We start from the raw sequence: 45,744 nt of genomic DNA on the forward strand, positions 1-45,744 counted from the left end.
GCATGGCAAACAACTCGATCGGACCATGGGGCGTCGTTTGGAGCCTGTCGCGAGCCATTTCGCAAATCTGAGGGACCAGTTTGCGCCGCTCTTCGAAAGATTTCGAGGTCTGCCGGCCTAATCTTGTAGGCGCTGCGCCTTTTCCAAGGCGTCGATGATCATTTTGTCGGTAAATGGCTTGCCGATTACTCCGACTGCTCCTTCGAGGCCGTATCCAACCCGTTCGGGGCTGCCGGTCACAAAGATCACTTTTATCCCAAACCGATCCATCAATCGGCGAGCGAGCCCGCCTCCGCTATGGCCATCGGCCAAGCCGAGATCCACGAAAGCGACCTGTGCCTTTGATGCATAGGCGAGCGCCTGTTCTGCCGTCAAGTAAGAGCCCACGACTTCATGACCGGCTTCGGCAGCGATACGTTCCAGTTCGAGTGCCACCAAGGGCTCATCCTCGACGACCATAACCTTCATCAACAATCTCCTCATGCAACAAGAGATAGAACAAATTGGAAGAAAGACGACGTCGGCCGCCGGACAGTTCTGTCGAACGCGCCGCCCGCGGCAGTATTGTCTCGCCTCCAAACACAGCAGACTTTCAAGATTGCTCGCCTCCCTTCATCGCTTCTCCGGGCTCAAAGAGAAACATCGTGGTTGAAAGAGGGGCAAGATCGAGGAGAAGGGACTGATGGCGCGCATGCGCGGGAAAGTCGTCGGTGATACGATCGCCAGAGCCCATGCCGGCTCCACCGTAAACAGGGTCATCGGTATCGAGTATCCGCCGCCAGAGGCCGGAAAAAGGGACGCCTACTCTGTATCCGCCCCGGAAAACCGGCGTGAAATTCGAGATGACCAGAATAGCCGACCGCCGTCCGGCATCGAAGCGCAGCATTGCGAAAACCGACTGTTCGGCATCATCCGCAACCGCCCATTCAAAGCCGTCCGGCACGGTATCGCCATGCTGCAGGCAGGGGAAATGCTTGTAGATGCGGTTCAGATCGCGCACCAGCCGTTGCAGGCCGGCGTGGGACGGCTCATCCAGGAGATCCCATTCCACGGAACCATCGTGGCTCCATTCCGACCATTGACCGATCTCATCGCCCATAAAGAGAAGCTTCTTACCCGGGTGCGCCCACATGAAGCCGAAAAGAGCGCGGAGGTTGGCCATCTTCTGCCATTGATCGCCGGGCATCTTGGCGAGCATGGAACCCTTTCCATGCACGACTTCGTCATGCGAAAACGGCAGAATGAAGCGCTCGCTATAGGCATAGATCATGCCGAAGGTCATCGAGCCGTGATGATACTTTCGATAGACCGGATCGTCGGACATGTAATGGAGCGTGTCGTGCATCCATCCCATATTCCACTTCATGTCGAAGCCGAGCCCGCCCTCCGCAGCGGGTCTGGTGATGTTCGGAAAAGCGGTCGACTCCTCGGCGATCATCAGCGCATGCGGATAGCGTTCGTGAACGATGCTGTTCAGATGCTTGAAGAACTCGATGGCTTCGAGGTTCTCCCGCCCGCCATAGCGGTTGGGGATCCACTCGCCTTCCGGGCGGCTATAGTCGCGATAGAGCATGGAGGCGACGGCATCGACACGCAGTCCGTCTACGTGATAGCGGTCAAGCCATTCGAGCGCGCTCGCGATCAGGAAGCCTTTGACCTCGTTGCGGCCAAGATTATAGATCAGCGTGTTCCAGTCGCGATGAAAGCCTTCCCGGGGATCTTCATGCTCATAAAGTGCGGTGCCGTCAAAACGCGCCAGTCCCCACACGTCTGTGGGAAAATGCGCCGGCACCCAATCTAGAATGACACCGAGCCCTTCCTGATGGCAGCGATCGACAAAATATGAAAAATCTTCGGGCGTGCCGTGGCGCCCGGTTGGCGCAAACAGACCCAGCGGCTGGTACCCCCACGATCCGCCAAAAGGATGCTCCATGATCGGCAGCAACTCGATATGGGTGAATCCCATTTCGCTCACATAGGGAACGAGCCGCTGCGAGAGTTCGATCCAATCGAGCGCGCGACCGCCATCTTCCATGTCGCGCAGCCAAGAGCCGGCATGAACCTCGTAAATCGAAAGCGCCTTGGTGAAATGATCGGCGTTTCGGCAATCGTCCATCCAGGCATAATCGTTCCAGCGGAAGGGTTCTGACGAAGCCACCACAGATGCCGTCGATGGCGCCGGCTCGGCTGCCCGCGCGACCGGATCGGCCTTTTGTGGAAGCAGCGTGCCGGAGCGATCGATAATCTCGAACTTATAGCGTTCGCCGACCGTGATATGCGGAAGGAATATCTCCCAGACACCTGCCTGCGGCCGGAGCCTCATCGGATGACGGCGTCCATCCCAGGCGTTGAAGTCGCCGACCACGGACACCCGGCTTGCGTTCGGCGCCCAGACCGCGAAACGCACGCCCGCGACATCGTCGATCGTCATGGGGTTGGCGCCGAGGGCCTTGCTCAGGTTGTAATGCGTGCCTTGCGAGATCAGATGGAGATCCAGATCGCCAAGCAACGGCGCAAAGGTGTAAGGGTCGGCCGTCACCTGGACTGCGTCGGGCCATTGAATTTTCAGATAATAGGCGTTGCGATCGGCAAGTGTGGCGCCGAACAGGCCGGCCGGATGGATAAGAGCGGCCGACACCAGAACGCGATCGCTGTCTCGATCCAGGATTTCAACGCGCAAAGCCCCCGGAAGATAGGCTCTGACGCTGTAGCGACCGTCCACATCTTGGTGCATGCCGAGGATGGAAAAGGGATCTCCATGCCGCCCCTCCACCAGGGCATGTACGGAACCCGCATCCACTCCGCCAAGAATGTCGGCAATATCGCTCATGATCGGCTCTCCGAAAGTCGGGCGATGATGGCAGTAAGTCCGTCTAGCGGAATAGGAAGCCACTTCGGCCGGTTTCGTGCCTCGTAGGCGATCTCATAGGCGGCCTTCTCCAGAAGAAAGATATCGATGATCCGCCGCACCTCGGCAGGCGTTTTCGGCAAATCGGGCGAAGCCGCCAATGCCGCGATGTAGGATGTCAGAAAAATGCGTTCCGCATTTTCCGCGAAGCGCCGGATCACCTCTCGGCGGCGGGCATCATGATGATCCGAAATGGCGTCGTTTTCGAGCATGGCGGTTGCTGAGAGATAGTCGAGCGACCGCAGCAGGCCGGCAGCGTCGCGCAACGGGCTCGTCTTGGCGCGGCGTTCGGCCAGATTGCGCGCCGGCTCGCCTTCGAAATCGATGATAACGGCATCGCCTTCCGTCACCAGGATCTGGCCAAGATGGAAATCGCCATGCGCGCGCGTCAACAACGTGCCCTTCGCCTCGCCCGCAAGCTCACTGGCAAGCGCAAGGATCCTGTCGCGTTCGGCAAGCAGCAAGGATATTTGCTCTGCGATCTCCGGCTCGACATTGTCTTCGAGGTCGGTCAGCTTGGAAAAGGCATAGGCGATCTCGCCCGTTACGGTTTTGCGGATGCCGGCGATATCGCGTGCATCGGCCCGGCGCGGCGCAAAGGCTTCGCTGTCGGTCGGCTGCGCCAGCAAGACATGCAATTCTCCGAGGCGTTCGCCGACCATGGAAATAAAATGCAGAAGCGGCTGCAGCTGCTCATCGGCCGACTCGACTGCAGCCTCGGTGATAACGATCTCGTCAGCGGTGCGGCGCAGGTTGGACAGCATCCAATTCCAGGCGTCACCCTGGTTGCGGATCGCTCCTTGCACGATGATAAGCGTCGACCGGCGACCTTCGCCATCGGTCCGAGCCACCTCGCCCAGAAGAGGGGCAGTATGCTCATAGCCATGTTCCGTTAGATAGCGCGTCATCTCGACTTCCGGATGGACGCCGACGAAGACATGGCGGATCAGCTTGATCATCGCCAAGTCTCCGACGAGCAAGGAGCTGTTGGATTGCTCGGCCGAAAGCCAGCGGATCGGCATATCCTCGGTTAACGCCAGGCGATCGAGCCGATCAGTGCCAATGAATTCGATCATGCCGGTGCGTCCGCTGACCGTCGAGCGATCGCACAGGCCTTGAAGAATACCGCGTGCCATCATCTCGACGGCAAATCCATCGGTGAGGTATCCAATCCGCCTGCCCTGCCGGATGCGGGCAAGGGAAAGCTGCTGGGCGAGCACGTTGGGCGCCGTATCATCCCATTCGGCTGCGAGCGGCAATTGATAGCTCTCCACATGATCCGGCAGCACGACCTCGATCTCTCCGAGCACGACACCGTCGGCAAAGGGTATCGGCGTCGCGGAAACGAGCCTCGCCTCCTGCAGAGCCTGGTCCTTGGCGCCGAACCAGCGGCGCTTCGAAAGGTAAGCGGGCAGGATATCCTTGCTCAGCACCGCAGTGTGATGCGGCAGCTCGGCAAGCTCCGTCAGGCTGCGCCGGATAACGATCGTCAGCAGATCGACAAGTTGTTCCGGCGGAGCCGTTCGCCAGGCCGGCCCGTCGGCCTCGGCAGCGAGCTGGAACCAGAAGAAACCATAGGGAGGCAGCGTAAGCAGGTAGGTGAGCTGCCCGATCGGCGGGAACGGCGACATGCCCGTCAACTCGACCGGCACCCGCCCTTCAAACTGCTGCAGATCAAGCTCTACCGCCTGGGGAACGCGCGACAGGCTTGCAACGCACAGGATGACCTCCTCGTCATATTCGCGCAAATAGGCAAGAATCCGCCGGTTTGCCGGTGTCAGAAACCGCATTGAACCCCGTCCGAAGGCGCTGTGGCGACGGCGCAGCGCCAGCATTCGCCGTGTCCAATTCAACAGGGAATGAGCATCCGACACCTGGGCCTCGACATTCAATGCTTCATAGCCGTAGAGGGGATCGGCGACGGGCGGCAATACAAGGCGTGCCGGATCTGCGCGCGAGAAGCCGCCGTTGCGATCGGGGGACCATTGCATCGGGGTGCGAACCCCGTCCCGGTCGCCGAGATAAATATTGTCCCCCATGCCGATCTCGTCGCCGTAATAGACGATGGGAGTTCCCGGCATGGACAGCAGCAACGCGTTCATGAGCTCGACACGGCGGCGGTCGCGTTCCATCAACGGCGCCAGCCGGCGACGGATGCCAAGGTTGATGCGGGCGCGCTTATCGGAGGCATAGGTCTCCCACAGATAATCCCGTTCAGCGTCGGTGACCATTTCGAGGGTCAGCTCGTCGTGATTTCTGAGGAAGATCGCCCATTGGCAGATTTCGGGAATTTCCGGCGTTTGACGTATGATGTCGGTGATCGGGAAGCGGTCCTCCTTGGCAATCGCCATGTACATGCGCGGCATCAGGGGAAAGTGGAACGCCATGTGGCATTCATCGCCGTCGCCGAAATATTCCCGCGTGTCCTCCGGCCACTGGTTTGCCTCGGCAAGGAGCAGCACGCCGGAATGTGTCGCATCGAGCGCCGCACGGATCTGTTTGAGGATCAGATGGGTTTCCAGCAGGTTTTCGTTGTTGGTGCCCTCGCGCTCGACAAGATAGGGGATTGCATCGAGCCGGAAGCCGTCGATGCCGGTCTCAAGCCAGAAACGCATGACATCGATAATTTCCTTCATGACCAGCGGATTATCGAAATTGAGATCTGGCTGGTGCGAATAGAAGCGATGCCAATAATAGGCGCCCGCCACGGGATCGAACGTCCAGTTCGACTTTTCCGTATCGAGAAAAATGATACGGGTCTCGGGAAATTTGAGATCGGTATCCGACCAGACGTAGAAGTCGCGCTCGGGGCTTCCGGCAGGCGATTGCCGCGCGCGCTGGAACCAGGGATGCTGATCAGACGTGTGGTTGATGACCAGTTCGATAATGACGCGGATGTTGCGTTCATGCGCCGCCGCCACGAACTTCCGGAAATCCTCCAGCGTTCCATAGTCCGGGCTGACGTTGCGATAATCGGCAATGTCATAGCCGTCGTCGCGTCGGGGCGATGGAAAGAACGGTAACAGCCAAATGGCATTGACGCCGAGTGCGGCGATATAGTCGAGCTTTTGGTATAGGCCTTCGAAGTCGCCGATGCCATCGCCATTGGCATCGTAAAAGGACTTGATGTGCAGCTGATAGATGATCGCATCCTTATACCATAGCGGATCATCGGCAGCATTATCGACCTCGGGCATGTGAACAGTGTCCATCTCAGACCTCCCCTGCCCTGACGCGCCAGATGGCAAAGGGCAAATGGGCCGGATCGAGCCGGATCATCTGCCACTTCCCCGTGCGACTGAATCTTTGGCCGCTAACGAGATCGTCGAAAGCGAGCGTCCCGTCGTCTGCCAAGCCGAACCGCCAGAGCGGAAATTCGACATTGCTTTCCTCTATCGCATGCGGATTGAGCGTCACGGCGACAAACAGAACATTGTGACGCCCGACGCTTGCCTTCTCGAAAAACATGACGTTGGGGTTCGATGAGGGCAGAAACGTCAGGCCGAGATGCGAATGCAGGGCCGAATTATTCTTGCGAATGCGGTTGAGCATCGAGATCTCCGCCTTGATGTTACCCGGTCGGTCATAATCCCAGGCGCGGATCTCATATTTCTCACTATCGGCATATTCCTTGCGCTTTGCATCCGGCCGTCCTTCGCAAAGCTCGAAGCCGTTATAGACGCCCCAAAGGCCGGACAGCGTGGCGGCAAGCGCCGCACGGATGAGATAGGCAGAGCGCGGCGCGTTCTGCAGGAAGTCCGGGTTGATATCATGGGTATTGACGAAGAAATGCGGGCGAAAGAACTCGGTGACCTCCCCTTGAGTAAGCTCGGTCAGATATTCCTCCAGCTCCGCTCTTGTGTTTCGCCATGTGAAATAGGTGTAGGACTGGGAGAAGCCGACCTTCGCCAGCCGATACATCACCTTCGGCCTTGTGAAGGCTTCCGAAAGGAACACGACCTCTGGATGGCGTGCGCGGATATCGCCGATCAGCCACTCCCAGAAGGGAAAAGGCTTGGTATGGGGGTTATCGACGCGGAAGATTTTGACGCCTTCCTCGATCCACATTTCGACAATGTCGCGCAGCTCGGCCCAAAGCGCCGGCACCGCCTCCGGTGCGTAGAAATCGACATTGACGATGTCTTCGTATTTTTTCGGCGGATTTTCCGCATAACGGATCGTGCCGTCCGGGCGCCAGTCGAACCAGCCCGGATGTTCCTTTAGCCAAGGATGGTCAGGCGAGGCTTGGATCGCTAAGTCGAGCGCAATCTCCAATCCGAACCACCTTGCTTGCGAAATCAGATGCTCGAAGTCATCGAATGCTCCAAGGAGGGGGTGGATTGTCTCATGTCCACCGGCTTCCGAACCAATTGCGTAGGGACTGCCCGGGTCAGTTGGAGCGGCGACGAGAGAATTGTTGCGGCCCTTGCGGTTGGTATGGCCGATCGGGTGGATCGGCGGGAAATAGAGCACGTCGAAGCCCATATCCCGGATGGCCGGCAGGCGTGCGATGACGTCCTCGAAAGTGCCGTGGCGATTGGGATCACCGCTCTGCGAACGGGGAAAGATCTGATACCAGCTCGCAAAGGCGGCCTCGCAGCGCTCGGCTTCTACACCATAAGTCCGCGAGTGCGATGCAAAGGGACGGCGGTCGGCGAGCGCCATGAGCTCGCTTGTACGTGGGGTAAGCAGCAATTCAAGCTTCCCCGGCGCGTCACGCCTTTCGAGCTCGGCAAGCAGCGCGGCGAGCTCGGTTCTATCTTCATCCCTCAACGGTATGCCGCGATCGCCCGCGGCATCGCGGATCAACTCTTCGCCTTCGATCAGTTCCAGCCGCAGATCGAGGCGCGCTTCGCTCTTCTTGAGAAGTTCGTAGCGGAAGATAGCGAAGGGATTTTTCCAGGCTTCGACCATGAAATCGAAGCGCCCGATGCGATCGAGAAGGAAGGATCCCTGCCATCGATCGTTTTCGGAAAGGACCATTCTCGTTTGACGCCAGTCAAGCTCATTACGGGCGCGGTAAAGGAGGGCGGCCGACAGCAGATCGTGCCCATCAGCAAAGATGTCCGCCTCAACCATCACGGTGTCGCCGACGAGGCGTTTGATTGCAAAACGTCCATCGTCCACCTGCGGCGTAACATGTTCGATGGCAATGCGTGGAGAGGCCGTCGCTCCGGTGAGCGATAGCTCCCCTTCGTCGGCGGTGACGACGGGGCGTGCCTCGGTCGCGAAGGCATGCACGTCGCCCGGAGCGATCCTGCGACCGCCAGGCACCTCTTCGATAGGTAGGAAAGGCGAGGCCAGGCGATGTATAATGTCATCGGGCAGTTCCGCGGGCCGACGCAGATCTCTATTGACCACGAGAAGCCGCGCGTGCGTTGCATCGCGCAATGCGGGCCGATCAGCCTGCGCGATCACCGTCACTTGGCTTGCTGTTTCGCATTGAAGGGTCATCCGTCGAGTAGACGCGCGTGCAGCGGCATTCAGCTCGCGTATATCGGCCGAGATATCGTAGGCTCCCTCGGCTTTGAGGACACGCAAACCCTTTCCATGACCGTATGTCGGATCGAGCGGCAGGGTGGCGCCGAATTCGAAACCCATCGGCACTAGCAATCCGCCGCCGAGTTCGGCCGAAAGATGGAGAGCGCGGCGCGATTTTCGCTCGCGGATTTCCAGGCTTTCCGTGCCATGCGCCAAACGCCTTCCAAACGGTGCTTCCGGAAAGGCAATCTGCAGCCCGAAAGGAAGCTGCAGGCGATATTCCTCAAGGAACCAGTTTTCGCGCAGATCCCACCAGGCAAACGACGAAAAGGCGCCATCGAAGCCGCAGCCTTGCAACGCGGAACGCAGCGCGAAATCGGTTCCCGGCGTATAGGCAAAAAATCTCGTCTCCGGCCTTGCCGTTTTCGCACTGGTCGTCAGTCGCCGCCATCCCTCGGCAGACAGACCGGCAAGGCCAAGGACCCGATAGCCAGCGACCCCACAGGACGCAAACTCTGCCAGCCGTTCTTCCCACTCATTGATTACCTCGGTGGGGAATAGCGCTATCGGCCTAGTTGAAGAGAGGGGTGACCGCCTTGGATCGAGTGGGATAAAGTCTGCCGCGGTCCCGGCGTCATGCGAGCAGATCGCAAGATCCAGCATGAATTCGATCCCCAATGCCTGCGCATCTTGCGCCAGCATGGACAGAGCCTCTTTTGCATCCCCTTCCAGCTCGAGCACCGGATCCAGATGCTCGTAGTTGTCCGTTGAAAAAAGGCCCGCCCCCGCCTTTTTTTGAAAAGGTGGAGCAGAGAGCACGCTGTCGAAGCCGAGCGTGCGCGCGTGATCAAATACCTCGTTCCATCGATCTCGCCCCGTCAGCAGCAATGGATTCACATAGTAGATCCGCGGATGGCTGAATGCGGTGTCTGACTGAGCTGCGAACGTCATCAGGTAATTCTCCACGCATCACGCGGAAATGAACTATTGTCTCGGCAATCACCAAGCCTAACCTTCAGGCAACTTAGTTGTTCCACTCCGGGCAACTTCCGCTTGAACGGGTTAGCTCGCCGTTTGAGATCGCAAAAGAGATCTATGCTCCGACAGAATCGAAGCTAGGTGTTTGGCCCCAGCATGGACGGTGTAAATTTGTCACAACACAGCGGAGGAAGCTACGGGACAAGTTCAGGCACTGCTTACGTCGAAAAGCTGTCCGGTATCAAATCGGAATCGCGTCCGGTAAATCACCGAAATCTACAGTTTGATCGCGTCGCGGCGGAGGCCGACCGCCTCGCGAAGCTTCTGCGGCAGGACGTATGCCGTCTTGTACTGGACGTTGAGCTTGCGGCTGAGATGGAGCGCGGCCATGCCCTTGGCGGCCGTGATCTCCTCCCAGATCGCCATGATGATCTTCTTGAACGACAGCTTGCGGTTAGCGAACACGGTCCTCGATGTCACGGAGTACTCGGCGCGGCATTCCGGCTCCGAGCATCGAAAGCGGCGATGCCGGACGCTGTACGGCTCCAGGCAGCCGCAGCGCGGGCAGTATGGCTTCCCGCCGTTCTCAGCCCAGCGGAAGTCGCCGAACAGGCAATAATCATCGTCATCGGAGAGCGACCAAACCTTCTCGGGATCGAGATCGCGGCCATCCGGGTGCAGGAGCGGATGCTGTGCGAAGCCTTCCCTTGGGTCAGGCCAGGCGCAACGGTCGTATTTCGAACCTCGTCCTTCGAACCCTGCGGAGAAGGGGTCATAGGAGTTCGGACTCAGGATGGGAATTTGCCTCTGGAAGCATATTCAGTTTCCAGTCGATACGCAGGACATAGGCGGACGGCTCCGTCGGAGGACGGAAGCAAAAAGGTCAGCGGTCTATTCGATCTGAACATGAAGGACGCATACCAGGCCCTCTACCAGGCGTCGAGACGCCATGGCTTCAGAAGTAAAGTTCGCTAACCTACAAAACGGCGGCAGTTGTTAAACTGCCGCCGTTAATCCCTTTGTCTATTTCAATACATCAGAAAATTCTTGCATCATCGAAGCCGATTGGGTGAGGCCCTGAGCCTCAACTTTCTGGCATATCGCGTCCCAACTGTATTCTGGACGCTTGAAGCGCAACCGCATCTTGTTCAATGCCGCCATCGCCTGGACATTGTCCAGATCAATGCAGTCGGCAAGGAAATCGTCGGCACTTTTTGCTTCTAACCCATATGGCTTCAGAAGCTTTTCCGGGAAATCCCTCAAGTTATCAGTGACGATAACGCTTGCGCCGCATGTGGCGGCCGCTGCCAGCACATGCGCATCACCAACATCCCTCAGACCACCCGTGACAATAGCTTTTTCGAGGTCTTCAAATCCCTCAACCGTTGCTTCTGGGAAGGCTCGATGCATCGCATCTACCTGCTTTTGTGGATCGGCCTTCCCTTCTGTAATTTTTTCTATCGCGCGAGCAGTTTCTCTCATGATCATGGCGGACCATCTCACTCGGTAGAATCCAGCCTCTGCAAGACTTAGAAGCATATTCCTGCGCAGCGCACCTGCTAGACAGCAAGCATCGACAAGCACCGGAAACCTGTCTGCGAAGTGACTCATATAAGGTCACTGTCCGCATCCAGAGCAGCCAAGTCGTCCAAGGCCGCCGAACGAGCATCGTCTCGCTTCTGTTTGTATGCGAACAACTCGGACGCCCTAACCTTGCGATGCCGCCCCGTCTTGATATGTGGAATCTCTCCGTTTTCCAAAAGTTTAATGAGGTACGGGCGAGATACATTCAAACAATCAGCAGCTTCCTGAGTGGTAAGCTCCGCATCAACTGGGATCATACGAAATCCCCGCCCAGTTGATACAAGTCGTAGAACCTCCATAAAGGAAGCTGCGAGAGCTGGCGAAAGCGTGATTGTTTCAGTCCCACCAGTTGGTTGAGCCAACGAAATTCGCGCTCCTTCGTCAGATTTCAACTGAGAGGCGATAATCGTGCGCAATTGCTCAGCATTTTTGATTTCAACTTCATCGGGAAGCCGCTCGGCAAAAGCATCTTTTCTAACCGCGCTCATGTTTCGTCTCCTTCATTCGATGAATCCAACATAGTCATGCCCACCAAACGAAGCAAACGAAATTTCCGAAGCAGACGAAATAATCGAAATATTCGAAGCGACCGCCTCCTTTTCGGAATTGTTGATTGTCTTGGCACTCACCTATCAATAGGGGCTGAGTAGCAGGTCACCTCGTGGCATTTCGCCGATTGACTAAACTTTGTGGCCCTTGCTCCATAATGCCGCAAATCAGCAAAGGCCCATGTCGTGGCACATGGCGCCAAGGTAAAACAGCTCCGGATCATACGTCAGGCCGCGGCGCTCGACGGTCAGCGCGCATACTAAGCGACTAATTCCGAACACTGGGAAATGACCGAAATGAACGCCATTCCCACGGCTCACCCCGCTGAGTTAGCCGTAATCCGTGGAGGACGGCGCACGTCGCACGAGATGCGGCGGACGTGCGACCAGAGGCCACGTTACAGGAACTTTCCAAGGTCACGCCTGTTAGTAGCGGTGGAGCTTTCTTATGTCGTCCTCAACTCGCATACTCCTGCTAGGAACTGGCCTGATAATCGCTTTGCTTGGATTGACGCTGAGCGGCCTTGCCGGCTGGCTTCTATTTTTGGGCGGCTCATCCTACTATCTGGTCGCGGGTATCCTGCTGCTGCTGACCGGTATTGCGGTTCTGATGCTGAGCTCCGCCGGCGTCTGGTTCTACGCAGCTGCATTCGGCGTTACAATCGTCTGGTCGCTGGCGGAAGTCGGTCTGGACGGGTGGGCACAGATTCCACGGTTGGTCGCTCCCGCCGTCTTGGGTCTGTGGGTTTTCAGTCCATTGATCTCGGGCCGTCTTCGTTCCGTCCGACCGGATTGGGTCGGCACAGCAGGAATGGCGATTTCGCTTCTCGTCCTCGTTTTCGTTTTTGCATCCGGCTACTATATTACCGGAACCCGATATATTCGTGGCGAATGGGCCGGAACGGCGGCTGCCGCCAACCTCTCCCCGAACGCCATGGTGCCCGATAGCGATTGGCATTTTTATGGCCGCACAACGGCATCGGACCGCTTTTCGCCGCTCGATCAGATAACGCCGGCCAATGTCGCCGGTCTTTCGCAGGTCTGGTCCTTTTCCAGCGGCGACCTGCCGCGCGAAGGGGAGAATTCCAACGGACGCGAGTTCAGCTTCGAGGCGACACCGATCAAAGTCGGCAACAGCCTTTATTTCTGCACACCGCATCGTGACGTCATCGCGCTCGATGCCACGACGGGACAATTGCGTTGGCGCTTTGCACCCGGCGGAGACATGGATCACAATGTCTATCAGGCATGCCGCGGAGTCTCCTATTTCAAAGCTCGCTCAGGCACGGAATGCCCCGACCGCATCATCGCAACGGCATCGGACCTGCCTCGCCTCTTCGCGCTTGATGCGGAGACGGGAAAGCTTTGCGCCCATTTCGGCGCAAATGGGATGGTGGATCTTCGCGAGCACATGGGTCCAGTGCCTCCCGGCTTCCATTTCATCTCCTCGCCGCCAATGGTCATTAACGGCCACATCATTCTCAGTGGCTGGGTCTACGACAACCAAACGGTCGGCGAGCCGTCAGGGGTCATTCGCGCATTCGATGCCGTCGACGGGCATCTCGACTGGGCTTGGGACTTAGGGCGCACCCCAGCCAACAAACCGCTTGGTGCCGATGAGATTTATACGCGCGGCACGCCCAACGGCTGGGGCGTCTATTCGGCCGATCCGGCCCTCAATCTGGTCTACGTACCCCTGGGCAATGCGACGCCTGATTACTTCGGCGGCAAGCGGCGCCCGTTCGACGAACAATATTCGAGCTCGATCGTTGCGCTCGACATCACGACGGGTGCGGAGCGCTGGCATTTTCAGACAGTGCACCATGACCTATGGGATTTCGACGTTCCGGTCGGACCATCTCTGGTCGATCTGAAGGACACTGATGGGAAAGCCGTTCCTGCTTTGGTGCAAACCACCAAGCAGGGCGACATTTATCTCCTTGACCGTCGCGATGGGCACCCGCTGTCGAAAGTCGAAGAGCGTCCGGTTCCAAAGGGCGACATTCCCGGAGAACACTATTCGCCGACACAGCCTTTCTCAGTCGATATGCCGGCGCTTAGAGCGGCCAAGCTTCAGGAGAAGGACATGTGGGGAGCGACGCCAATCGATCAGCTCCTTTGCCGCATCACCTTCCGCCGGATGCATGACGAGGGGCTTTATACACCACCAGGCCTTAAACCGACCATTGGCTGGCCGGCCTTCGACGGCACGTCCGACTGGTACGGGCCGACCATCGACCCACAGCGAAAACTAATCTTCATCAACACGACCTTCATGCCGTTCAAGCTGCAGATGATTCCATATGGAAAGGCGCTGGAAGAAGGATTGTTCAAGCCGTGGAACGGCTGGTCGGAACCATATCCGCAGCCGAAATTCAACAACAACCCTGAACATGGCACGCCCTATTCGATCGTCGTCGATGCCTGGCTGAATGCTTTGAATATCCCCTGTGTGCGCCCGCCCTGGGGAAAGATGCAGGCGATCGATCTTAACACTCACAAGATCGTATGGCAGCGGCCGCTCGGCACGACGCGAGATATGGGACCATTTGGACTGCGGCTGCCCTTGGGATTGCCGACAGGCGTATTTAGCATGGGAGGCAGCGTCGCCACGCGCAGCGGATTGCTTTTCATCGGCGCCACGACTGATCAATATATGCGGGCGATCGACGCCAAGAATGGTGCGATCCTATGGCAATCCCATCTGCCCGCCGGCGGAAATGCCACACCGCTGACCTATCTCGGCAAGGACGGTCGCCAATATGTGGTCATCGCAGCAGGTGGCCACGGCGGCATCCGTTCTCGCAACGGCGACGAGATCGTGGCATTTGCGTTGCCTAAGCGCTGAATGCCGGCAGCTGGCTATGCCTCCCTATCCTTTGGTGAGCATGGCCGTGCACTGATCAGGCCGCACGTTTCATCCCCTTCGCCAGCCGCCGACGTACGGCGTGCGGCGCGAGGAGCTCGAGAAGAGCATCAGAATGGGCGTCAGGAAGATCAACATCGGCATTGACCTGCGGATGGCATTGACGGGAGCCGCACGCGCCTACACGCGGCGGCCACGATTGGAGCCATTCCTTTTCCGGCCATCGCCGATGCCGAGCGGGAACTGGATGTTGGGACCGCCATTCTCGATGGCGAGACCGTGGTGCTCGATAACAAGATCACCCGACTTCGGGGCGCTGCAGCGCTCGCCTGGCGGACGCGGTGGCAAGCGAGCCTTGACGGAAGCGGGCTTTTCGCCTTCGACCTGCTCATTTCGACGGCCATGACCTCACGAGAATGGAGCTTTCCGTCCGCAATGCCGCGGTGTTCGATAAGATTGACAAGCCGACCGGCTAAATTGACAGGACGCTCAACCCGTGCGGGGAGCACCCTGTTGCACCCGGACGGCCGTGGGATGTATGATCGAGCGGTTTTCAACGCTCGTCGACGCGCTGAAGTTCGAAGAAATAGATTCGCTCATCGCCCCGTATCGTCATCGCGCCCATGAGTCTCTGCTCATCGAGCCGGCGGAAATAATCGACGATCGGTTGATGGTCATAGACCATGGCAGTGCTTTCGACACCGTCAAATGCCAGGGTCTTCAGCGATGCGACCAGTCCCCTCGCCCGCAGTCTGTGCTGAAGATAGGAAAACAGGTTTGCCGCCATACGGGTCCGGCCCAGCTGATGGAAACGCAGCGCCCAGTGAATCGGTATATATTTCGGGTCAATGGCCGTAAGCCGGTGTTCGCCTGAGCGAAACAGCAGGGCGTCGGCGCGCATATGGGGTGTGAAGCGCTTGCCGTACCAGCCGAGATTTTCGAGCACGCCGTCGAAGGGATGGTTCGACGGTATGCCGCGCCCCTTCCATAAGCCGACCAGTTCGTGCGGCGCGACTGGCGGCAGGTGCCGGAATTGCTCAAGCACTGTCTGCTGGTCTTCCATTGGATAGCTTGTCCTTTTCCTTGCGCTCTGAGACCCGCCGATTGGATTTCGCGTCGCGCCGGGCCTTGCGCAGCTCTTCGAGCGTCGGTATCCACCAGCCGCGATCGCGTTCGCTTTGTTCCGGAGTGCGCGGCGGCCACGTCGTCACCAATTCTTCCAGTGTGCCGCGCCGCCACGATGCCCAGATATAATCCTCGCCGTCCGCCGCGGCAAAGTAGAAGGCGGCAACCATCGCCGGATCCGCGAGTTCACCCTCCGTCCTGGTAAAGAAAACGATCCTCATATGCGTTATCCCGGCGCAGCTGGGCCAGCCATTTTTGATTGACTTGAAGCGCCGGGAAGACAAAGCCCGTGCGGACGATTACATGGACACCGTGATTGGCGACATCGAAATCCATGCGCCGTCCCCCGGCAAGCTCACTGACGGTCGTGACGAAGTCGTTGTTCTGGCAACACTATCATGAAAGGCCAATGGTGCCGCCCGGGAATGCGGCGATACCACTTCAGCTCAACCATCTGGAAGAAATATTGCGGGTTACAACTGCAGCCTTCAGATGCTATCTTGCGCTCGCCTCCAACTGAGAAGATCCTCACCGTGGTGTGAGAGCATCATCCCCGGAATAATCCCTTGCAGTCATTTCCCGTGCGGGAAAAAATTTCGCCAAGCTTGTCGGATATTCTGTCGTCCCAACGTCATGATGAAGCTCAGTGATTTTGAGCTGTTCTTTTCTCTATTCATTGAAAGCGTCGCGATGTCTCTTGATTCCCAAACCGTTTCAACTGCCGACGATCTCCCCGCGCCGGAGGACCATAGAGCCCGCAACAAGCTCGTCATCGGTCTGCTTCTGGTGTCGACTTTCGTGGTCATTCTCAACGAAACCATCATGGGCGTCGCCCTGCCCCACCTGATGGCCGATCTCAAGATTTCCGCAAATCGGGTGCAGTGGCTAACCACTGCCTTCATGCTGACGATGGCGGTCATCATTCCGGTGACAGGCTATCTGCTGCAGCGGCTGAACACACGTCCGGTCTTCATGCTGGCCATGTCGCTGTTCAGCGGCGGCACGCTGATTTCGGCACTGGCGCCGGGTTTTTCGATGCTCGTCATCGGCCGCATCGTGCAGGCTTCGGGCACTGCGATCATGATGCCGCTCCTCATGACGACGATCATGCATCTGGTGCCATCGCAGTCGCGCGGGAAGACGATGGGCAATATCTCGATCGTCATCTCGGTGGCGCCTGCCATCGGACCGACGATTTCGGGTCTTATCCTGAGCGCGCTCGACTGGCGCTGGCTGTTCCTGCTCGTTCTGCCGATCGCCCTTGCAGCGCTTGCGCTGGGCGCGTGGAAGATCAGCAACATCACGGAACCGAAGAAAGCACCGATTGATCTCCTGTCCATTCCCCTCTCGGCCGTCGGTTTCGGCAGCTTCGTTTACGGCCTGAGCGGTTTGGGCGAGGCCGCGGTTCACACGCCGATCGTGTCTCCCTGGATTCCGCTCACCGTGGGAGTTGCCGTCATCGCGATTTTCATCCTGCGGCAATTGCAACTCCAAAAACAGGATCGGGCCTTGCTGGATATGCGCACCCTGACAATAAAGGCATTCACCATTCCCGCGACGATGATGGCGATCCTGATGATGTCGATGTTCGGCGTCTTCATTCTGCTGCCGATCTATCTTCAGAACGTGCTGGGGCTGAGCACGCTGGAGACCGGCCTATTGCTCCTCCCCGGCGGCTTGATCATGGGGTTGTGCGCGCCAACCGTGGGCAGCCTGTTCGACAGGTATGGCCCCATGCGGCTCGTCGTGCCAGGCGCCATCCTGTTCTGCCTGCTTATGTGGAGCCTGACATTCATTCAGCCGGGGACGTCATTCTGGCTGATGCTGATCGCCCATGTTATCCTCAGCATCGGTCTCGCGTTGTTGTTCACGCCTCTGTTTACCGCCAGCCTGGGCGCCCTTCCGCCGAACCTTTATTCGCATGGAAGCGCGATGATTGGCACAACGCAACAGGTTGCCGGAGCGGCCGGTACCGCACTCTTCGTGGCCGTGATGACGATAGCCGGTTCAAGTGCTGCAATGACCGATGGCGTCACAGTTGCGGCGGCGACGACTGCCGGGGTTCGAACGGCATTCTTCTGTGGCGCGATCATCTCCATCGCAGTGGTCACAATGGCCTTTTTCGTCAAGAAGCCCACCGGCGGTGATCACGACCTCCGGCATTGAGGTTGTTGGTGGGCTGAGATCGAACACTGATTTTTGCGGCAGCATTCGAACTTCGATCCTGCTTCGCAACACGTCGGTCCGACGGTGGCCAGGCGCGACTATTGGACACTTGATTTTGCCAACCAGGAACAGATGCCAATTCACATCGTGACTATGGAGGCATTCTAACTGGAATTGCTTAGTGGGATGCCCGCGACAGCCGTCTCGAAAAATGAAACTCTTTGTCTGCAACTGGACTCGGACGGTTGGTGGGTCTCGATCGTCGGCAGTTGCACGGCTGCGCTACATGATCGCGTCAGTCCGCCACTATATCCCGACGGCATCCGAAGCGGATCGTCGCTTTCCAGGAGGGAGACACTTTGTCCTGCGAACCCCGAGGAACCTACCCGCCGATCGGTGTCCTGAAGCCTGTTGCGGAAAACGTCTGGATTGTGGATGGTCCGCTCATCCGTTTTGGCATGCCATGGCCGAAGATGCCGTTCCCAACGCGCATGAGTGTGATCAGACTTGCCAGCGGTCTTTTCATTCATTCTCCGACTGCACTCTCGCTCACTTTAAAAAATCAACTGCAAGAATTGGGATCTGTGCGTTGGATCGTGGGGCCCAACCGCATCCATTATTGGTGGATCCCCGATTGGAAACGGGCCTATCCCGACGCAGAGATTTATCTTGCTCCGCGCATCCGCGAACAATCCAAGGAGCGCATCAACTTTACTGCTCATGCCCTGTCGGGAACGAAGGGTTATCCGTGGGATGACGAACTCGACACCTTGCCGGTGGAAGGCAGCTTCATGACCGAGATCGAGTTTTTTCATGCCGAGAGCCGTACATTGGTACTCACCGACCTTATCGAGAATTTTGAACCCTCTCGGCTCGATGGCTTCCTCACGCGCTGGCTAACGTGGCTCGGTGGCGTGCAGGATCCGCATGGAAGCATGCCACGGGACATGAGAATGACATTCCTGCAAAATCGGGAGAATCTCAAAGCTGCCGTGGAAAAGATGATCGACTGGAATCCAGAGCGGATTATCCTGGCGCACGGTCGCTGGTATGAGACCGATGGTGCCCGCGAGCTGCGCCGAGCTTTTGCTTGGCTACTTCGTTAAGGCCGGATAATAGGTGCGTGGAACCTTGGCCTCTCGAAATGGTTGGCGGATTGATCGCCTTGGAATGCCGGCCGTCACCGAGAACGGCACACTGCCGCGAGGGCCTAACGCATGTTTCCGAACTGGTTTCATATCCTTGCCGCACTCGCCATCTGCCTCGGCTTCCTTTCGGCCGTCGTCATATTCGTTGATGTCCTGCGACATCCGCAACACATGGCGATCATGAATGTCGTTTGGCCCGTCACAGCGCTGTTTGGAACGATCCCGCTGGTTCTTGCCTATTTCGCCTATGGTCGTTTGACCAGCCGGGGCGCCACAATGGAGGAAAAGAGCCGAGGAGAGCAGATGCCCGGCAAGACCAACCCCCCCTTCCCTGTCATGGTCGGGAAAGGGGCCTTGCATTGCGGAAGCGGCTGCATGATTGGCGATGTTATCGCCGAATGGCTGGCCTTTGCGACGCCGGCCATTGCGGTTGCACTCGGGTGGCAGACGCTGTTTCGCGAAAAAATGTTCGCGGTGTGGATCCTGGACTTTATCTTCGCCTTTGCTCTCGGCATTGTCTTTCAGTATTTCGCGATCGCTCCCATGCGCGGACTATCGCTTGGCGATGGTTTGAAAGCCGCCTTGAAAGCGGACACGCTTTCGCTCATTGCCTGGCAAGTGGGCATGTATGGCGCCATGGCCGTCTTGCAGCTCCTCGTCTTTCCGACAGCTTTCGGTATCAAAGCCGAAGTCAACAGTTTGGAGTTCTGGTTCGCCATGCAGGTCGCCATGATCTGCGGCTTTGCGACGAGCTATCCGGTCAACTGGTACCTGATCTCGGCTGGCATCAAGGAGAAGATGTAAACGTTTCAATCTCATTGATCATGAGCCCAAGCCATCAGTGCTATGCAGTCCGCTACATGCGCTCTGCGCCGAAGCATCGCCAGAAAAGGACGAGAAAATTATGGGATCACCGTCGGCTGAACGGCGAAGCTATCGGTCTTGGGCAACTATCTGAAGGAAGGCGGCTTCAGCCAGGGAGTGACCTTCGAAAGAAGTTCGAGACCGAAGACGGCTGGAAGTTCGCCTACGAGAAACGTGGTGCATCACGGGTGAGCTTTTCGGGAACCAAGGGTGACCGGATCATGTACGTGCGGCAAATCGCTTTTTGCGATGACGCAATGGGGAACTTCACATCCGAGTACCCCGCAGCGCAAAAGAAGCGGTTCAGGCCGCTGGTTGATAGGATGGTGAAGACGCTTAAGGCACCGAAGCACTGCGACTGAGACCCACCGGCTGAATCATCGCAGAGCGTGCCTCATTGCGCCAGAATATCGACAAGTTCATTGTCACCCGCCCAAAATGTCCTCTGCATCATTCCGTCACGACATAGGATGCCGTTCACGAACGTGGTCGAATTGCTGCCAAGATGTGAGGATTTCAATCCGATCTTACAGAAGCAAACAAAACCAACTCTTTCAACAGGTTTGGGAGCGCGCAGCGGGCAATCATAAAATGTGCAAGTGGGTCATTTCAGCTGGTAACCAACAGGCAGAGCCCTAAGCAGCACTCGAGAGATGCCTGTCCTATCCCAAAGCGCTCTGGGCTGCGCAAATTCTGTCGATCAGAGCATCGAGCTCACCCTTTGGAGGACGATTTTTGGCGAGGCGCTGCTTCAAGTGCATGATCGGCTCGGCCAGGATTTCTTCCAGGTTCTCGGCGCAAGTGAAGTCGCCCGCCACGCGCTTGACCTTCGAATTGTCGAAGATCGCTGTCCAGGCCTTGTCGCCGACCAAGGGGCCTATCCAATCCGGATTATACTTGATCAGCGTATCCGTCGGCACGTGGACGATTTTCGCCTCGACACCCAGCAATCTGGCGATCGACTTTTGAATATCGTCCCATATGTGGGCGCGGTCGGAGGTGATGTGGAAGATTTCAGTCAGGGCTGCCTGCTTGCCGAAAAGCCCGACGAACGGCACCGCGAAATCGACCGAGCGCGTCAGTGTCCACGGCGTGTGGCCATCACCCGCGACGATCGTGGGCTCGCCATCCAGCATGCGCCTCGCCATTATGTCGCTGTCACCCATCATGATCGGCAGGCCGGTGCGCACGGTGTGACTGGGGCGGACGATCGTCCAGGCCAGCCCCTTTGACGCCATCAGCAGCTCCTCGCAGGCGATCTTGGCCTGGCTGTAGGACCAGTAGGGATTGATGGCCGGCGTTTTTTCGGTGATGACATAGTGGCGTGCCGGCTTCTCGTAGACCGAAGCCGAAGAGATGAAGATGTACTGGCCACAATTGCCCGCAAACACATCGATATCTCGTGCAATCTGATCCGGCGTGAACGCGATAAACTGGCATATGACGTCATAGTTGGTCCTGGCGAGATCGGCATAGGCAGCCGATCCGAGTTCGCCGGTGATCGAAGTCACCCCTGCAGGCAAGGGGTCGCCCCTCAGGCCGCGGTTGTAGACACTGACGCGATGTCCCTCGCCAACAGCACGCTCGACGCAGAGATATGAGATTTGGCCGGTACCGCCAATGAAAAGCACGTTCAAAGCCATGTGAAGGACCTCGGCGTCTGATTGGTAGGATCAATGACTACCATTCATAACGCGAAAAAGCCTTATCGTCTCCCCTCGATCACTCTTGCAACGACCATCACCGTCAGAAAACTGGGACGGGTTCACATCGGCCGCGTGCGGGGCCAGTCGGCTGGTGAAAGCGAAGCTACCAGCGCAGGCTGACTTTTCCGACCAGGCTTCCGATCACCCCGCTCAGCAGGATGCCGAGCGTGTACCATATCGCGATGAATGGAATGCCATTCTCGACGCAGGCCCAGGAATATACCCAGCCGCCGACACCACCGGCGCAAGCGCCCGCCACGAAGCCGGCAAGTGCCGGACGCGTGGGGGCTGCGCGCCTGAGAAACCACATGTTGGCGCAAAAAGCCGGAATGCCGAAAGCCACGATCAGGAACGGGCAAAAGGACGCCGAATATCCGACGATGAGACCGGGATAGGATGAAGCCGGCGACAATGCGAGCTGAACGACCGCCAGCAGCACGACGATAGCGAACGCCACGGCCAAGACCCGAATCATATTGCCGGTCGAACCGTCCGGCCGCGCAACCCGCTCAAGAGCGACGATCGTCGCGCTCATCAAGATGGCGGTATACAAAAACTTCACCCAGAACGCGGCGACCGTTACCTGATACAGATGCGGGCGAAAAGGAAGCGAAATGAGCAGGGCAACAGCCGCGCCGATCACGCCGATAACGATCGCAAGTGCAAGCCGCATTCGCAACGCATGACGGCGAACCGGGGTGAGGTCGCTCACCAGAGCCTCAATGAATTCATCATTTTTCGTCATTGGCAAAACCCAGCTTGCGGCCAATCGCGCGCATCCCACGATGAATGCTGACACGAACCATTGCTTCAGACTGCCCGGTCTCGATCGCGGCTTCGGCGGTGGTCTTTCCGGCGATCTTCACCTGCCGCAAAAGCTCCCTCTGCTTGGTGGGCAATTGATCGAGAAGACGGTCGACGTCGAGATGCGCAAATAGCGCTTCCTCCCGAAATTCACCTGCGATCTCGTCTTCCAACGCAATTTCAACGCCCCTTTTGCTGCCATTTGCCCGGAAATGATCGACCAGCTTGTATTTCGCGATCTGAAAGAACCACGCGGTAAACGGTCGATCCCGATCGTAGGTAATGCGCCGGCCATGCACCGCCAAAAGCACCTCCTGGACCAGATCCTCGGCATCGCGATCGGCATGGGGGCCAAGCCGCCGCCGATAGAACGTCAAAAGCAGATCCCTCAGAATGACGAGCAAGCGCCTGTATGCAGCTTCATCGCCGTCAAGCGATAGAAGCATCAAGCCTTTCAGGACCTGTTCCGACACTGATTTCGTCATCCACGGGCAGTCATTCGTTGATGGGCGCTACTTGTTACATCCTCATCCGAATTTTTTGTCCCTCTTCTTGCGATCACAACGGCGTGATCTCTGTAACGCATTCGCGAAGCCGCCGAATGAGGGGACGGAATTAAGAGACAATCCGGTGTCGTCGACACGATGCATTTGCGGATTGCCCCGTTTCCAAAGCGATCACCCTACCCGCTCCAGATAGCCGGATGGGGATCATGTCGAAAAGATCGAAGAGATGGAGAGCAGAATGTCGCTCACGAAGTTGAAGATCATGGGTGTGGCGCTGGCGCTCGGCGCGATGACCGCACTATCCGCGCATGCTACCGACAAGGCGCGCGTTCGCGGCGTCGTGGAAAGCCTCGGTGGCGATACGCTGATGGTCAAATCGCGCGAAGGCAAGGATGTGACGATCAAGTTGAAGTCCGGGTGGGCCGTCAACGGCATCGTCAACGCCTCCGTGACAGACATAAAGCCCGGGGATTTCGTCGGCATCGCCTCCGTTCCGACCGACAGTGGCATCAACGGCGCGCTTGAAGTGCTGATCTTCCCAGCCGCGATGAAGGGCACCGGCGAGGGCGATTACGGCTGGGATCTGAAGCCGAAGAGCTCGATGACCAATGCGACCGTTGCCAGCGCCGTCACCTCGGTCAACGGCCCTACCCTGTCGCTCACCTACAAGGGCGGCGAGAAGAAGATTTCGATCCCGCCGGGCACACCGGTCGTCACCTTCGGCACGGCAACGAAGGACGACATCAAACCCGGCGCCGGGGTCATCATCAACGGCACGACCGCTGGAGACAACACGGTTGAATCCGACCGTGTTCTGGTCGGCATAAACGGCGTCATTCCGCCAATGTAACGCATCCATGCCGACATCATGGGTTGCCCGGTTGCCGATGGCATCCGGGCAACTTCAACGGACAGCGATATCGTCGCAGCATGTAATTTCAGATGCCGCTTCCCGGCGACAGTCAGGAGAACCATCCATGGCAAGCATCGAAGAGATCGGCACCGCGCCGCCATCTCCCCCGGCCAAGATCTTCATTCGCCGTCATTCGGTTCTCACGCGGATGACCCATTGGATCAACGTGCTGTGTCTGACGTTGCTGCTGATGAGCGGCATGCAGATCTTCAATGCCGACCCGCAATTGCATTGGGGCAATTACGGCGCCGTTGAAGATCCATCCTGGTTCGAGATAGCCAGCAATCAGGATGGCGACAACATCACCGGGACGTTGCGCATCGGCCGTCTGTCGATCACCACCACCGGCATACTCGGTGCTTCCACGGCCGACGGCGAAATGATGCCGCGCGCATTCCCGGCCTGGGCGACGATACCTAGCTACCAGGATCTTGCGGCTGGCCGGCGTTGGCATTTCTTCTTCGCCTGGCTGTTCGTCATCAACGGGTTCGTCTACCTCGCCTACGGCCTGATCGGCGGTCACTTCCGCCGCGATCTGGCGCCGACGGGTGAGGAGATCGCTCCCAGCAATATTTGGCATGAAATCAAGGACCACGCCCGCCTGCGCTTTCCGAAAGGCGAAAAGGCGCGGCGCTACAATGCGTTGCAGAAGCTGACCTATCTCATCGTTATCTTCATCCTGCTACCGCTGATGATCGGTTCGGGATTGACCATGTCACCCGCAATAGACGCCGGCTACCCCTTCCTGCTCGATATTTTCGGTGGTCGCCAATCGGCCCGCTCCATTCATTTCATCACCGCCTGGAGTTTAGTGGCCTTCGTCGTCGTTCATATCGCGATGGTCGTTCTCTCCGGTGTTTGGAACAACATGCGTTCGATGGTGACAGGCCGCTACGCGATCATCACCGAGGAGGCCGATCGATGAGCCCCATTTTCACCCGCCGCCGTTTTCTCATCGGCTCGGCCGCCAGTCTGGGTGCCGTGGGTCTGACCGGATGCGATGACATTTCTCAGAACCAACACGTGCAGAAAGTGCTCGCTCTGGCTGAGCGGCTAACCATGGGCACACAGCGGCTCATCGTTTCGCCGCAAACGCTTGCCCGAGAATATGCCGACGCGGACATCTCACCGAGCTTTCATCCGAATGGATCAACTCAACCAAACAGCGCCGAATATGTCCAGATGGTCGAAACCAAGTTCGCCGACTGGCGACTCAAGATCGACGGCATGGTCAACCGGCCGATGGAATTTTCGTTGGCCGACCTAAAGAAACTGCCTTCTCGTACCCAGATCACTCGTCACGACTGCGTCGAAGGCTGGAGCGCCATCGGCAAGTGGCAGGGTGTTCCTCTTGGGTTGATCCTGCAGACTGCGGGTTTGAAGCCGGGTGCCCGCTACGCCGTCTTCTATTGTGCGGACGAACTGGAGCAGACGCTCGACGGCAGCGGCCGCTACTACGAGAGTATTGACCTGATCGATGCCTTTCATCCGCAGTCGATCCTTGCCTATTCACTCAACGGCAAGGATCTGGAAGTCGAACACGGTGCCCCCTTACGCCTGCGCGTCGAGCGTCATCTTGGCTACAAACACGCCAAATACGTCATGCGCATCGAAATCCGTGATCGGTTTGATGATCTCTGGGGCGGCAATGGCGGATTTTGGGAGGATCGTGGCTACGAATGGTATGCCGGCATTTGAGATGTCATGCCGGACGTCAATAACTGGGCGCGGCGACCGTAGACGATATCGGCTGCCGTAAGCTCCACCAGTGCGTTTAGCGCTTGCTCCTCCTCATCATCCTCGCAGCAGGTTGCGCCGGCGCCAGGTGGCGGGGGAATCGCCAGCACGTTTGCGAAAGAATCTGGAAAAATAGGCCGGGTCCTCGAAGCCGATCTCACGACCGATGTCCTCCACCGGTCGGACGGTAAACATCAAGAGACGCTTCGCCTCGAGCAGACGCCGCTCCAGCAGCAACTCTTTGACGGACTGCCCGAAGACTTCGCGGGCAGCCTTGTCCAGGAGATGCGGCGTGGTCGCAAGCAGCTCCACATAGGCGCCGACCGGCCAATTCTTTTTGAAATGAAGATCGACCTGGCGGCGCAGCGCGAGGCCGAGCGAAACGGTTGCCGAGGTGGACGGCAACGGCAAACTGCCGCCAATACGCCCCATGAGGGACAATACGACGCCGATCAAGCCGCCCAGAACCTTTTCGCCTTCGGCTCCCCGCTCTCGATATTCTTCGGCAATCATGTCAAGAAGCGTGCGGAGCTTCGGCCATCCCGGATCCAATGGTTGGCCGGTCAGGAAAATCGGTGAGCCGAGACCGAGATCCGCCTGCTGTGCAAGCGTCTTCAACATATCGTCTGAAACCGAGACCACAATGGCGTCCGATGTGTCCTCGACGTCAAACCCATGCACGACGTTGCTCGGGACAAAGCTGATCGCCGGAGCAGAAAAATTCCAAGTCTCATCTTCGATCCGATATGTTCCGCCGCCTTGCAACCAGCAGGTGATCTGCCCCATCGTCGGATGCAGATGCGGCGCAACATGGCCGAAATGCAGGGTCTTACGGGCCATGACCGTTTCGACGTGCAGGAATCCGACATCGAGCGAGCGGCTTGGCTCGCCATAAACAAAGAAATTCGGGATCTCGTTTCGAGTGACCATACCGGAAAAAGTACAAGCGAATTGCCCTCTTTGTCCATGGTTGCCCGGGAAATAGAAACTTAACATGTGTAATTATTGCATAGGGAGGAAGTCATATGCGCTCTGAGGATTTTCGCTCCGACGGCACCCGTCCTTTTACCGGCCAGGAATATCTGGAAAGCCTGCGCGACGGCCGTGAAGTCTACATCAATGGCGAACGCATTGCCGATGTGACGGCACACCCGTCGATGCGCAATTCCGCTCGCTCGATCGCCCGCATGTACGATGCGCTTCACGACGAGAAGACCAGGGATCGCCTGACCTCGCCAACCGACACCGGCAATGGTGGCTATACTCACAAGTATTTCCGCGTGGCCAAGTCGTCGGCCGAGCTTGTCGCTCAGCAGGGCGCCATCGCCGATTGGGCGCGCATGTCCTATGGCTGGATGGGCCGGACCGCCGATTACAAGGCGGCTCTTATGAACACGCTCGGCGCCAATGCAGACTGGTACGGTCCGTTCAAGGACAATGCGCTTTCCTGGCACAAGCGCGCCCAGGAATCCGTGCTCTTCATGAACCACGCGATCGTCAATCCGCCGATCGACCGCCACAAGCCGGCCGACGCCGTCAAGGACGTTTTCGTCCACATCACCAAGGAAACCGATGCCGGCATCTATGTCTCCGGCGCCAAGGTGGTGGCAACCTCGTCGGCGCTGACGCACTACAATTTCCTTGCCCAGAGCTCGGCGACCGTCACGGAAGACCCGTCGCTCTCGGTCATGTTCATCGTTCCGATGAATGCACCCGGGAACAAGATGTTCTGCCGCGTCTCCTATGAACAGACCGCCAATACGGTGGGACATCCCTTCGACTATCCGCTATCGTCGCGTTTCGACGAGAACGACGCGATCCTGGTGCTCGACAATGTCTTTGTGCCTTGGGAGGATGTGCTCGTGCTGCGCGATACGGCAAAGATTCTCTCCTTTCATCCGGCCTCGGGCTTCATGCATGGCTACTGCTTTCAGGGCTGCACGCGTTTCGCCGTGAAGCTCGATTTCATCGCCGGGCTGCTCGCCAAGGCATTGCGGGCGACCGGCGGCGATGCCTTCCGCGGCAATCAGGCAGCTCTCGGCGAAGTGATTGCACTTCGCCACATGTTCTGGTCGTTTTCCAACGCCATGGCCTACAATCCGCAGCCCTGGGCTAATGGTGCGGTATTGCCGAACATGGAGGCCGCGCTTTCCTATCGCACCTTCATGTCGGAGGCCTATCCGCGCGTCATCGAAACGGTACGCAAGGTCGTCGCCTCGGGGCTGATCTACCTGCCGTCTTCTGCCAAGGATTTCGGCAATCCGGAGATCGACCGTTACCTTGCTCAATATGTGCGCGGGTCCAACGACATGGGCCATGTCGAGCGCATCAAGATCATGAAGCTGCTGTGGGACGCCACAGGCACCGAGTTCGGCGGGCGGCACGCCCTCTACGAACTCAACTATGCAGGCGCACCCGAGGAAGTCCGCCTGCAGGTGCTGAAGGGTGCGGAGCGCGGCGGCCGGCTGAAGGAGATGGAAGCGTTGGTCGATCAGTGCATGAGCGACTACGATGAAAACGGCTGGACAGGAGATACCTGGCTTCCACCGCTCGGCGACAGCTCCCCCGTCCGCAATGCCGCCGAATGAGGTCATTGCCATGGAGGAGCAACTCTCGAAAACCGAATTCCGCAATGCGATGGCGCGAGTCTGTGCACCGGTGAACGTCATCACCACCAACGGTCCTGCCGGCCGCGGCGGCTTTACCGCCACCGCCATGTGCAGCGTCACCGACGAGCCGCCGACGCTTTTGATCTGCATGAATAGCCGCTCGGCGCAGACCACCCTCTTCCTGGAAAACCGCCGCTTCTGCGTCAATGTCCTGACGCAGGAACACAAGGAACTGGCCGGCTATTTCGCCGGTCAGCGCTCCGACATGGAGGAGCGCTACGCCGCGGCGGAATGGATCGATTTCCGTTCCGGAAGCCAGGCGCTTTCCGATGCCATCGTCTCCTTCGATTGCCGTCTGACGGAAGCACGCCTTGTCGGCACGCACCATATCTTCATCGGTGAAATCATGGAAATCCGCAGCCGTAAGGACGGACATGCGCTGCTCTATTTCGATCGCAACTATGTGCACGTGCCGACCCAAGCGGGCAGCTTCGGCGGCTAGCCGTCGAAGGTTTGACAAGTAACCGCCAGAAATAGAAACAGGGTGCCGACGATCACGCGGCACCCTGTTTGCATGCGAGAATACCTTTAAAGCTGAATCCAAGCCGTCTTCAGATCGATATACTTGTCGAGCGCATGCAGCGACTTGTCATGGCCATTGCCGGATTGCCTGACACCGCCGAGAGGCACGCTGTTATCCGCGCCGCCATAGGTGTTGACATGCACCACACCGGCGCGAATGCCCCGCACCATCCGGTGGGCTCGCGACAGGTTCGATGTCCAGACGGCCGAGGCAAGGCCGTATTCGGTGGCGTTGGCGATCCGCAGAGCTTCCGCTTCATTGTCAAAGGGAATGATCGACAGAATGGGGCCGAACACCTCCTCCTGCGCCAGGGTCATCGATGGCGTCACGTCGAAGACGGCCGGCCGCATGTAGTATCCGCCGGTCTCCTCAAGAATACGCGAGCCGCCGGTTCGCAAAAACGCGCCTTCCGACACCGCCTGCGAGACATAGCCGAGATCCTTCTTCAGCTGGATCTCGCTGGAGATGGCCCCCGCTTCCGTCGTCAATTGCAGGGGATCGCCGACCTTCATGGTCTCGGCGATGCGCGCGACCTTCTCTGAGAAGGTTTCATGGATCGACTTCTCGACCAGCAGCCGCGAGCCGGCGACACAGACCTGGCCGCAATTGCGGAAGATACCGTAGGCCGACACCTTGGCCGCCTGATCGAGATCGGGCGCATCGGCAAAGACGATATTCGGAGACTTGCCGCCAAGCTCCAGGTAGACGCGCTTCAGGTTGGAGCGCGCCGAATATTCCAGAAGCCGCCGCCCGATCGGGCCGGAGCCGGTAAAGGCGAGCACATCGATATCCATGTGCAATCCCAGCGCCTCGCCGCAGATTGCGCCACGGCCGGTGACGACGTTGAAGACGCCTTCGGGCAATCCCGCTTCGGCGCAAATTTCAGCAAGCTTCAGCAGCGTCAACGAGGCGCCCTCGGCGGGCTTCAGCACGACAGAATTGCCGGCTGCAAGCGCCGGGGCAATCTTCCAGGCGCCGATCATCATTGGGAAGTTCCATGGCACGATGGCGGCGACGACGCCGATCGGTTCGCGATGGACGAGACCGAGAATATTGACGGCCGTCGGCGCGATCTCGCCATAGACCTTGTCGATCGCCTCGGCATAGTAGCGGAACGTGCCGGCGGCACTCCCGGGCTCCGCCTTCAGCGCCATCGAGATTTCCGTGCCGTTGTCGCGCACCCCGAGCACGGCGAGCTCAAGCGCGTTCTTCTCGATCAGCTCGGCAATCTTCAAGAGCACTTTCTTGCGCTCGGCCGGCGCCGCCTTCGACCAGCTACCCTTTTCGAAAGCGTGCCGCGCCGCCTTGACCGCGAGATCGACATCTTGCGTGCCGGCATCGGCAATCGTGGTCAGCTTTGTTCCGTCGATCGGCGAAATCACGTCCATAGCCGCACCGCTGACCGGCTGGCGCCATAGGCCGCCGACAAACAATGCCTGCGCGGAAACGGATAATGTCCGGAGCTTGTCGATCTTGTCCTGCATCTCATTCTCTCACAAAGAGGGTGGCGGGCTTCCCCGCCACCGCGATTGGAACTGGTTCAAGCTTCCTGGCCGGCACCGAGGCGGGCATAGCCTGCCGCATCCGACGACTTCAGGCGAGCCGCCGCGATGAAACCGATGATGCCTGCGATCAGCACGAGCCCCGGCAGCAACACGGCCAGCGTACCATTGGCACCCGCGATCGCGCCGAAATTCGCCGAGATATAATAGACGAGTGCCAGCAGAATGAGTCCCGTTACGATCGGCAACACCTTGATCGCCAGAACATTACGCTCAAGTCCTGGATTGCGGCTGAAGAACACGACGATCGAGAAGGCGGTGAAAGCCATCAGCAGGATGATTGCGAGCGTCGCGACATTGGTGAGCCAGGAGAAGAGCGCCAGCACCGGATCCTGATCCGTAATCGCAAAGAGCGCGACGACGAGCACGGCGATGACGGTCTGAATAATCGAGCCGACATGCGGGCTCTGGAAGGCTGGATGCGTGACGCCGACCGACTTCGGCAGCAGACCCTCGCGGCCTGCAACATACATGTAGCGCGCCACGCCATTATGGAAGGCGAGGATACCGGCAAACAGGCTGGTGATGAAGAGAACGCTCATCACGACGGTGATCCAGTGGCCGACATAGCGCTCGGCAAGGCCGAAGAGGAAGGTCGTCGGATCGGCGAGGCCCTGCAGGCTCGGTACGAGCTTATCGACGCCGGCGCCAGCCACCATCAGCCAGGAGGTCAGCATATAGAAGATGCCAATGATGAGAACGGAGATATAGGTCGCACGCGGCACAGTCTTTTCCGGCTCACGAGCCTCTTCGCTATAGATGGTCGTCGCTTCAAAACCGATGAAGGCGGCAAAGCAGAACAGCAGGCCGATCGCCGGCGTTCCGCTCCAGAAGGCTGTCGGCGTAAATGGTGCGGCGGAAAGACCGGCATCGCCGCCCTTGGCGAAGATTGCGGCGTCGATGACGAGGACGACCAGATATTCGAGAATGACGAGCACCGTCAGCACCTTGGCTGAAAGATCGACACGGCGGTAGCCGAAAACGGCGACAAAGGCGATGCCGATAAAGCTCCAGACCCACCAGGGAAGATCAAGACCAAGCTGCTCGGCGAAGAAGCCTTTCGTTGCCGCACCGAAGAGCCCGAGAACGCCGACCTGCATGGCGTTATAGGCGAGGATGGCGATCAGCGCGGCGGCACCGCCCATGAGGCCGCCAAGCCCTTGGGCCGTATAGGCATAGAAGGCGCCGGCATTGCGGATATGGCGAGCCATGGCGACATAACCGACCGCAAATAGCAGCAGAATGCCCGTCACCAATAGAAAGGTGAGCGGAATACCCGGTCCGTTGCCGAGCATCATGGACAACGGTACGCCGCCGGCGACCGCCGTCAGCGGCGCCGCGGCCGACACCACGAGAAAGGTCACGGCGCCGACGCCGAGACTGTTTTTGCGCAGCTGGTTTTCAGCCGGAGTTTGCGAATTTTGCGTGTTCATCTGCGTTCGTTCCCCTTGTTTAAGAACATCCGATCATCGCCGCGACTGCCGCGTGCGACCTCCACCAAAAACCGGACTGACGAACGGGGCTTATGCTTTCGTTGATTTTACCGCCGCCAGCGCCTCGGGTTCATTATTTGAACCATAGTTTCAAATATAGACTTGCAAACATCACCGGCCTCTGTCAAGTTATTTCGCATGTTAAGTATCTTGGGTCGCTGCTATCGTGCCGCGGCGTGAGGTCTGCGAACTGATTTGACGGAAAGCCCCGGCTGGACGGACAAAATCGAAACCTGACCAACCCAAGAGGAGGAATGATGAGCACGATCGGAAAGGCGCTGGCATTGCTGGACACCCTGTCACGGCTGGACAAGGAGGCGGGTCTGACCGACATCGCCCGCCAGTGCGCGCTGGACAAGGCGACGGCGCGACGCTTTCTCGTGGAGCTGGAAAAACATGGCTTCGTCGAGCAGGATCCAGATACGCGCCGCTATCGCATCGGTTCGGCACCGGTCCGCCTCGCCCGTATCCGGGAAGCGCGTTTTCCCTTCCTCCGCGTCGCAATTCCGTTCATCGAAGCACTTGCCGAATCATCGACCGAGACCGTTCATCTCTCGGAGTTCGCAGGTGGCCAGCTTTCGACCATTCATGTGGAGGATCCGCCGCGCGCGCACCGCATCATCATCGATGTCGGCAGCCTCCTTCCCTTCCATGCGACAGCATCAGGCCTCGCCTTTCTGGCTTTCTGCCCACGAGCAGAAATCGACGCAGCGCTTAAAAAGCCGCTCGAAAAGTTTACCGACTACACCGTCACCGATCCCCGATTGCTGCTTACAATGCTCGATGAAACCGCAGCACGGGGCTTTTCCATCATTGACCAAGGCCTGGAGGCCGGCGTCATCAGCACGGCCGCGCCGGTGCGCTCGCCGAGCGGCCGCCCGATTGGCTGTGTGGCCATCGCCGCTCCGCTCTCGCGCACCAACACGGCCGCCATTCACGAATTCGGCACGCAGGCTGCGGCCGCGGCCAATGCGATCTCAGAAAAATATTACGGGTCGTAAAGACCCACGGGAACCATTGCGAAACTCAGGAGGACGGATTGATGAGCCCGGAGGCTCCCTCACCAAGGATACTCGTCATCGGAACCGGTGATACCAAATGCGACGAACTGCAATTCATGGCATCCGTCATCTCTGAAGCCGGCGGCCGGCCGGTCATGATGGATGTCAGCGTTCTCAGCGAACCGCCCTATTATCCAGACTATTCCAAACATGACATCGCCGAAGCTGCCGGAACCACGATTAGCGCGATTGCAGAAAGCGGCGATGAAAACAGCGCCATGGCGGCCATGGCCAAGGGTGCATCGGCCCTGACACTCCACCTCTATGAAGAGGGGCTCGTCGACGGCATCATCGTGCTCGGCGGCTCCATGGGAACGGATCTGGCGCTCGATGTCGCCGCCGTCCTGCCGCTCGGCGTCCCGAAGTTCGTTGTTTCGACCATTGCCTATTCTCACCTCATCCCGCCCGAACGCATTGCGCCGGACCTGATGATGATCCTGTGGGCCGGTGGTCTCTATGGGCTCAACAGCATCTGCCGCTCCGTGCTCTCGCAAGCCTGCGGCGCGGTCGTGGGCGCTGCAAAGCACGGTATCAAGCCCAATCGCGAGCGGCCACTTGTCGGCATGACGTCACTTGGCTCCTCCTGCCTGAAATATATGAAGTATCTGCGGCCCGAGCTGGAGAAGCGCGGCTACGACGTCGCCGTATTTCATTCCACCGGCATGGGCGGACGCGCCTATGAAGCGATCGCTTCGAGGGGTGACTTTGCCGCTGTCTTCGACTTCTGCATTCAGGAAGTCAGCAATCATCATTACAGCAGCGTCGTGACCTCTGGGCCTGATCGTTTGGAAAACGCAGGACGCGCCGGCATTCCGCAGATCGTCGCACCAGGTGCAGTCGACATGGTCGATCTTCAGGCATGGCAGCCCGTGCCAGAGGTCTTTGCTGAGCGCCCGTATCACGCCCACAACCGGCTGATCGGGTCGGTAACGACATTGGCGGAAGGGCGGCGTGAGGTCGCCCGTTTAATCGGGGAAAAACTGAGGCGCGCCGAGGCGAAGGTCGCTTTCCTGCTGCCGACCGAAGGATTGCAGGAATGGGACAAGCCGGACGAGCCGCTGCATGATCCCGAGGGCCTCGACGCCTTCATCGACGAAATGCGCCGCGCCGTTCCGCCTTCCGTCATTCTGCAGGAAGTCGATGCCCATATCAACGCGCCGGCCTTTTCAGCGGCAGCACTCGCCATCTTCGATCAATGGGTGGCCGAAGGCGTCATTCCGGAGGGACGGCCGTGACGCAAAACAGCGCGCTTATCCTCGACTTTGGCGGCGTCGTCACACGCACGCTGTTTGAGACGCACGACATTACCGAACGCGCGCTTGGCCTTGCCAAGGGATCGCTGACCTGGCTCGGTCCATTCGACACGACGACGGACCCGCTCTGGGTCGCCATGCAGAACCGGGAGATCACCGAACGCGACTACTGGCTCACGCGAGCAGGCGAAGTCGGGAAGCTTGTCGGCGAAAACTGGACTGACATGCAGACCTTTGTGCGCCGGGCACGCGGCGCCGAGCCGGAACTGGCTCTGCGCCCGGAAGCGCGCGGTGCCATCCTGCGCGCCAAGGAAGCCGGCCTGAAGCTGGCGATCCTGTCGAACGAACTCGACCTTTTCTATGGCGTCGAGTTCCGCCGGCGTTTTCCGCTGATCGAGCTTTTCGACGTCATTGTCGATGCCACTTACACGAAGATCCTGAAACCCGATCCCCGCGCCTACGAGCTCGTTCTTGCCGAGCTCAACTTGCCGCGCGAGGCCTGCGTCTTCGTCGACGACCAGAAGAAGAACATCGAGGGCGCCGAAGCCGTGAGCCTGCCTCATGTGCATTTCGACGTGACCCTCCCTGCAGAAAGCTATGCCCGCGCATTTGCCATGCTGGGGCTCTGAACAACAAGGAATTTGACATGCGTGAGACCAATTTCATCATCGAAAACAACGCCCGCCATCTGTGGCATCCGATGGCCCATCCCGCGGAAATGCAGGCCAACCCGCCGCGCATCATCAACTCAGGCGAAGGTGTCGAAATCGTCGACATTCAGGGCAAGAAAGTGCTGGATGCAGTCGGCGGTCTCTGGAACGTCAATCTCGGCTATTCCTGCGAGCCGGTGAAGAAGGCGATCCGCGACCAGCTCGACGAGCTGCCCTATTATTCGACCTTTCGCGGCACAACCAACTCGCCGCTGATCGAACTCTCCTACGAGCTTGCCGAATGGTTCAAGCCGGATGGCCTCAGCCGTTCCTTCTTCACCTCGGGCGGCTCGGATTCGGTCGAAACCTGCCTGCGGCTGGCGCGCCAGTTCCACAAGGTCAATGGCCAGCCCGAGCGCACCAAGTTCGTCGCGCTGAAGAAGGGCTATCACGGCACGCATTTCGGCGGCGCCTCGGTGAACGGCAACCAGAATTTCCGCCGCAACTATGAGCCGCTGCTCCCGGGCGCGATCCACCTCCCCGCTCCCTTCCCCTATCGCAACCCGTTCAACACCACCGATGGTGCCGAGGTCGCGGCTGCGATCGGCAGGCTCTTCGAGGATGAGATCGCTTTCCAGAGCGCCGATACAATCGCGGCTCTGATCGTCGAACCGGTGCTCGGCGCTGGCGGCGTCATCGTCCCGCACGAAACTTTCCTGCCGCTGATGCGCGAGATCTGCGACCGCCACGGCATTCTCTTGATCGCCGACGAGGTCATCACGGCGTTCGGCCGCACGGGCGCCTGGACCGGATCTCGCCTCTGGGGCGTGCAGCCGGACATGATGTCGACGGCCAAGGCAATCACCAACGGCTATTTCCCCTTCGGCGCCGTGATGATCTCCGACAAGGTGGCGCAGGTCTTCGAAAGCAACAAGAGCGCAGTCGGCAGCATCGGCCATGGCTACACCTATTCCGGCCACCCTGTTGGCGCCGCCGCAGCTCTTGCCACCTTGAAGGAAACCAGGCGGCTCAACGTCGCCGATAATGCGGCGGCCCGCGGCGAAGAGCTACTGGCCGGCCTGAAGAAACTGCGGGACAAGCATGAGCTGGTGGGCGACGTGCGCGGCAAGGGCCTGATGTGTGCCCTTGAACTCGTCAGCGACCGCGCAAAGAAGAGCGGCGCCGCCAAGGACGTCATCCAGAAGGTGCAGGACGCAACCTATGATGCCGGCGTTCTCGTGCGCACCTCGGGGGCTAATGTCATCATGTCGCCGCCGCTGATCGTGACCGCAGAAAATGTCCAGACAATGCTGACCGCGCTCGACGCAGGTCTCACCGCCGCGAGGGGCTGATCATGTCCGACAACGCAGCCCTCATCGCACGTCGTGAACGGCTTTTAGGCCGCAACATGTCGCTCTTCTATGACGACCCCGTGCATCTCGTGCGCGGGGAAGGCGTCTGGCTATGGGACGCCGATGGCCGCAAATATCTCGATTGCTACAACAATGTGCCGCATGTCGGCCATTGCCATCCGCGCGTGGTAGAAGCGATCACGCGGCAGGCCTCGACGCTGAACACGCATACCCGCTACCTGCACGAAGGCATCCTTGACTACGTCGAGCGGCTGACGGCAACCTTCGACAAGAGCCTCGATGCCGCGATCCTGACCTGCACGGGGAGCGAGGCGAACGACGTGGCGCTGCGCATGGCGCAGGCTGTGACCGGCAAGACCGGCGTCATCGCCACGAACCATACCTATCACGGCAACACGGCGGCCGTATCGCAGCTCTCGACACGCATGCCACCGGTAGGCGGCTACGGCGGCCATGTCCGACATGTGCCGGCGCCGGACAGCTATCGTCCGCTCGGCGATGAAGGCGGAAACCCCTTCGCTGCGGCTTTCGCAACCGAAGTCGAGAAGGCAATCGCCTCGCTTCAGGACACACCGCACGGTTTCTCGGCCATCATCATCGATCCGTTCTTCGCCAATGAGGGCTTTCCGGATCTGCCGCCCGGCTTCCTGGACAAGACAGTCGCAGCCGTGCGCAAGGCCGGCGGCCTCGTGATTACCGACGAAGTACAGCCCGGTTTCGGCCGCACCGGCACGCATATGTGGGGTCACCAGCACGCCGGCATTGTTCCCGATATCGTCACGCTTGGTAAGCCGATGGCGAACGGGCATCCGGTCGGCGGCGTTGTTGCCAATGTTGACACGATAAATGCTTTCCGCAAGGCATTCCGCTACTTCAATACCTTCGGCGGCAATCCTGTCTCCTGCGCTGCGGCCATGGCCGTGCTCGACGTCATCGAGGACGAGGACCTCATCGAGAATGCCCGCAGCGTCGGCGAATACACGCGCGATGCCTTCAAGAGGTTGGCGCAGAAGCATTCGATCATCGGCGAGGTGCGCGGCAGCGGCCTTTTCATGGGTACGGAATTCGTGCTCGACAAGCAGACGAAGGAGCCGGCTGCCGCCGAGGCGACCCGGATCGTCAACGCCATGCGCGAAAGCGGCGTGCTGATGGGCAAGATCGGCATTTACCAATGCGCGACGAAGATCCGCCCGCCCATGCCGTTCACCAGGGAAAATGCCGATTTCATGTTGTCGATCTTCGACGACGTTCTGTCCGGCCTGTGAGGCTGATATGGCTGATCAGCTGCCGCAAACCATCCGTAACGCCCTGCAGAAACGTGCGCGGGAGGCACTCGACCATTGGCCGGCGCAGGCGCATGAACCGGTCCTGATGAAATATCGCGAGAACGCCGTCTTCCGTATTACATTGAAAGACGGCCGGTTCGCCGCCTTGCGGCTGCATCGGCCGGGCTATCACGACGAGACGAACCTGCGCTCGGAGTTGCATTTCATGGCCGCACTCAAGCTCGGCGGCCTCGATGTCCCGAGCCCCGTTCCGACGGACGGCGGGCAGAGCCTCGTGCGCCTACCGGCGAGCAAGCATTTTCCCGAGCAGTATGCCGACGTGGTAAGCTGGATCGAAGGCGTTCCGCTTGGGCTAAGCGGAACACCGCTATCCCATCCAATCGACATGCAGACGGCTATCTTCTTCCGCATCGGCCAGGGCATGGCGACCATGCATGAGCTTGCCGACGCCTGGGCGCCGCCCGAGCGCTTTCGGCGGCCGGCATGGGATGTTGAAGGCCTGGTTGGGGAAAAGCCGCTATGGGGGCGTTTCTGGGATTGTCGGGGTCTTTCGGCCGACAGCGTCATCGCGCTCTCGGCTCTGCGTGCCAAGCTGCGTCGCACCCTTGCGGCTGCAAACAATCAAGACCTCGACTACGGATTGATCCATGCGGATCTGGTGCGGGAAAACATCTTTCTGACGGGTACTGATGCCAATATTGCCTTCATTGATTTCGACGATGCGGGGCATGGCTTCCGCCTCTTCGATCTCGCAACGACCCTGCTCAAGAACCGCAACGAACCGGCCTATCCGGCAATCGAGACAGCATTGATTGCAGGCTATCGCAGCCGGCGCGCGCTTTCAGACGCGACCCTGGCAAGCCTGCCGCTCTTCATGGTGCTGAGAAGCCTCACCTATATCGGGTGGCTCGCTGAACGTCCGGAAATCCCGGACAGCGCCGAACGCTTGTCACGATATGTCGACGAAAGTCTGGAGATGGCGAGAAAGCTCGACGCTGCCGCTTGACATCCTTCACACAATTGTTAACGTGTTAAATAATTGTGGGTACGGGAGGACTTCATGCCGCATCTCGCCATCGAATATTCGGCCAATCTGGAGGGCCGCGCCGACATCGGCGCGCTTTGCGAGCGGTTGCTCGAGACGATTCTCGACACCGGCCTTTTCGAAGTCGGGGCCGTGCGGGTGCGCGCCTTTCGCGCCGAATATTACGCCATCGCCGACAAGCTGCCCGAAAATGCCTTCGTCGATCTGAACTTCCGCATCGGCAAAGGCCGCACGGATGAGGAAAAAAAGCGCACCGGCGAAGCGATCTTTGCCGCGGCAGCCGACGTTCTTGGCCCTCTATTCGAAACACCGCATTTCGCTCTCTCGCTGGAGATCCGCGAGATCGACACGGAGCTGAGCTGGAAGAAAAACGCCCTTCATCCGCGGCTGCGCGGCAAGTGACACTTCCCCTTCGCGGGACGACGTAACACCAAAGGAATAGACGATGTCCAAACTGCAGGAAAACATCGCAAAGGCTGAGGGCTTTCTGGCCCGGTTCAAGGACCGCGGCGTACTCAACCGCATCAATGGCGAGGATGTGCGCGCCGACGACGGCTCGACCTTCGAGACCATCTCGCCTGTCGATCTGAAGCCGCTTACCACCGTTGCGTGCGGCAAATCAGCCGATATCGATCGCGCCGCGAAGGCCGCAAGAGCTGCCTTTGCCGAGTGGGCTGCCATGCCGGGCGACGCCCGCAAGAAACTCCTCCACAGAATAGCCGACGCGATCGTCGCGCGTGCCGAAGAAATCGCCTTCGTCGAGTGCATGGATACAGGGCAATCGCTGAAGTTCATGGCCAAGGCCGCCCTGCGCGGGGCGGAAAACTTCCGCTTCTTCGCAGACCGCGCGCCGGAAGCGCGCGACGGCAAGGCGCTGCGCACCGAGGGCCAGACGAACCTGACGACGCGCGTGCCGATCGGCCCGGTCGGCATCATCACGCCCTGGAACACGCCCTTCATGCTGTCGACCTGGAAGATCGCGCCGGCTCTTGCCGCCGGCTGCACCATCGTCCACAAGCCGGCCGAATTCTCGCCGCTGACGGCCCGCCTGCTGGTCGAGATTGCCGAGGAGGCCGGCCTGCCGAAGGGGGTGTGGAACCTCGTCAACGGCTTCGGCGAGGATGCCGGCCGTGCACTCACGGAACATCCGCTGATCAAGGCGATCGGCTTCGTCGGCGAAAGCCGCACCGGCTCGATGATCATGAAGCAGGGTGCCGACACACTGAAGCGCGTGCACTTCGAGCTCGGCGGCAAGAACCCGGTCATCGTCTTTGCCGATGCCGATCTGGAGCGCGCAGCCGATGCCGCCGTTTTCATGATCTATTCGCTGAACGGCGAGCGTTGCACGTCGTCCTCGCGCCTGCTGGTCGAGGAAAGCGTCTACGACAAGTTCACCGCGATCGTCGCCGAGAAGGCCAAGCGCATCAAGGTCGGTCATCCGCTGGACCCGGAAACCGTCGTCGGCCCGCTCGTTCATCCGGTGCACGAAAAGAAGGTGCTGGAGTATATTGAGATCGGCCGTTCGGAAGGCGCCACGCTTGCCGCCGGCGGCGAGAAGGTCAACGGCCCGGGCGGCGGTTGCTATGTCTCGCCCACGCTCTTCACCGGCGCCCACAACCGGATGCGCATCGCCCAGGAAGAAATCTTCGGGCCGGTGCTGACCGCCATACCCTTCAAGGACGAAGCCGATGCGCTGGCATTGGCCAACGACGTGCAGTACGGCCTGACGGGCTATCTCTGGACGTCGGACGTCACCCGCGCCTTCCGTTTTACCGATCATCTCGAAGCCGGCATGATCTGGGTCAATTCGGAAAACGTCCGCCATCTGCCGACTCCTTTCGGTGGGGTCAAGAGCTCCGGCATCGGCCGCGACGGCGGCGATTGGTCCTTCGATTTCTACATGGAAACCAAGAACATCGCGTTTGCCACCAAGCCGCACGCCATCCAGAAACTCGGCGGCTGAGCCGCCAACACACAAGTACGCATAAGAGGAGGAACAAATGCCCCTGCCGAAACCCAATCTCTATCCGCCCTTCAACATCGTGCGCCTCAGCCATGTCGAATTCGGCGTCACCGATCTTGCCAAGTCCCGCGCCTTCTATGTCGACACGCTCGGCCTGCAGGTGACGGACGAGACGGCGGATACGATCTACCTGCGCGCGATGGAGGAACGCGGCCATCACTGCATCGTGCTGAAAAAATCCGACAAGGCCGAAGCGCGCGATCTCGGCTTCAAGGTCTTCAGCGACGAGGACCTCGACAAGGCGGCGCATTTCTTCAAGGGCAAGGATCTTCCAGTCGAGTGGGTCGAGCGTCCCTACCAGGCACGGACCTTCCGCACCCGCGATCCGCATGGCATACCCCTCGAATTCTATTCGAAGATGGACCGCCTGCCGCCGATCCATCAGAAATACGCGCTCTACAAGGGCGTAAAGCCGCTCAGGATCGACCACTTCAACTGCTTCTCGACCAATGTCGACGAGAGCGTCGCCTTCTATAACGAACTCGGCTTCCGCGTGACCGAGTATACGGCGGATGAAGAGACCGGCCGTCTCTGGGCTGCGTGGACGCACCGCAAGGGCGGCGTCCACGATATTGCCTTCACCAATGGCCGCGGCCCGCGCCTGCACCACACCGCCTTCTGGGTGCCGACGCCGCTCAACATCATCGACCTGCTCGACCTGATGGCGACCACTGGCTGGGTTGCCAATATCGAGCGCGGTCCGGGACGCCATGGCATCTCCAACGCCTTCTTCCTCTACATTCTCGATCCGGACGGCCACCGCATCGAGATCTACTGCTCGGACTACCAGACAGTCGATCCCGATCTGGAGCCGATCAAGTGGGATCTCAAGGATCCGCAGCGTCAAACTCTTTGGGGCGCACCTGCTCCCAAATCCTGGTTCGAACATGGTAGCCTGTTTGCCGGTGCTGATGTGGCCGAGCCTGACCTGAAGGCACAGCCGATTATCGCGCCTTAAGCGTTACTCTTGAGAGCGGGCGAAAACGCCCGCTTCTCATCAACGTTCGAAAGCGCAAGGAGTCCGTCATGAATTTGAAAGACGCAACATTGTTCCGGCAGGCCGCATTGGTCGGCGGCGACTGGATCGAAGCCGATCCGTCCAACGCGATCAAGGTCGACAATCCCGCGACCGGCGAGATTATCGGCCTCGTTCCCAATCTGGGCGCTGCCGAAACCAAGAAGGCGATTGCCGCAGCCGAAGCCGCGCAGAAGGAGTGGGCCGGCCGCACCGCCAAGGAGCGCTCCGGCATCCTCAGGCGCTGGTTCGAGCTGATGATGGCGAACCAGGACGATCTCGGACGCATCCTGACGGCCGAGCAGGGCAAACCGCTGCCCGAAGCCAAGGGCGAGATCGCCTATGGCGCAAGCTTCATCGAATGGTTTGCTGAAGAGGCGCGCCGCGTCTATGGCGACATCATTCCCGGCCACCAGAAGGACAAGCGCATTCTGGTGATGAAGCAGCCGATCGGCGTCGTCGCGGCGATCACGCCGTGGAACTTCCCGAATGCGATGATCACCCGCAAGGCGGGGCCCGCCTTTGCCGCCGGCTGTGCCATGGTGCTGAAGCCTGCCTCGCAGACGCCGTTTTCGGCGATTGCGATCGCAATCCTTGCCGAGCGTGCCGGCCTGCCCAAGGGTCTGTTCAGTGTTCTCACCGGCTCGGCCCGTGCGATTGGTGGCGAGATGACCGCAAGCCCGGTCGTGCGCAAGCTCACCTTCACCGGCTCGACGGAAGTCGGTGCCGAACTCTACAAGCAGAGCGCACCGACCATCAAGAAACTGGGGCTGGAGCTTGGAGGCAATGCGCCCTTCATCGTGTTCGACGATGCCGATCTCGATGCTGCCGTCGAAGGCGCGCTGATCGCCAAGTTCCGCAACAACGGCCAGACCTGCGTCTGCGCCAATCGCCTTTACGTTCAGGACGGCGTTTACGACGCCTTTGCGGGAAAGCTTTCCAAGGCTGTGGGCTCGCTGAAAACAGGCAACGGCTTCGATGAAGGCATCAATCTCGGTCCGCTGATCGATGAGGCAGCCCTTGCCAAGGTCGAGGAACATGTGGCCGACGCGCTTTCGAAGGGCGGCCGCGTCGTCGCCGGCGGGCATCGCCATCAGCTCGGTGGGCGCTTTTATGAGGCGACCGTTCTTGCCGACGTGACCCCTGCCATGGCCGTCGCGAAGGAAGAGACCTTCGGGCCGGTTGCTCCCCTCTTCCGCTTCAAGGATGAGGCCGACGTCATCGCGCAGGCCAACGACACCGAGTTCGGCCTTGCCTCCTATTTCTATGCCAAGGATCTCGCCCGCGTCTTCCGGGTGGCCGAAGCGCTGGAATACGGCATGGTTGGTGTCAATACCGGCCTGATCTCGACGGCAGAAGCGCCGTTCGGCGGCGTCAAGCTCTCCGGCCTCGGTCGCGAAGGCTCGAAATACGGCATCGAGGAATTCACCGAGATCAAATATGTCTGCCTCGGCGGCGTCGTCTGAGGTCAAGAGAAGGCCATGAAAGCATGACCCATCCCAGATTCCTGTCTTTTTCGAGAAATGGCCGTCACGGCTACGGGCTTGCGGTCGACGGCGGTGTCGTCGACCTCTCGACCCGCCATGGCGCGACATGGCCGACGCTACGTGAGGTGATCGAGGCCGATCGCCTCGTTCAACTCGCAGAGGAAGCCAAATCGTTGAGGCCGGATTTCGCACTGGACGACATCCGCTTCGAGATTCCCATTCCGTCACCGGAAAAGATCATTTGCGTCGGGGTCAACTTCCCCGACCGCAACGAGGAATACAAGGATGGGCAGGCAGCACCCTCCAATCCCTCTCTCTTCATCCGCTTTCCGCGGTCGTTTACCGGGCACGACCAGCCTTTGATCCGGCCGCCGGAAAGCCCGCAGCTCGACTACGAAGGCGAGATCGTCATCGTGGTCGGCAAGGGCGGCCGCCGGATTGCCGAAGCCGATGCCTTTTCCCATATCGCGGCTCTCTCGCTTTGCAACGAAGGCACGATCCGTGATTGGGTTCGGCACGCAAAATTCAACGTTACCCAGGGCAAGAACTTCGACAATACCGGTGCGATCGGCCCCTGGCTGATCCCGTTCACCGATGCCGCCCAGCTTGAGGACATCGAGCTCAAGACCCGCGTCAACGGCGAAGTGCGCCAAAGCGACCGCACCAGCCGCATGATCTTTTCCTTCCGCAAGATCATCAACTACATCTCCACCTTCACCACGCTCATTCCCGGCGATGTGATCGTCACAGGCACGCCGACCGGCGCCGGCGCCCGTTTCGATCCGCCGATCTGGCTGAAACCCGGCGATGTCGTCGAGGTCGAAGCCGATGGTCTAGGTATCCTCAAAAACACGATCGCCGACGAGGTGCGCTGATGCTGTCGCAAGACGAAATCCAGGCTGCGGCCGAAAGCCTCGATCAGGCCGAGCGGACGCGTGTCCAGACCGGGCTCCTCTCGCTCAAGTACCCGCAGATGACCATGGACGATTCCTATGCCGTCCAGAGTGCCTGGGTGAAGAAGAAGATCGCGAGTGGCAGCAAGCCGATCGGCTGGAAGATCGGGCTGACATCGAAGGCGATGCAATATGCCCTCAACATCAACATTCCGGATTCTGGCGTGCTCTTCGACGATATGGTCTTCGAAGACGGCGCGACTGTGCCGGGCGACCGTTTCATTCAGCCTCGCATCGAAGCCGAGATCGCTTTCGTCATGAAAGCGCCGCTCAAGGGGCCTGATGTCACGATCTTCGACGTGCTGAATGCCACCGACTACGTGACGCCAGCGCTTGAAATCCTCGACACGCGCATCCTCCGGGTCGATCCCGACACGAAGAAGGCGCGCACCATCGTGGACACCATCTCCGACAACGCCGCCAATGCCGGTATCGTCACCGGCGGCCGCGCCGTGCGGCCCGGTGAGATCGACATGCGCTGGGTGGGCGCGATCGTCAGCCGCAACGCCGAGGTGGAAGAAACCGGCCTTGGCGCCGGCGTTCTCAACCAGCCGGCACGCGGCATCGCCTGGCTTGCCAATCGTCTCTCGCAATACGGCGACGGCATCGAATCCGGCCAGATCGTGCTTGCCGGGTCGTTCATTCGCCCGATCGAGGCGCGGCATGGCGATACGATCCATGCCGATTTCGGCCCTTACGGATCGGTCAGCCTGTTCTTTGCCTGAAGGAGTGAACCATGCCGGCGCCCAAAAATCTTTTCAAGCAGGCCCTGAAGGAAGGGCGGGCGCAGATCGGCCTCTGGCAGGCGCTTGCCAATGCCTACACGGTCGAAATCTCAGCCGGTGCCGGCTACGACTGGCTGCTGCTCGATGCCGAGCATGCGCCGAACGACGTGCCGCTTCTCGTCTCGCAACTGCAGGCGATGAAGGGCACGGAGAGCCATGCGGTGATCCGCCCGCCGATCGGCGAGACCTGGATCATCAAGCAGATGCTCGACATCGGCGCGCAGACGCTGCTGATCCCGATGGTCGACAGCAAGGAGATGGCCGAGACCATGGTCAAGGCGGTCAGATATCCGCCGCATGGCGTGCGCGGCGTCGGAGCAGCGCTTGCCCGCGCCTCCGCTTTCAACCGCATTCCCGACTACCTTGCGACGGCCAATGATGAGATCTGCCTGCTGCTGCAGGTGGAAAGCCGCGCGGGACTTGCGGCGCTCGACGATATCGCCTCGACGGAAGGCGTCGATGGCGTCTTCATCGGACCATCCGATCTCGCGGCCGACATGGGCTATCTCGGCAAGCCGGGTGCGCCGGAAGTGCAGGCAGAAGTCGAAAAGGCGCTTGCAAAAATCCAGGCGCATGGCAAGGCGGCCGGCATTCTGATCGGCGATCTCTCGCTGGCCAAACGCTACCTCGAGCTTGGCGCCACCTTCGTTGCCATCGGTAACGACGTTACCCTGCTTGCCAACGCCACGATCAAGCTCCTCGACGATTTCAAAAACGCGGATGCCACCAAGCCGCCTCAAGACGTCAAGGTCTATTAATCGCAGAGGCCGCCCTCCCCGGCTCGCCTGACTTTGCGCCTCGCCACGCAAGTTTCGGCATAGAGAAAGCATTGTGCACGCTCAGTCAAAACGGACTGCACAGCTGGACACGACGCCTCCGCACGCATCGGTCATCATGAACCCGAAAGCCAAGAGGAGGAAACATGCGTTTCAAGAACAAGACCGCCCTGATCACTGGCGGCGGTACAGGCATTGGCGCGGCGGTCGCGCGCCGCATCCGGCAGGAAGGCGGCAATGTCGCGCTTGTCGGGCGTCGTCCCGAGCCGTTGAGAAGCGTCGCCGAGGAGATCGGCGCAACCATCGTCGCGGCCGATGCCGCCGATGGTGCAGCGATGAAGGCTGCCGTAGAAAAAGTGGTCGAAACGCATGGCGGCCTCGATATACTGATCGCCAATGCCGGCGGGCATGGTGTCGGACCGACGGTCAGCATGTCGGATGAAACATGGGACCTCG

General features: G+C 59.3%; 38 protein-coding genes and 3 pseudogenes. 24 read left to right on the forward strand and 17 right to left on the reverse strand.

Annotation, left to right across the window (positions count from 1 at the left end):
* Window positions 1-117: 117 nt before the first annotated feature.
* The 8 genes and pseudogenes from Q4Q11_RS13615 to Q4Q11_RS13650 form a co-directional block, all read right to left on the reverse strand.
* The gene (locus Q4Q11_RS13615) at window positions 118-468 is read right to left on the reverse strand and encodes a response regulator (protein ID WP_112507847.1); all 351 of its coding nucleotides are present in this window, start codon (window positions 466-468) and stop codon (window positions 118-120) included.
* Window positions 469-592: 124 nt separating this feature from the next.
* Window positions 593-2,830, reverse strand: a complete 2,238-nt coding sequence (gene glgB / locus Q4Q11_RS13620; RefSeq protein ID WP_498569809.1) for a 1,4-alpha-glucan branching protein GlgB — start codon at window positions 2,828-2,830, stop codon at window positions 593-595.
* Window positions 2,827-6,120 carry a maltose alpha-D-glucosyltransferase gene (gene treS / locus Q4Q11_RS13625; protein ID WP_498569810.1) on the reverse strand — a complete coding sequence of 1,098 codons (3,294 nt, stop codon included), beginning with the start codon at window positions 6,118-6,120 and terminating at the stop codon, window positions 2,827-2,829. The genes glgB and treS overlap by 4 nt, the downstream gene beginning before the upstream one ends.
* Window position 6,121: 1 nt before the next feature.
* Entirely contained in the window at window positions 6,122-9,340 is a 3,219-nt protein-coding gene (locus Q4Q11_RS13630; protein WP_498569811.1) for a maltotransferase domain-containing protein, read from the reverse strand.
* Between the two features lie 303 nt (window positions 9,341-9,643).
* Complete coding sequence (locus tag Q4Q11_RS13635) at window positions 9,644-9,847, reverse strand: hypothetical protein (RefSeq protein WP_498569812.1); 204 nt, start codon at window positions 9,845-9,847, stop codon at window positions 9,644-9,646.
* A 69-nt stretch (window positions 9,848-9,916) separates the two neighbouring features.
* Window positions 9,917-10,186: pseudogene (locus Q4Q11_RS13640) on the reverse strand (hypothetical protein); the annotation flags it as partial.
* A 204-nt stretch (window positions 10,187-10,390) separates the two neighbouring features.
* Window positions 10,391-10,978 carry a PIN domain-containing protein gene (locus tag Q4Q11_RS13645; RefSeq protein WP_498569813.1) on the reverse strand — a complete coding sequence of 196 codons (588 nt, stop codon included), beginning with the start codon at window positions 10,976-10,978 and terminating at the stop codon, window positions 10,391-10,393.
* Window positions 10,975-11,439 (reverse strand): helix-turn-helix domain-containing protein, encoded by a 465-nt coding sequence (locus tag Q4Q11_RS13650; protein ID WP_112507837.1) that lies wholly within the window; start codon window positions 11,437-11,439, stop codon window positions 10,975-10,977. The genes Q4Q11_RS13645 and Q4Q11_RS13650 overlap by 4 nt, the downstream gene beginning before the upstream one ends.
* 508 nt (window positions 11,440-11,947) lie before the next feature.
* On the opposite strand from Q4Q11_RS13650, the gene Q4Q11_RS13655 reads away from it, so the two are divergent.
* Window positions 11,948-14,347 (forward strand): membrane-bound PQQ-dependent dehydrogenase, glucose/quinate/shikimate family, encoded by a 2,400-nt coding sequence (locus Q4Q11_RS13655; protein ID WP_498569814.1) that lies wholly within the window; start codon window positions 11,948-11,950, stop codon window positions 14,345-14,347.
* Between the two features lie 200 nt (window positions 14,348-14,547).
* Window positions 14,548-14,838: pseudogene (locus tag Q4Q11_RS13660) on the forward strand (ATP-dependent DNA ligase); the annotation flags it as partial.
* A gap of 80 nt (window positions 14,839-14,918) precedes the next feature.
* On the opposite strand, the gene Q4Q11_RS13665 reads toward Q4Q11_RS13660, so the two are convergent.
* The 3 genes and pseudogenes from Q4Q11_RS13665 to Q4Q11_RS13675 all read right to left on the reverse strand — a co-directional run bounded on the left by Q4Q11_RS13665 (window position 14,919) and on the right by Q4Q11_RS13675 (window position 15,826).
* Window positions 14,919-15,428: a DUF4334 domain-containing protein gene (locus Q4Q11_RS13665; protein ID WP_498569815.1), complete on the reverse strand. Its 510-nt coding sequence runs from the start codon at window positions 15,426-15,428 to the stop codon at window positions 14,919-14,921.
* Window positions 15,403-15,717 (reverse strand): annotated as a pseudogene (locus tag Q4Q11_RS13670) (hypothetical protein); the annotation flags it as partial. The pseudogene Q4Q11_RS13670 and the gene Q4Q11_RS13665, both read right to left, overlap by 26 nt.
* Window positions 15,677-15,826 carry a hypothetical protein gene (locus Q4Q11_RS13675; RefSeq protein WP_162701671.1) on the reverse strand — a complete coding sequence of 50 codons (150 nt, stop codon included), beginning with the start codon at window positions 15,824-15,826 and terminating at the stop codon, window positions 15,677-15,679. The gene Q4Q11_RS13675 and the pseudogene Q4Q11_RS13670, both read right to left, overlap by 41 nt.
* 354 nt (window positions 15,827-16,180) lie before the next feature.
* Between Q4Q11_RS13675 and Q4Q11_RS13680 the strand changes: the two genes are divergently transcribed.
* The 3 genes from Q4Q11_RS13680 to Q4Q11_RS13690 all read left to right on the forward strand — a co-directional run bounded on the left by Q4Q11_RS13680 (window position 16,181) and on the right by Q4Q11_RS13690 (window position 19,608).
* Entirely contained in the window at window positions 16,181-17,656 is a 1,476-nt protein-coding gene (locus tag Q4Q11_RS13680) for a DHA2 family efflux MFS transporter permease subunit (RefSeq protein ID WP_498569816.1), read from the forward strand.
* Window positions 17,657-18,015: 359 nt separating this feature from the next.
* A complete protein-coding gene (locus Q4Q11_RS13685; protein WP_498569817.1) occupies window positions 18,016-18,762 on the forward strand; it encodes a DUF4336 domain-containing protein in 747 nt (248 codons plus the stop codon).
* A gap of 111 nt (window positions 18,763-18,873) precedes the next feature.
* On the forward strand, window positions 18,874-19,608 hold the full coding sequence (locus Q4Q11_RS13690; RefSeq protein WP_498569818.1) for a DUF4396 domain-containing protein: 735 nt from the start codon (window positions 18,874-18,876) through the stop codon (window positions 19,606-19,608).
* A 722-nt stretch (window positions 19,609-20,330) separates the two neighbouring features.
* On the opposite strand, the gene Q4Q11_RS13695 is transcribed toward Q4Q11_RS13690, so the two are convergent.
* The 3 genes from Q4Q11_RS13695 to Q4Q11_RS13705 form a co-directional block, all read right to left on the reverse strand.
* On the reverse strand, window positions 20,331-21,311 hold the full coding sequence (locus tag Q4Q11_RS13695) for an SDR family oxidoreductase (RefSeq protein ID WP_498569819.1): 981 nt from the start codon (window positions 21,309-21,311) through the stop codon (window positions 20,331-20,333).
* A gap of 166 nt (window positions 21,312-21,477) precedes the next feature.
* A complete protein-coding gene (locus Q4Q11_RS13700; protein WP_498569820.1) occupies window positions 21,478-22,119 on the reverse strand; it encodes an NrsF family protein in 642 nt (213 codons plus the stop codon).
* Entirely contained in the window at window positions 22,106-22,663 is a 558-nt protein-coding gene (locus Q4Q11_RS13705; RefSeq protein WP_498569821.1) for a sigma-70 family RNA polymerase sigma factor, read from the reverse strand. Before Q4Q11_RS13705 ends, Q4Q11_RS13700 begins: the two co-directional genes overlap by 14 nt.
* A gap of 259 nt (window positions 22,664-22,922) precedes the next feature.
* On the opposite strand from Q4Q11_RS13705, the gene Q4Q11_RS13710 reads away from it, so the two are divergent.
* The 3 genes from Q4Q11_RS13710 (at window position 22,923) to Q4Q11_RS13720 (ending at window position 25,295) form a co-directional block, all read left to right on the forward strand.
* Complete coding sequence (locus Q4Q11_RS13710; RefSeq protein ID WP_498569822.1) at window positions 22,923-23,534, forward strand: hypothetical protein; 612 nt, start codon at window positions 22,923-22,925, stop codon at window positions 23,532-23,534.
* Window positions 23,535-23,661: 127 nt separating this feature from the next.
* Window positions 23,662-24,522 carry a cytochrome b/b6 domain-containing protein gene (locus Q4Q11_RS13715; protein ID WP_498569823.1) on the forward strand — a complete coding sequence of 287 codons (861 nt, stop codon included), beginning with the start codon at window positions 23,662-23,664 and terminating at the stop codon, window positions 24,520-24,522.
* A complete protein-coding gene (locus Q4Q11_RS13720) occupies window positions 24,519-25,295 on the forward strand; it encodes a molybdopterin-dependent oxidoreductase (protein WP_112507799.1) in 777 nt (258 codons plus the stop codon). The genes Q4Q11_RS13715 and Q4Q11_RS13720 overlap by 4 nt, the downstream gene beginning before the upstream one ends.
* 96 nt (window positions 25,296-25,391) lie before the next feature.
* Here the strand turns inward: Q4Q11_RS13720 and Q4Q11_RS13725 are convergent, their stop codons facing one another.
* Entirely contained in the window at window positions 25,392-26,264 is an 873-nt protein-coding gene (locus Q4Q11_RS13725) for a helix-turn-helix domain-containing protein (RefSeq protein ID WP_498569824.1), read from the reverse strand.
* Between the two features lie 95 nt (window positions 26,265-26,359).
* On the opposite strand from Q4Q11_RS13725, the gene Q4Q11_RS13730 reads away from it, so the two are divergent.
* Together Q4Q11_RS13730 and Q4Q11_RS13735 are read left to right on the forward strand one after the other, a co-directional pair.
* The gene (locus Q4Q11_RS13730; RefSeq protein ID WP_498569825.1) at window positions 26,360-27,922 is read left to right on the forward strand and encodes a 4-hydroxyphenylacetate 3-hydroxylase N-terminal domain-containing protein; all 1,563 of its coding nucleotides are present in this window, start codon (window positions 26,360-26,362) and stop codon (window positions 27,920-27,922) included.
* A 10-nt stretch (window positions 27,923-27,932) separates the two neighbouring features.
* Entirely contained in the window at window positions 27,933-28,445 is a 513-nt protein-coding gene (locus Q4Q11_RS13735) for a flavin reductase (protein WP_112508092.1), read from the forward strand.
* An 86-nt stretch (window positions 28,446-28,531) separates the two neighbouring features.
* Here the strand turns inward: Q4Q11_RS13735 and Q4Q11_RS13740 are convergent, their stop codons facing one another.
* Both Q4Q11_RS13740 and Q4Q11_RS13745 read right to left on the reverse strand, forming a co-directional pair.
* Window positions 28,532-30,010 (reverse strand): aldehyde dehydrogenase, encoded by a 1,479-nt coding sequence (locus tag Q4Q11_RS13740; RefSeq protein WP_498569826.1) that lies wholly within the window; start codon window positions 30,008-30,010, stop codon window positions 28,532-28,534.
* Between the two features lie 56 nt (window positions 30,011-30,066).
* Entirely contained in the window at window positions 30,067-31,521 is a 1,455-nt protein-coding gene (locus Q4Q11_RS13745; RefSeq protein WP_498569827.1) for an APC family permease, read from the reverse strand.
* 317 nt (window positions 31,522-31,838) lie between these two features.
* Here Q4Q11_RS13745 and Q4Q11_RS13750 point away from each other — a divergent pair, with 317 nt between their 5' ends.
* The 14 genes from Q4Q11_RS13750 to Q4Q11_RS13815 form a co-directional block, all read left to right on the forward strand.
* Entirely contained in the window at window positions 31,839-32,582 is a 744-nt protein-coding gene (locus Q4Q11_RS13750; RefSeq protein WP_498569828.1) for an IclR family transcriptional regulator, read from the forward strand.
* Window positions 32,583-32,623: 41 nt separating this feature from the next.
* Entirely contained in the window at window positions 32,624-33,877 is a 1,254-nt protein-coding gene (locus Q4Q11_RS13755) for a Tm-1-like ATP-binding domain-containing protein (RefSeq protein ID WP_498569829.1), read from the forward strand.
* Window positions 33,838-34,524, forward strand: coding sequence for an HAD family hydrolase (locus Q4Q11_RS13760; protein WP_498569830.1), 687 nt, complete (start codon window positions 33,838-33,840; stop codon window positions 34,522-34,524). The genes Q4Q11_RS13755 and Q4Q11_RS13760 overlap by 40 nt, the downstream gene beginning before the upstream one ends.
* A 17-nt stretch (window positions 34,525-34,541) precedes the next feature.
* Window positions 34,542-35,897 (forward strand): aspartate aminotransferase family protein, encoded by a 1,356-nt coding sequence (locus tag Q4Q11_RS13765; RefSeq protein WP_498569831.1) that lies wholly within the window; start codon window positions 34,542-34,544, stop codon window positions 35,895-35,897.
* 2 nt (window positions 35,898-35,899) lie between these two features.
* Entirely contained in the window at window positions 35,900-37,183 is a 1,284-nt protein-coding gene (locus tag Q4Q11_RS13770; RefSeq protein WP_498569832.1) for an aspartate aminotransferase family protein, read from the forward strand.
* 7 nt (window positions 37,184-37,190) lie between these two features.
* Window positions 37,191-38,210 (forward strand): homoserine kinase, encoded by a 1,020-nt coding sequence (locus Q4Q11_RS13775; protein ID WP_498569833.1) that lies wholly within the window; start codon window positions 37,191-37,193, stop codon window positions 38,208-38,210.
* A gap of 54 nt (window positions 38,211-38,264) precedes the next feature.
* Window positions 38,265-38,651, forward strand: coding sequence for a 5-carboxymethyl-2-hydroxymuconate Delta-isomerase (locus tag Q4Q11_RS13780; protein ID WP_498569834.1), 387 nt, complete (start codon window positions 38,265-38,267; stop codon window positions 38,649-38,651).
* Between the two features lie 43 nt (window positions 38,652-38,694).
* Window positions 38,695-40,212: a 5-carboxymethyl-2-hydroxymuconate semialdehyde dehydrogenase gene (hpaE, locus tag Q4Q11_RS13785; RefSeq protein WP_498569835.1), complete on the forward strand. Its 1,518-nt coding sequence runs from the start codon at window positions 38,695-38,697 to the stop codon at window positions 40,210-40,212.
* A gap of 37 nt (window positions 40,213-40,249) precedes the next feature.
* On the forward strand, window positions 40,250-41,230 hold the full coding sequence (gene hpaD, locus Q4Q11_RS13790; protein WP_112507773.1) for a 3,4-dihydroxyphenylacetate 2,3-dioxygenase: 981 nt from the start codon (window positions 40,250-40,252) through the stop codon (window positions 41,228-41,230).
* Between the two features lie 68 nt (window positions 41,231-41,298).
* Window positions 41,299-42,753: an NADP-dependent succinate-semialdehyde dehydrogenase gene (gene gabD, locus Q4Q11_RS13795; RefSeq protein ID WP_498569836.1), complete on the forward strand. Its 1,455-nt coding sequence runs from the start codon at window positions 41,299-41,301 to the stop codon at window positions 42,751-42,753.
* A 23-nt stretch (window positions 42,754-42,776) separates the two neighbouring features.
* The gene (locus Q4Q11_RS13800) at window positions 42,777-43,649 is read left to right on the forward strand and encodes a fumarylacetoacetate hydrolase family protein (RefSeq protein ID WP_498569837.1); all 873 of its coding nucleotides are present in this window, start codon (window positions 42,777-42,779) and stop codon (window positions 43,647-43,649) included.
* A complete protein-coding gene (gene hpaH, locus Q4Q11_RS13805) occupies window positions 43,649-44,452 on the forward strand; it encodes a 2-oxo-hept-4-ene-1,7-dioate hydratase (RefSeq protein WP_498569838.1) in 804 nt (267 codons plus the stop codon). Before Q4Q11_RS13800 ends, hpaH begins: the two co-directional genes overlap by 1 nt.
* 11 nt (window positions 44,453-44,463) lie before the next feature.
* Window positions 44,464-45,270, forward strand: a complete 807-nt coding sequence (hpaI, locus tag Q4Q11_RS13810; protein WP_498569839.1) for a 4-hydroxy-2-oxoheptanedioate aldolase — start codon at window positions 44,464-44,466, stop codon at window positions 45,268-45,270.
* A 164-nt stretch (window positions 45,271-45,434) separates the two neighbouring features.
* A partial coding sequence (locus Q4Q11_RS13815) for an SDR family NAD(P)-dependent oxidoreductase (protein ID WP_498569840.1) occupies window positions 45,435-45,744 on the forward strand: 310 nt, incomplete at its 3' end.

It is taken from the genome of Rhizobium sp. UFLA01-1127, from assembly GCF_059803845.1.

Excerpts from the sequence above, each read along its gene's own strand:
- Q4Q11_RS13755 (WP_498569829.1), top strand. The coding sequence starts at position 32,624 with ATGAGCCCGGAGGCTCCCTCACCAAGGATACTCGTCATCGGAACCGGT.
- Q4Q11_RS13630 (WP_498569811.1), bottom strand. The coding sequence starts at position 9,340 with ATGACGTTCGCAGCTCAGTCAGACACCGCATTCAGCCATCCGCGGATC.
- Q4Q11_RS13740 (WP_498569826.1), bottom strand. The coding sequence starts at position 30,010 with ATGCAGGACAAGATCGACAAGCTCCGGACATTATCCGTTTCCGCGCAG.
- Q4Q11_RS13650 (WP_112507837.1), bottom strand. The coding sequence starts at position 11,439 with ATGAGCGCGGTTAGAAAAGATGCTTTTGCCGAGCGGCTTCCCGATGAA.
- Q4Q11_RS13665 (WP_498569815.1), bottom strand. The coding sequence starts at position 15,428 with ATGGAAGACCAGCAGACAGTGCTTGAGCAATTCCGGCACCTGCCGCCA.
- glgB (WP_498569809.1), bottom strand. The coding sequence starts at position 2,830 with ATGAGCGATATTGCCGACATTCTTGGCGGAGTGGATGCGGGTTCCGTA.
- Q4Q11_RS13800 (WP_498569837.1), top strand. The coding sequence starts at position 42,777 with ATGACCCATCCCAGATTCCTGTCTTTTTCGAGAAATGGCCGTCACGGC.
- Q4Q11_RS13760 (WP_498569830.1), top strand. The coding sequence starts at position 33,838 with ATGGGTGGCCGAAGGCGTCATTCCGGAGGGACGGCCGTGACGCAAAAC.
- Q4Q11_RS13775 (WP_498569833.1), top strand. The coding sequence starts at position 37,191 with ATGGCTGATCAGCTGCCGCAAACCATCCGTAACGCCCTGCAGAAACGT.
- Q4Q11_RS13655 (WP_498569814.1), top strand. The coding sequence starts at position 11,948 with ATGTCGTCCTCAACTCGCATACTCCTGCTAGGAACTGGCCTGATAATC.
- Q4Q11_RS13780 (WP_498569834.1), top strand. The coding sequence starts at position 38,265 with ATGCCGCATCTCGCCATCGAATATTCGGCCAATCTGGAGGGCCGCGCC.
- Q4Q11_RS13745 (WP_498569827.1), bottom strand. The coding sequence starts at position 31,521 with ATGAACACGCAAAATTCGCAAACTCCGGCTGAAAACCAGCTGCGCAAA.
- Q4Q11_RS13720 (WP_112507799.1), top strand. The coding sequence starts at position 24,519 with ATGAGCCCCATTTTCACCCGCCGCCGTTTTCTCATCGGCTCGGCCGCC.
- Q4Q11_RS13675 (WP_162701671.1), bottom strand. The coding sequence starts at position 15,826 with ATGGATTTCGATGTCGCCAATCACGGTGTCCATGTAATCGTCCGCACG.
- Q4Q11_RS13735 (WP_112508092.1), top strand. The coding sequence starts at position 27,933 with ATGGAGGAGCAACTCTCGAAAACCGAATTCCGCAATGCGATGGCGCGA.
- treS (WP_498569810.1), bottom strand. The coding sequence starts at position 6,120 with ATGGACACTGTTCACATGCCCGAGGTCGATAATGCTGCCGATGATCCG.
- Q4Q11_RS13695 (WP_498569819.1), bottom strand. The coding sequence starts at position 21,311 with ATGGCTTTGAACGTGCTTTTCATTGGCGGTACCGGCCAAATCTCATAT.
- hpaH (WP_498569838.1), top strand. The coding sequence starts at position 43,649 with ATGCTGTCGCAAGACGAAATCCAGGCTGCGGCCGAAAGCCTCGATCAG.
- Q4Q11_RS13690 (WP_498569818.1), top strand. The coding sequence starts at position 18,874 with ATGTTTCCGAACTGGTTTCATATCCTTGCCGCACTCGCCATCTGCCTC.
- hpaI (WP_498569839.1), top strand. The coding sequence starts at position 44,464 with ATGCCGGCGCCCAAAAATCTTTTCAAGCAGGCCCTGAAGGAAGGGCGG.
- Q4Q11_RS13765 (WP_498569831.1), top strand. The coding sequence starts at position 34,542 with ATGCGTGAGACCAATTTCATCATCGAAAACAACGCCCGCCATCTGTGG.
- Q4Q11_RS13705 (WP_498569821.1), bottom strand. The coding sequence starts at position 22,663 with ATGACGAAATCAGTGTCGGAACAGGTCCTGAAAGGCTTGATGCTTCTA.
- Q4Q11_RS13645 (WP_498569813.1), bottom strand. The coding sequence starts at position 10,978 with ATGAGTCACTTCGCAGACAGGTTTCCGGTGCTTGTCGATGCTTGCTGT.
- Q4Q11_RS13615 (WP_112507847.1), bottom strand. The coding sequence starts at position 468 with ATGAAGGTTATGGTCGTCGAGGATGAGCCCTTGGTGGCACTCGAACTG.
- Q4Q11_RS13730 (WP_498569825.1), top strand. The coding sequence starts at position 26,360 with ATGCGCTCTGAGGATTTTCGCTCCGACGGCACCCGTCCTTTTACCGGC.
- Q4Q11_RS13700 (WP_498569820.1), bottom strand. The coding sequence starts at position 22,119 with ATGACGAAAAATGATGAATTCATTGAGGCTCTGGTGAGCGACCTCACC.
- Q4Q11_RS13750 (WP_498569828.1), top strand. The coding sequence starts at position 31,839 with ATGAGCACGATCGGAAAGGCGCTGGCATTGCTGGACACCCTGTCACGG.
- Q4Q11_RS13725 (WP_498569824.1), bottom strand. The coding sequence starts at position 26,264 with ATGGTCACTCGAAACGAGATCCCGAATTTCTTTGTTTATGGCGAGCCA.
- hpaD (WP_112507773.1), top strand. The coding sequence starts at position 40,250 with ATGCCCCTGCCGAAACCCAATCTCTATCCGCCCTTCAACATCGTGCGC.
- hpaE (WP_498569835.1), top strand. The coding sequence starts at position 38,695 with ATGTCCAAACTGCAGGAAAACATCGCAAAGGCTGAGGGCTTTCTGGCC.
- gabD (WP_498569836.1), top strand. The coding sequence starts at position 41,299 with ATGAATTTGAAAGACGCAACATTGTTCCGGCAGGCCGCATTGGTCGGC.
- Q4Q11_RS13680 (WP_498569816.1), top strand. The coding sequence starts at position 16,181 with ATGTCTCTTGATTCCCAAACCGTTTCAACTGCCGACGATCTCCCCGCG.
- Q4Q11_RS13770 (WP_498569832.1), top strand. The coding sequence starts at position 35,900 with ATGTCCGACAACGCAGCCCTCATCGCACGTCGTGAACGGCTTTTAGGC.
- Q4Q11_RS13710 (WP_498569822.1), top strand. The coding sequence starts at position 22,923 with ATGTCGCTCACGAAGTTGAAGATCATGGGTGTGGCGCTGGCGCTCGGC.
- Q4Q11_RS13715 (WP_498569823.1), top strand. The coding sequence starts at position 23,662 with ATGGCAAGCATCGAAGAGATCGGCACCGCGCCGCCATCTCCCCCGGCC.